Source organism: Cryobacterium sp. 10C3 (assembly GCF_034314285.1).
Lineage (GTDB): Bacteria > Actinomycetota > Actinomycetes > Actinomycetales > Microbacteriaceae > Cryobacterium > Cryobacterium glucosi.
On record NZ_JAVIWF010000002.1, the window covers coordinates 2,521,380 to 2,579,050 of the forward strand.

A 57,671-nucleotide genomic window follows, 5' to 3' on the forward strand; every position below is an offset into this window, starting at 1 on the left:
TGTCATCTCCTTGCCGAAGGCGCCGACGGAGCCGAGGGTGAAGTACGCCCCGCCGAGACCGGCGATCGCGCCTGCGAGCGAGACGTTCCAGAACCGGGTGCGGGCGACGTTGATGCCCACGGTGTCCGCGGCCTGAGGATGCTCGCCGACGGCGCGCAGGCGGAGGCCCCACTTGGTGTGGAAGAGGCCGAAGTACACGCACGCGACGGCCACGTACATGATGTAGACGATCAGGGTCTGCCGGAAGAAGACCGGGCCGATGATTGGGATCTCGCTCAGCAGCGGGATGTTGATGTTCTCGAACCGCGGCGGACTGTTGAGCGTCCCGGCGTTCGGGGCGAGCAGCTGGGAGAACAGGAAGCCGGTCACCCCGGAGACGAGCACGTTGAGCACGACGCCGACGATGACCTGGTCGACGAAGTACTTGATCGCGAACGCGGCGAGCACGAAGGAGACGAGCACGCCGGCGACCATCGCCGCGACAAGCCCGAGCAGCGGCTGCTGGGTGATCGACGCGACCATCGCCGAGGTGAACGCACCCGCGAGCAGCTGGCCCTCGATCGCGACGTTGACCACGCCGACCCGCTCCGAGATGACGCCGCCGAGAGCACCGAAGATGAGCGGGACGGCGAGGCTCAGCGACCCGAAGAGCAGCCCGGGCACGGGGATCGTGTGGTCGGCGGAGGCCCAGGCCAGGAAGCCGACCAGCAGGAACACCGCGAACACGGTGACGAGCCAGATCGGTACTTTCGCCTTCGAGCGCACGAGCCATCCGCTCGCCGCCGTGATCAGGAGCAGGAGGGCGACGACCGCGATGCCGGTCGGCCGGGTGGGCAGGACCACGTCGGGCAGCTGGATCAGGTCGGTCGTGGTGGACAGGCGCATGGTGCTCTCGCCGTCACGACCGAAGACGACGAGCAGCAGGAAGCCGAGCACCGAGAAGATCGCGAGGGCGATCGGGGTCTTCCAGCTCTTGATCTGCTCGAAGTCGGGCCCTGCGGCAGTGACTGCTGCGCCCGGTCCGGTGGACCCGGCCGGTGAAACGGTTGTCGGAGTGCTCACGAGGCCACCACCTCCGTGGGTGTCGTGGTGCGTTTCCGGGGCGTCTTCGCACCCGGGGTCTTCTGGCCCGGCGTCGGCAGCCGGAAGATGGCGCGCACGAGGGGCGGCGCCGCGATGAACAGCACGATCAGGGACTGCACGATCAGCACGATGTCGATCGGGACACCCTCTGCCGCCTGCATCGAGAACCCGCCCGCCTTGAAGGCGCCGAAGAGGATGCCCGCGGCGAAGACCCCCACGGGCGTGAGCGGCCGAGCAGCGCGACGGTGATCGCGTCGAACCCAATGCCGGAGTCGATGCCGGCGTCGAAACCGCTCGTCGACGTGCCGAGCACCTGGTTGATGCCGGCGAGGCCGACGAGGCCGCCGGAGAACAGCATCGCGTAGACGTACATCCGGTCGACGCTGATCCCGGCCACCCGGGCCGCGTGCGGGTTGAGCCCGACGGCGCGGAACTGGAAGCCGAGATTCGAGCGCGACAACAGCCACCAGGTGAAGATCGTCGCGATGATCACGAGGATGAACCCAAGGTGCAGGTTGTACGCGGGGCCGAGCAGGTCGGGGAACACGGCCGTCGGTTTGCTCGCGGGACTCTGCGGGTTGTTGGACCCCGGCGTCTTCAGGAAGCCGTCGCGCAGCAGGTAGCTGACGAGATAGTAGGCGACATAGTTCAGCATGATCGTCGTGATGACCTCGTGCGCACCGGTGCGGGCCTTGAGCAGGCCGACGATGCCGCCCCAAAGCGCACCGCCTGCGACGCCGACGACGAGGGCGACGACGAGGTGGATGCCGGCGGGCAGGTCGAGCGCGAAGGCCACCCAGCCGCCGAGCGCTGCCGCGATGAGCATCTGGCCGCGACCGCCGATGTTGAACAGCCCGACGCGGAAGCCGAGCGCAACGCCGAGGCCGGCCGCGATCAGCGGGGTCGCGAAGGTGAGGGTCTCGGTGAGCGGCTTGATCCCGGACGCGAAGTCCGGCTTGCGGAAGTTGTAGATCGACCCCTGGAACAGGGCGGAGTACGCTCCGGAGACGGAATTCCAGGCCGCGACGACGGTGTCGCCCGGTCGGGAGAAGAAGTACACCGATGCCTTCTGGACGTCCTCGTTGGTGAAGGCGATCAGGATCGCGCCGACGAGCAGGGCGAGGAGAACGGCGAGGACGGAGATGATGGCGTTCCCGGTCGTGATCTCTCGGAAGACCTGGTACGCGCGGCTCGGCTGGTCAGGCTGGTCCGGCCCGGCCGGCTTCCCGCTGGAAACCGGCGGGGTCTGAAGGGTCTCGCTCATGCTGCCGCTCCTTCTTCGGTCGGCGTTTCGCCGGCCATCATCAGCCCCAGTACGGCCCGGGGGTGTCGCCGGGGACGATGCCCACGACGCGGCCGCGGAACATCACCAGGATCCGGTCGGCGAGGGCGGCGACCTCGTCGAGTTCGGTCGAGATCACGATGACCGGGGTGCCGGCATCCCGGGTCGCGATGATGCGCTCGTGCACGAATTCGATCGAACCGACGTCGAGGCCGCGGGTCGGCTGGGCGGCGATGAAGAGCCGCAGATCGCGGCTGAGCTCTCTGGCGAGGACGACCTTCTGCTGGTTGCCGCCGGAGAGGCGGGCGACGAGGGTGTCGATGCCCTGGGAGCGCACGTCGAATTCCTTGACCTTGTCCTCGGCGAACCGGGCGAGGAAGGACAGCTGGACGTTGAAGCGCTTGACGAACGGCGGCTGGTGCGACCGGTCGAGCATCAGGTTCTCGGCGATCGTGAATTCGCCGACGAGGCCGTCCTCTGTGCGGTCCTCTGGCACGAAGCCGACGCCGGCGTCGAGGATCCGGCGCACGGTGTGGTTGCGAAGCGAGGCTCCGTCGAGGGTGATGTCGCCGGAGACGCGCGGCTGGAGGCCCATCAGGGCCTCAGTCAGCTCGGTCTGCCCGTTTCCCTGCACTCCGGCGATGGCGAGGATCTCGCCGGCGTGCACGGTAAAGCTCACGTTGTTGACGAGCACCTGCCCGCGCGGGTCGAGCACGGTGAGGTCGGTGACGACGAGGGCAGGGGCGCCGGGCGCGGCCGGGGACTTGTCAACGGTGAGGTCGACGGGGCGGCCGACCATCATCGTGGCGAGTTCCTCGTTGCTCGCGGTGGGCGAGGCCTGGCCGACGACGGCACCGAGGCGGATGACGGTGATCCGGTCGGCGACAGCGCGCACCTCCCTGAGTTTGTGGGTGATGAAGACGATCGAGGTGCCGGAGTCGCGCAGCTGGCGCATGATGCCCATCAGCTCGTCGGTCTCCTGCGGGGTGAGCACCGCGGTCGGCTCGTCGAAGACGAGCACCTTCGCATCGCGGGAGAGCGCCTTGATGATCTCGACCCGCTGCTGCACTCCGACGGGGAGGTCCTCGACGAGGGCGTCGGGGTCGACGTCGAACCCGAACCTGGCCGAGATCTCGGTCACCCGGCGGCGGGCGGCCGGGAGATCGAGGTGGCCGCCGAACCCGGTCTCTTCGTGGCCGAGCATGACGTTCTCGGCGACGGTGAAGACGGGGATGAGCATGAAGTGCTGGTGCACCATGCCGATGCCGGCGGCCATGGCGTCGCCGGGTCCGGAGAAGTGCTGGACGACGTCGTCGAGCAGGATCTCGCCTTCTTCGGCCCGGTAGAGGCCGTAGAGCACGTTCATCAGGGTGGACTTCCCTGCGCCGTTCTCGCCGAGCAGCGCGTGGATCTCGCCGGCCTCGACAGTGAGGTTGATGTGGTCGTTGGCGACCAGGGCACCGAATCTCTTCGTAATGCCTCGAAGTTCGAGCTTCATACTTCCCGATTCTATTGAGCAGCCGGCCGGGGGTCAGCGGCCGGGGGTTACAGCACACGGGGAGGCCAGCTCTCGCTGGCCTCCCCGCGATGGCACTTCCTGGTGTGTTACTTCGGGGTGGACGGCGACGTGACCTTGAGCTTGCCGCTGATGATGTCGGCCTTGATCGCGTCGACCTCCTTCACGAGCGCGGGGTCGACCTTGGACTCCCAGTCGTGCAGGGGCGCGATGTCGACGCCCTTGTTCTCGAGGGTGCCGATGTACGGGGTCGCGCTGAACTTGCCGTTCGCCGCGTCAACGACGATCGCCTTGGTCGCATCCGCCATCTGCTTCATGATCGAGGTGAGGTAGAGCGCCTTCGTGGCCGGTGCGGTCGCGTAGAGGTCGCTGTCGACGCCGACGATGGCAACGTCCTTGCCGGAGTCCTGGATGGCCTGCGCGGTGCCCTGGAAGAGCGGCCCGGCAACCGGAAGGATGATGTCGGCGCCCTGGTCGATCAGGTTGGTGCTGAGTGCCTTGCCCTGGTTGATGTCATCGAAGCTGCCGGCGAAGGTTCCGGCCTGGGCGGCCTTGTCCCAGCCGAGGAGCTTGACGGACTTCGACTTCTGGGTGTTGTAGTACGTCACGCCATCGGCGAAGCCGTCCATGAAGATCGTCACGGATGGGAACTGCTTGCCGCCGTAGGTGCCGACGATGCCGGTCTTGGTGGTGCCTGCAGCAAGGTAACCGGCGAGGAAGGCGGCCTGGGCGGTGTCGTAGAGGACCGGCTTGACGTTGTCGAGGGCAAGGGGGCTGAAGTCGTCATTCGACAGTGCGGAGTCGATGATGGCGAAGTCGGTCTTTGGGCTGGCCTTGGCCGCGTCGCGGGTGGTGTTCGCGAGCGCGAAGCCGACCGTGAGGATGAAGTTGCAGTTCTGGTCGACCATGCTGCTGACGTTGCCCGCGTACTGGTCGGTCGTCTTGGACTCCGCCTGCTTGAACTTGACGCCGAGGGCATCCGCTGCCTGGGTCATTCCGTCGAAGCTGGACTGGTTGAAGGACTTGTCGTCGAAGCCGCCGGCGTCGGAAACGATGCAGGGGGTGAAGTCGGTGACCGCAGCGGTCGACGTGGCGCCGCCGGTGCTCGGCGCCGCCGCACAACCGGCGAGCAGGGCTACGGCGCCCAGGGTGGCGAGTCCGCTGAAAACGGCCCTTCGTTTGGTGATTGTCAAGATGACCTCCATTGCTGGCCCGGCGCGGGTTCGACGGGGCTGTGTGCAATCAGGTTACCCAATGTTTCATTGCTCAGTTGAGCAAACTCGATAGGTGCGCTAAGCGTTATCAACCCGCTACCTGCACAAAACAAATCCGTGCACAATTAGCCGGAGACCGGCACAAACGATTCCGACGGTGTCGGCTACAGAACGTCGCTGCTCCCGGAGAGCTTGAGGGCGTCGACGACGGCCTTCACTTTCTGCGCATTCGCGCTCGTCGTCACGAGCAGAGCGTCCGGCGTGTCGATGACGACGATGTCCTCGACGCCGATCAGCGCGATCATCCGGCCGGTGTGGCTCACGACGATTCCGCTCGACGAGTCGGCGAGCACGCGGGCGCCCTCACCGAGGATCGCCAGGTCGCGCTTCCGCCCGTTCGCGTGGATCTTGGCGATCGACGCGAAGTCGCCGACGTCGTCCCAGTCGAACTGGCCGGGGATGACGGCGAGCTGGCCGCGCGCCGCGACCGGCTCCGCGACGGTGTAGTCGATGGCGATCTTCTTGAGCCTCGGCCAGACCTTGTCGACGACGGCGCCGCGGCGCGGGGTGTCCCACGCATCGGCTAGCTCGAGCAGCCCGGCGAGCAGCTCGGGCTCCGCAGCGCCGATCTCTTCGAGCAGTCGATCGGCCCTGGCGATGAACATTCCCGCGTTCCAGAGGTAGTGGCCGCTCGCGACGTACGCCTCCGCCGTCGCGAGGTCGGGCTTCTCGACGAAGGAATCGACGGACTGCGCGTTCGGCGCCCCGGGATTTCTAGCGGCGCGGCCGTCTTGATGTAGCCGAATCCGATCGCGGGCTCCGTCGGCCGGATGCCGATCGCGACGATGTACCCGGCATCCGCTGCCGCGACTGCCTCGACGATGGTCTGGCGGAACAGGATGGCGCCCTTGATGACGTGGTCGGCCGCGAAGGACCCGATGATGACGCCGGGTTCGCGTTTCTCGAGGATGGCCGCGGCGAGGCCGATGGCCGCCGTCGACTCGCGCGGCTCGCTCTCGAGCACGACGTTGAGGTCGGCGAGCTCCGGCAGCTGCGCCTCGACGGCGGCGCGGTGCGCGCGACCGGTGACGACCATAATGCGCTGGTCGCCGGCGAGCGGGGCCAGCCGGTCCCAGGTGTCCCTGAGCAGGGTCTGGCCTGACCCGGTGAGGTCGTGCAGGAACTTCGGCGCGTCCGCGCGGGAGAGCGGCCACAGGCGGGATCCGATGCCGCCGGCGGGGATCACGCTGTAGAAGCGCTCGAGTGGGTCAGGTGCCTGGGTCATTCGGCCAGACTACAGGCCGCCGGGGGCTGTTCACCGGGTATTCACGCAGTGGTTCCGGGTATTCACGTGCTTGTTTCGAGGGGTGCATACGCTCGAAACATGCGGGTTGCCGTCGTCAGTGAAAGTTTCCTCCCCACCGTCAGTGGGGTCACCACGAGCGTCTGCAAGGTGCTCGAGCACCTGCAGCGCACCGGGCACGAGGCGATCGTCATCGCCCCCGCCGGTGCTCCTTCCGAATACGCGGGTTTCCCGGTGTTCAGCGTCCCCGCCGTCTCCTACCGCCAGTTCCCTGTCGGGATGCCGAGCCCGCACGTGCAGCGCCTGCTCGCCGATTTCGGCCCGGATGTCGTGCACGCGGCCTCCCCGTTCCTCCTCGGCGCCCAGGGCATCGCGTCGGCGAACCGCCTCGACATCCCGAGCGTCGCGATCTTCCAGACGGATGTCGCCGGTTACGCCAGGCGCAACCGGCTCGGCCAGGCGACGAAGGTCGCCTGGCGCCTCGTCAAGTGGATCCACGACGGCGCCGACCTCACCCTCGTGCCCTCCTCTGCCTCGATGGCGGACCTCGAACGGGTCGGCGTGCGCAGGCTCGCCCGGTGGACGCGCGGCGTCGACCTCGTCGGCTACCACCCGAACCGGAGGAGCGAACCGGCCGTCGCCGAGCTGCGCAAGCGCCTGTCCCCGAACGGTGAGGTCGTGATCGGCTACGTCGGCCGGATGGCGCCGGAGAAACAGGTCGAACGGTTCCGTGCCCTCAGGGGCGTTCCGGGCATCCGTGTCGCCCTCGTCGGCGACGGGCCGTCCGTGCCGCTCATCCAGCGCGAACTCGCCGGCGTGCCGGTGACGTGGCTCGGCGGGCTCTCCGGGTCCGCCCTCGCCGACGCCTACGCCGCGTTCGACGTCTTCGTGCACGCCGGGACCGAAGAGACCTTCGGCCAGACGATCCAGGAGGCGCACGCGGCTGGGCTCCCCGTCGTCGCCCCGCACGCCGGCGGCCCGATCGACCTCGTCGCGCACGGCGACAACGGATTCCTCTTCACTCCCGACGACGAACGCGATCTGCGGCGCTGTGTCACGCGGCTCGTGGATGACGCGCCGCTCCGGCTGCGGATGGGCGAATCCGGCAGGAGGGCGGTGCTCGGCCGCTCGTGGGAGAACGTCTGCGAAACCCTTGTCGGTTACTACGACAAAGTCATCGACGAACGTGCCGCCATCCGCGTGATGACGGCGGTTCCGCTGTCAATGCAGCGCTGAGGGCCCTCGCGGATAATATCTCGGCCTAGAGACACTTAGGATGGTTGCACGCGCACCAGCGCAGTGCCGGCCTGCACTATTCGAGGCCGCTCATTCAGCCAGGGAAGGTTGGTCATGCCTCAGCAATCGGCACGGACATTGACATCCCAGCAGAAGACCACGTCACGCCGCCCCGCAGGAACCCTGTACCGGGGCCGCGAGGGTATGTGGTCGTGGGTCCTCCACCGGATCACCGGTGTTGCGATCTTCTTCTTTCTGCTGGTCCACATTCTGGACACGGCGCTCGTGCGCGTGAGCCCCGAGGCGTACAACGCGGTCATCTCGACCTACCAGACGCCGATCATGGGTCTCGGCGAGACGGCGCTCGTCGCGGCGATCGTGTTCCACGCGTTCAACGGGATCCGGATCATCCTGATCGACTTCTGGAGCGCGAAGTACCAGAAGATGATGTTCTACGTCGTCATCGGCCTCTGGGTCGTCACGATGCTGGGCTTCGCCCCCCGCCACCTCATGAACGTCTTCAGTCACTAGGAGGAGCAGCCATGGCAACCACACTTGACTCCCCCAGGAGCCCATACGCGCGCCCGACGGGCAAGCGCGGCACCAACTGGGAAAAATGGGGCTGGATCTACATGCGCGGCTCCGGCGTCGTGCTCATCGTGCTCATCTTCGGTCACCTCTTCGTGAACCTGATGATCGGCAAGGGCGTCGACGCCCTCAACTTCGGCTTCGTCGCCGGCAAGCTCGCGAGCCCGTTCTGGCAGTGGTGGGACGTGGCGATGCTCTGGCTCGCCCTGATCCACGGCGGCAACGGCATGCGCACAATCGTGAACGACTACGCGACCCAGCGGGTCACCCGCGGCATCTTCAAGTGGGCCATCCTCGCCGCCGTCGTGATCCTGATCGTGCTCGGCACGCTCGTGGTCTTCACCTTCGACCCCTGCCCGGCCGGTTCGCCCGCCGACCTTCTTCCCAAGTTCTGCCCGGCCATCTAGGAGCTCACACCAGCACATGACGGATGCATCAAACACCGCACCGACCGAATCCACCGTGATCGACGGCGTGCACTACCACAAGTTCGACATCGTGATCGTGGGAGCAGGCGGTGCAGGGATGCGCGCAGCCATCGAGGCCGGACCAGGGGCAAGCACCGCGGTCATCTCCAAGCTCTACCCGACCCGTTCGCACACGGGAGCCGCCCAGGGCGGCATGGCCGCAGCGCTCGCCAATGTCGAGGAAGACAACTGGGAGTGGCACACCTTCGACACCGTCAAGGGCGGCGACTACCTCGTCGACCAGGACGCGGCTGAGATCCTCGCGAAGGAGGCCATCGACGCGGTCATCGACCTCGAGAACATGGGCCTGCCCTTCAACCGCACCCCGGAGGGCAAGATCGACCAGCGCCGCTTCGGCGGCCACACGAGCGACCACGGCAAGGCGCCCGTGCGCCGCGCCTGCTACGCCGCCGACCGCACCGGCCACATGATCCTGCAGACCCTGTACCAGAACTGCGTCAAGCGCGGCATCAACTTCTTCAACGAGTACTACGTGCTCGACCTCGTGATGACCCCGGTCGACGGTGTCGACCAGCCGTCCGCCGTCGTCGCACTCGACCTGTCGAGCGGCGAACTGCACGTCTTCCAGGGCAAGGCCTTCATCTTCGCGACCGGCGGCTTCGGCAAGATCTACAAGACCACCTCGAACGCGCACACCCTCACCGGTGACGGCGTCGGCATCATCTGGCGCCAGGGCCTTCCGCTCGAGGACATGGAGTTCTTCCAGTTCCACCCGACCGGCCTCGCCGGCCTCGGCATCCTCCTCACCGAGGGAGCCCGTGGTGAGGGCGCGATCCTGCGCAACGCCTCAGGCGAGCGCTTCATGGAGCGGTACGCCCCGACGATCAAGGACCTCGCCCCGCGCGACATCATTGCGCGCTGTATGGTCAAGGAGGTCGCGGAGGGCCGCGGCGCCGGACCGAACAAGGACTACCTGTACCTGGACTGCACCCACCTGGGCGCCGAAGTGCTCGAGACCAAGCTGCCGGACATCACCGAGTTCGCCCGCACCTACCTCGGAGTCGACCCGGTCACCGAACCGGTGCCCGTGATGCCGACGGCGCACTACGCCATGGGCGGCATCCCGACCAACGTCAACGCCGAGGTGCTGCGCAACAACACCACCGTCGTTCCCGGCCTCTACGCCGCCGGCGAGTGCGCGTGCGTCTCGGTGCACGGCTCGAACCGGCTCGGCACCAACTCGCTCCTGGACATCAACGTCTTCGGCAAGCGCGCGGGCAACAACGCCGTCGCCTACGTGAAGACCGCGGAGTTCACCCCGCTGCCCGATGACCCGGCCGGGACGGTGCGCGAACTGCTCGAGGGCATCCGCTCGTCGACGGGAACCGAGCGCATCGCCGTGCTGCGCAAGGAACTGCAGGAGACGATGGATGCGAAGGCGCAGGTCTTCCGCACCGACGAGTCGCTCTCCGAGGTCACCGAGGTGATCCACTCGCTGCGCAACCGGTACAAGAACATCGGCGTGCAGGACAAGGGCCGCCGGTTCAACACCGACCTGCTCGAGGCAGTCGAACTCGGCTTCCTGCTCGACCTCGCCGAGGTCGTCGTGTACTCCGCCCGCAACCGCAAGGAAAGCCGGGGCGGCCACATGCGCGACGACTACCCCCTGCGCGACGACGTGAACTACCTCGTGCACACGATGGCGTACCTCACCGGTGACCCGCTCTCAGCGGATGCCGCAGACCACATTGCGCTGGACTGGAAGCCAGTCACCATCACGCGCTACCAGCCGATGGAAAGGAAGTACTGAGTGAGCACCGCATTCGCAGACGCCCCGGTCGTGCCCGAGGAGATTCAGTCCTTCACCGTCACGCTCATCATCCGGCGCTTCAACCCGGAGGTCGACGACGAGCCGCACTGGGAAGACTTCGACGTGCAGATGTACCCGACCGACCGGGTGCTCGACGCGTTGCACAAGATCAAGTGGGAGCAGGACGGCTCCCTGTCGTTCCGGCGCTCCTGCGCGCACGGTATCTGCGGCTCTGATGCGATGCGCATCAACGGCCGCAACCGCCTGGCCTGCAAGACGCTGATCAAGGACCTCGACATCACCAAGCCGGTCTACGTGGAGGCGATCAAGGGACTTCCGCTCGAGAAGGACCTCATCGTCGACATGGAGCCGTTCTTCGAATCGTTCCGGGCAGTTCAGCCGTTCCTGGTGTCCAACACCGCGCCCGTCGGCGGCAAGGAGCGCATCCAGACCGTCGCCCAGCGCGAACGTTTCGACGACACCACGAAGTGCATCCTCTGCGCGGCATGCACCTCGAGCTGCCCGGTGTTCTGGACGGACGGGCAGTACTTCGGCCCGGCCGCGATCGTGAACGCGCACCGCTTCATCTTCGACTCGCGCGACGAGAACGCAGCCGTTCGCCTCGACATCCTGAACGACCGGGAGGGCGTCTGGCGCTGCCGGACGACCTTCAACTGCTCGGAGGCGTGCCCGCGCGGCATCCAGGTGACGCAGGCGATCGCCGAGGTCAAGCAGGCGATCCTGCGCGGCAAGGCCTGAGCGCAGGAGTCTCACACGCACGAATCTCATCCGGAGTAGCCGGTGGCGCCGACTCGGGTTTCGTCGCCACCGGCTGGTCGCGCGTCCCCGGCGGCTGGCCGGGTCGAGTGACCGTCGCTCAGTCCACGAGCCAGATCGACCCGGCTCGGACAGTGCCGAACGAGCCGTTCTGGACCCGGGAGCGCCGCGCCGGAGCGAGGCGATCGGGCCCGGCCGGGGCATCCGCTTCGGGTGTCGGATGACCGGTCTGGACGGGTGGACTCTCGGATCGTCGCAGATCCGGGCGGTCGGGCGCAAGAGGTGAGGGAGTCTCACGAGTGATTGCGCCCCCGAACTGGGGGTATTCGTGGGCGTTTGCGGAAATCGTTAGGCTTATGCGGTGAAGCCGCCCGCATTCGTGAACCGACTGACGACCCTGTCCAAGCGCATCATGCAGTGGCGGCCCGTGCGTGCATTCACGCACTTCGGGGAAAGCAGCGGTGCGATCCTCGCCGGGGGCATGACCTACCAGGCCATTTTCGCGATCTTCGCGGCGGTCTGGGTGGGCTTCTCGATCGCTGGGCTCTGGCTGACCTCGAACCCGGCGCTCCTCGACCAGCTGTACTCCCTGATCAACCAGTCCATCCCCGGGTTGATCGGCAAGGGTGGAGTGATCGACCCGACCCAGCTCGCGAGCCCGGGGGCGCTGACCTGGACCGGTGCGATCGCCCTCGTCGGCCTGATCGGCACGACCCTCGGCTGGCTGTCGACGACCGCGCAGGCCGTGCGCAGCATCTTCGGGATGCCGCGCGACGGCACTTTCTTCCTGCTCGTCAAGCTCAGGGAGCTCGGCCTCGGTGCGGGCTTCGGGCTCGCGCTCATCGTCTCCGCGCTGATCTCCCTCGCGAGCACGGAGGCCCTCGGCGGCATCCTCGGCTTCCTCGGCGTCTCGCGGGACTCTCTCGGGTTCATCGTGGGGGCGCGCACGATCGGGCTGCTCGTCGTGCTCCTCATCGACACCGTCACACTCGCCGTGCTGTTCCGGGTGCTGAGCCGGGTGCACATCCCGTTCCGGAAGCTCGTGTCCGGCTCCCTGCTCGGCGGGGTCGCGCTCGGCGGGCTCAAGGTGCTCGGCGGCGCCCTCCTCGGTGGGGCGGGCAAGAACCCCTTGCTCGCGACCTTCGCCGTCGTGATCGGGCTGCTGATCTGGTTCAACTTCATGAACACGGTGATCCTCCTCACCGCCTCCTGGATCTCGGTCGGGATGCAGGACGCGGGCATCCCGCCGCAGCCGGTGAACCCGGACGAGGCCGCAGCGGCGGCGGAAGCCCGCGAGCTCGAGGCGCGGCGGATCGCCGCGCTCGCGGAGCTGCGGGATGCCAGGGCGGCCCACGAGGCGTCCTCCTGGGGCCGGCGCTGGGCATCCGCTCGCCGGCTGCGCGCCGCCGAGAAGCGCGCAGCCCCCTTCGCCCCGCCGACCTAGACTTGGTTCATGCCGTCTACGCCTGCAGCTTCAACGCCGTCTGCCCAGCCGCTTCGCATCGCCTCGATCAACGTCAACGGGGTGCGCGCTGCTTACCGTAAGGGGATGGGCGACTGGCTGGCCGGACGGGACGTCGACATCCTCGCCATCCAGGAGGTCCGCGCTTCGACCGAGGACCTCGAAGGCCTGCTCGGGCCGGAGTGGAGCATTCTCCACGATGCCGCGACGGCCAAGGGACGGGCCGGGGTCGCCCTCGCGAGCCGGTCGACGGCATCCATTCACCGGGTCGAACTCGGCGCGGAGGACTTCGACAGCGCCGGGCGCTGGCTCGAGGCCGACTACGAGGTGAACGGCACGATCGTGACCGTCGTGAGCACCTACGTGCACTCCGGCGAGACCGACACCCCGAAGCAGGTCGAGAAGTACAAGTTCCTCGATGCGATGCTCGCTCGGCTGCCCGAGCTCGCGGCGCACAGTGAACGCGCGGTCGTGCTCGGCGACCTCAACGTCGGGCACCGCACCCTCGACATCAAGAACTGGCGCGGCAACCGCAAGCACGCGGGGTTCCTGCCGGAGGAGCGGGCGTACTTCGACCGCATCCTCGGCGCGGAGGATGAAGCCGGCTACAACGCCGGCGCCGGTCTCGGCTGGGTCGACGTCGGCCGCAAGTGGGCCGGTGAGGTGGAGGGGCCGTACACGTGGTGGTCGCAGCGCGGCAAGGCCTTCGACACGGATACCGGTTGGCGACTGGACTACCAGCTCGCGACCCCGCTCCTGGCGGCATCCGTCGTCGACTACACGGTCGACCGCGCGGATGCGTATGACCAGCGCTGGTCGGACCACTCCCCCGTCGTCGTCGACTACGCGCTCTGACCCATTTCACGCCACCGGCTCCGGCCCGCGGCCACACGCTACGAAAGATCTGAATCATGGACAAGCCCCGCCTCTACTCCGGCATGCAGCCGTCGGCCGAATCGCTGCAGATCGGCAACTACATCGGCGCCCTGCTGAACTGGAAGTCGCTGCAGGAGACGCATGACGCGTTCTTCTCGATCGTCGACCTGCACGCGATCACCGTCGCGCAGGACCCGGCCAAGCTGCGGGATAATACCCGCCGCACCGCGGCGCAGTACATCGCGAGCGGGATCGACCCCGACGCCTCGACGCTCTACGTGCAGTCGCACGTTGCCGCGCACGCGCAGCTCGCCTGGGTGCTGAACACCATCACCGGTTTCGGCGAGGCCAGCCGGATGACCCAGTTCAAGGACAAGTCCGCCAAGCAGGGTTCCGACGGCACCACGGTCGGGCTGTTCGCCTATCCGATCCTGATGGCCGCGGACATCCTGCTCTACGACACGGTCGTCGTTCCCGTCGGCGAGGACCAGCGCCAGCACGTCGAGCTGACCCGCGACATCGCGGCGCGGTTCAACACCCGATTCGGCGACACGTTCGTGGTGCCGGAGGCCTCCATCCAGAAGGAGACCGCCAAGATCTACGACCTGCAGAACCCGCTGTCGAAGATGTCGAAGTCGGCAGAGTCGCACGCCGGCGTGATCTGGGTGCTCGATGAGCCCTCTGTCACCGCCAAGAAGATCATGCGCGCGGTGACGGATGCCGATGGCGGCGTGGTCTTCGACCGGGAGAACAAGCCCGGCGTGGCCAACCTGCTCACGATCTACTCGACCATGGCCGGGCGCACGGTCCCGTCTCTCGAGGACGAATACGCCGGCCGCGGCTACGGGGACCTCAAGAAGGGCCTCGCCGAGGTCGTCACCGGCACCTTCGGTCCGATCCGCGCACGGGTGATCGAGTTGCTCGACGACCCGGCCGAACTCGACCGACTACTGGCCGTCAACGCCGGGCGGGCGGCATCCGTCGCCGATGCCACCCTCGCGCGTGCGTACGACCGCGTCGGCCTGCTCCCGCCCCACTGACCACCCGCCCGCGCGCCCTGAGGCACACGGCCGAGACGACTGTGGCCGATTCGGACAACTGTTGCCGGCCCGCGGGCCGCAACTGTCCGAATCGGCCACAGACGCCGGTATCGCTCGAGCGCAGTGAGCTAGATATTGTTCCTACTGACGTTGTGAACGCGGTCGATGGGTGATTTGCCGCCGATGCCGGTATGGGGTCTGTGGTGATTGTAGCTATGGATCCAGTCCTGGTAGGTGTTGGCGCGAGCCTGGTCTGAGCTGTAGTGCCGGGCGTAGGCCCACTCGGCGGCGAGGGTGCGGTGGAAGCGCTCGATCTTGCCGTTGGTCTGCGGCCGGTAGGGGCGGGTGAATTTGTGCTTGATGTCGCCGAGGGTGTCGTTGAAGAACCGGGACCGGTAGCAGGACCCGTTGTCGGTCATCACGCGCAGCACGGTGATGCCGTGGGAGGCGTAGAACACGTTGGCGCGCTGCCAGAACCCGGCGGCGGTTTCCTTCTTCTCGTTGGTCAGGATCTCGGAGTAGACCAGCCTGGAGTGGTCGTCAATCGCGGAGTGCAGGAAGGAATGGCCGACCCCGGCGCGCCTGTTTCTCTTGCCGGCCTGCCGGCCGAGGGTGCGGTGTCCGCCGCCGTCGGGGATGCGGCCGAGTTTCTTCACGTCCACGTGCACGAGATCGCCCGGATTCTCGCGTTCGTAACGGACCGGTTTGGGTTTGCGAACCGGCAGACCGGTGTTCAGGTCGATGTGACCCAGGAGGGGCATGTTGTATCGGTTGAGCACCTTTGACACGGTCGACTGAGGCAGGCCCAGGTGGTAGCCGATCCGGTGTGGTCCCCACCGTCTGGTGAAGCGCAGCGCGACGATCCGCCGCTCGGTGCGACGATCCGTCCGAGACGGCGATGCATGCGGGCGCGACGAGCGGTCTTCGAGTCCGTCCCGCCCGTGAGCGCGGTATCGAAGAACCCACTTGGACACCGTCGCGCGAGAGACCTGAAGGCGTTCGGCAACACGAGCCTGCGCCCAGCCGTCGCGAACGACAAGCTGGGCGAGTTTGAGGCGCCCTTCCGGGGTGAGCGACGCGTTGGCATGGGTAACGTAAGAGATGAGGGCCTCCGTGGCATCGACTTGAGTGTGGTAACCCAATCGATACCGGAGGTCCTCACCTTTTAGCTCACGCCACGCACACAACCTCCGTGGGAAGAACAGCTAGAGGACGTCCTCGTCCACCCAGTCGAGGGACTTGGTGACGGCCTTCTTCCAGTTGCGCAGCAGGCGGTCACGCTCGGCGACGTCGAGCTGGGGCTCCCAGCGGGCGTCCTCCTGCCAGTTCGCGCGGAGCTCGTCGAGGTCGTTCCAGAAGCCGACCGCGAGGCCGGCCGCATACGCGGCGCCCAGGGCGGTCGTCTCGGCGACCACCGGGCGCACCACGGACACGCCGAGAATGTCGGCCTGGAACTGCATTAAAAAGTTGTTGGCCACAGCGCCGCCGTCGACCTTGAGCTCGGTGAGCGGAACCCCGGAGTCGGCGTTGACCGCGTCGATCACCTGCGCGACCTGGTACGCGATCGCCTCGAGTGCTGCCCGGGCGATGTGGCCCTTGTTGACGAAGCGGGTCAGTCCAACGAGTGCACCACGGGCATCGGCACGCCAGTACGGCGCGAACAGGCCGGAGAACGCCGGTACGAAGTAGGCGCCGCCGTTGTCCTTCACAGACAGGGCGAGCGCCTCGATCTCTGAGGCCGAACCGATGATGCCGAGGTTGTCGCGCAGCCACTGCACGAGCGCGCCGGTGACGGCGATCGAGCCCTCGAGCGCGTAGTGCGTCTCGCCGTCGCCGAGCTTGTAGCCCACGGTCGTGAGCAGCCCGTTCTGGGAGTGCACGATCTCGGTGCCGGTGTTGAAGATCAGGAAGCAGCCGGTGCCGTAGGTGTTCTTGGCCTCGCCCTGGTCGAACGCGGCCTGGCCGAACGTCGCGGCCTGCTGGTCGCCGAGGATGCCCGAAATCGGGGTCTCCCGCAGCAGGCTGTGGCCGCTCGCGATCCCGTAGACCTCGGAGGAGGACCGGATCTCGGGCAGCATCGACCGGGGCACGTCGAAGGCGGCGAGGATGCCGTCGTCCCACTGCAGGGTCTCGAGGTCCATGAACAGCGTGCGGCTCGCGTTGGTGACGTCGGTCGCGTGCACGCCGCCCTCGAGGCCGCCGGTGAGGTTCCAGAGCACCCAGGAGTCGGTCGTGCCGAACATCAGCTCGCCGGCATCCGCCTTGGCCCTGGCGCCTTCGACGTTCTCGAGGATCCAGACGATCTTCGTGCCCGAGAAGTACGTGGCGAGCGGCAGGCCGACCTGCTTCTTGAAGCGCTCGACGCCCCCGTCGGCGGCGAGGCGATCGACGATGGGCTGGGTGCGGGTGTCCTGCCAGACGATCGCGTTATAGATCGGGAGCCCGGTGGTGCGGTCCCAGACCACGGCGGTCTCACGCTGGTTGGTGATGCCGACGGCGGCGATGTCGTGCCGGGTCAGGTTCGCCTTGGACAGCGCCTGCCCGATGACCTCACGGGTGTTGTTCCAGATCTCCATCGGGTCGTGCTCGACCCAGCCGGCGCGGGGGAAGATCTGCTCGTGCTCGAGCTGGCCGTTCGAGACGATCGAACCGGCCTTGTCGAAGATGATCGCCCGGGTGCTGGTCGTACCCTGGTCGATCGCGATGACGTAGTCAGCCATTGATAACTCCTTTGTTATTCGTGTGTGTCAGGTTAAGCGGGGGAGGTGAGAGCTGCGTGGGAACAACCAGTCGAAGCCGGTGCCCTAGCGGATACCGCGTCAGGCCAGGATCGGCAGGAGCGCGGTCGAAACGAGGCCCGCCAGGACGCCGCCGATGACGGGGCCGACGACCGGCACCCAGGAGTACGACCAGTCCGAGGAGCCCTTGCCCTTGATCGGCAGGATGAAGTGCGCGATGCGCGGACCAAGGTCACGGGCCGGGTTGATCGCGTACCCGGTCGGCCCACCGAGCGAAGTGCCGATCACGATCACGAGCAGGGCCACCGGAAGAGGGCCGAGCGCGGCCAGCCCGCCGTTGACGCCCTGTCGACCGCCGCCGAAGGCGATGATCACGAACACCAGCACGAAGGTGCCGATGATCTCGGTGACGAGGTTCCAGCCGTAGGAGCGGATGGCCGGACCGGTCGAGAAGACGCCGAGCTTGTTCGCCGGGTTCGGTTCCTGGTCGAAGTGCTGCTTGTACGCGAGCCAGCAGAAGACAGCGCCGATGATGGCGCCGAGCATCTGCGCGCCGATGTACGTGAGCACCGACACGACGTTGACCGGAACGCCGGAGCCGAATTCCGTCGCACCCGATGCGACGAGGCCGAGGGTGACGGCGGGGTTGAGGTGAGCGCCGGAGTTGTAGGAGACGATGACGCCGGAGAAGACCGCGAGGCCCCACCCGATCGTCACCATCAGGAAGCCGCCGCCGAACCCCTTGTTCTTGGCGAGGGCCACGTTGGCCACCACGCCGCAGCCGAGGAGGACGAGCAGGGCCGTGCCCACCAGCTCCGAGAGGAAAACGATACCGAGATTGTCCACATTGACACCCTTGTTCAGTGAAGCCGAATTGTTGACGCTGGAGATGAGACAGTGTTTGGGCCGGTTATGGCTGCAAAACGAATCTCGAGAAACCTATCGGCTCTGCGCGGCCAATGGTGCATTCCACCGTGCACGTTTGTGCAGATCGTCGCCTACGCGCGTGAAGCGGATGCCGCGTCGACCGTGGTGAGGTCGACACCATGCCGGTCGCGCAGCACGTCGACGGCGAGGTCGAGTTCGGCTGCCCCGCGCGCGGAATCCCAGCCGAGGACGGGAGCGAGGACTCCGGCGAGTTCTTCGAGCAGCGCCAGGCTGAGCTCACCACGGAAGGCCATGCTCGTTCGTCGCAGCACGAGGTCGGTCAGGTGCACCACGGATTCTGTGGCCGCGAGGAACTCAATCTCGCGACGGGAGTAGTCGGCGTGGTGTTGGAGCACTGCGTCTGGTTCCGCGGTGATGAAGTCGATCACGTCGACCGCGCGGGTGCCGTAGCGGGTCAGCAGCTCGTCGGCCCTCGAGGCGCCGACCTCGTCGCCGTTCGCGGCGATCCAGACCCGGTGCGCGGCATCCGTCGCCGGGAAGTTGCGGCCGCCGCCGATGGGGAGGCCGGCCGTCGACACGACCCGGGTGCGGCCGAGCAGGGCGAGGATGTCACCGCTCAGGTGCTCGGCGAGGGCCCGGAACGTCGTCCACTTGCCGCCGACGAGGCTGAGCAGGGTGCCCGGTCGGGCACCGAGTGGACGGGACTCGATGCGGTAGTCGCGGGAGACGAACCCCGGCGCCTCGTCGTCGTGCCGGGGCAGCGGGCGCACACCGGCGAACCGGAAGACGATCTCTGAGCGGTTGACGGCCACATCCGGGAAGACGTGCTTGACGAGATCGAAGAAGTAGTCGACCTCGCCCTCGGTGCAGAGCGCGGGCTGGGTCATGTCGTGTTCGAGGTCGGTGGTGCCGACCAGCACCCGACCCGCTAGCGGGTAGATCAGCACGATGCGGCCGTCCTTGTGCTCGAAGAAGATTTCGCGGCCACCCGTTGCCGCGAGAAGCTCCGGGTTGTCGAGCACGATGTGCGACCCCTTGGTGCCGCCCATGAACGTACTGGTCTGACCGAGGGCCGTGTTTGTCAGGTCGGTCCAGGGCCCGGACGTGTTGACGACGATGTCAGCCTCGAAACTGAATTCGGCGCCGGTGACCGTGTTCCGGAGACGCACGCCCGCGGCATCCATGCCGATGGCCTCGATGTAGTTGGCGCTGCGCGCGTGCGCGCCGGCGGCCAGGCCGTCGGCCAGCACGTCGAGCGCTAGGCGCTCAGGGTCGTGCATGGAGGCGTCGTAGTACGTGGCGGTGTACTTCAGGCCCGGGTTGAGGCGCGGCAGCAGTCTGAGCGAGGCCTTCCTGCCGAGGAACTCGTGGCGGGGCACCGTGCCGCCGTCGCGGGAGAAGGAGTCGTAGAGCATCATGCCGATCTTGATCAGCAGGGCGCCACGTTCCTGGGCCGCAGCCTGGCGGTGAGTGAGGAAGCGCATCGGTGCGGACATCACGCCGGAGAAGGTGGAGTAGATCGGGATGGTCGTTTTGAGGGGCTTGACGTAGTGCGGTGCGATCTTCAGCAGGCTGTTGCGTTCCTCGACCGACTCCTTGACCAGGCGGAATTCCCCGTTCTCGAGGTAGCGCACACCACCGTGGATCATGTGGGAGGAGGCCGACGAGGCGCCGGAGACGTAGTCGCCCTTGTCGACGATCGCGACGTCGATGCCCTGCATCGCCAGGTCACGGAAGGTCGCGATGCCGTTGATCCCGGCTCCGATGATGAGCACCTGGGCCCGGGGAGTTCCTGCAGGGCGGCCTGGGCGGCGGCTCCGGACAGCGGACGGGCGGAGGATGACTGATCGGGAGTTGACGGCACTGATTCGCTCACTTCTTTGCGGCTGGGAAACTATGCGGGACGGGAGACTTCTCCTACCCTGCTAAGTTCTACACAAACGGTCAAGAGCCGTGAACATATGTGCAAGGAGTCGCCGTGATCCACCCGAATGATCCGCCCCTGTCCGACCGCACCTCGGACGCCCTCACCGCGGCGCAACTGTATTACGTGCAGGACCTCACGATGGAGGCCATCGCGCAGGAGCTGCACACCTCCCGTTCGTCGGTGTCCCGCCTGCTCAGCCAGGCCAGGGCCAGCGGTCTGGTCGACATCCAGATCCGCTCTCCACTCGATGCTCCCAGCCGGGTCGAGAAGCTGATCCTGGACCGGTTCCAGGTCACCGCGCACGTTCTGCCGGTGCCCGACTATGCCAGCGACGTCGACAGGCTGGAGCGAGTTGCCCTGTCCGTTGCACGGATTCTCGGCGAATTCTTCGACTCGAACATGATCATGGGCATCGCCTGGGGCTCCACGATGAATGCCGTCAGCCGCCACCTGACGCCGAAGCGCACCCACAACGCGCAGATCGTGCAGTTGAACGGCGCCGGAAACACCCGCAGCACGGGCCTCGACTACGCCAATGAGATCCTGCGACGATTCAGCAACGCGTTCGACGCCCGCCTGGAGCAGTTCCCGGTTCCCACCTTCTTCGACGATCCGGCCACACGCACGGCCTATTGGCGTGAACGCGGACTGCGCCGGTTGCTGGAAATGCAGGGCAACATGGATGTCGCCCTCTTCAGCGTGGGATCGCCCTTCTCCATGGTTCCCAGCCACGTGTATGTCGGCGGCTACCTCGACGACGAGGAGTTCACGGCGCTCAGCGACGCCGGGGTCGTCGGCGACGTTGCGACCGTCTTCTACCGCGCGGACGGTTCGACAGACGGCATCCCGCTCAACGACCGCGGGACCGGACCGGAACTGTCGGTGTTGCGGCGCACCCCGCGGCGCATCTGCGTTGTCGCAGGCACCTCCAAGGTGGACAGCCTGCGCGGCGCGCTGGCCGCCGGCCTCATCACCGACCTGTTCATCGACGAGGGCACCGCCCGCGCCCTGGTCGGGTCGTAAGAAAACGTCCAAATCCTGCACAGGGCCGGGAGGGAATTATCCGGGAGTGGTGGCGTTGGGCTATAACTAGAAGCAAGAAACGTGCTCCGGGGTCGGTGTAAATCCGAACCGGCGGTGAAAGTCCGCGACCCGTTCCGCCCCAGGGCGAAACGGTTGAGCTGGTGAAATTCCAGCACCGACGGTTAAAGTCCGGATGAGAGGCGCACGATTCGGTTGGACCTTCGGGGCCCGCCGAAGGATTGTGGCGTACGCGTACCCACAGTCCACCCCCGGAGTTCGTTGCAGAAACGAATGGGGCGGGAATGATCCAGGACACCGAGCGTGACAGGCTCATGCGGCGCGCCCTCTCCCTCGCCGCCAACGGCCCGGCCACCGGACTGAATCCGCGGGTCGGCTGCGTCATCGTCGACCCGGACGGCGTCGTCCTGGCAGAAGGCTGGCACCGCGGCGCCGGCACTGCCCACGCCGAGGTCGACGCCCTGTCGCACCTCCCGGCCGGAGCCGCCCGCGGCGCGACCGTCATCGTCACCCTCGAACCGTGCAACCACACCGGCCGCACCGGCCCCTGCGCCGTCGCCCTGATCGAAGCGGGCGTGAGCCGGGTCGTCTTCGCCGTCTCCGATCCCGGCCGCGCGTCGTCCGGCGGCGCAGAGCGACTCCGCGCCGCCGACGTCGAAGTCGTCGGCGGGGTGCTCGCCGACGAGGGAGAAGCCTTCCTCGCCGACTGGCTCGTCGCCGCGCGGCTCGGCCGCCCGTTCGTGACGCTCAAGTGGGCCTCGAGCCTCGACGGCCGGACCGCCGCGGCCGACGGCTCGAGCCGCTGGATCACCGGCCCGGATGCCCGCCTCGACGTGCACCGGCGGCGCACGGCCGCAGGCGCGATCCTCGTCGGCACCGGCACCGTGCTCGCGGACGACCCGGCCCTCACGGCCCGTGCCGCCGACGGAAGCCTGCTCCCCAACCAGCCGATCCCCGTGGTGATCGGCACCCGCGCGGTGCCTGCGGATGCCGCGATCCGGCAGCACCCGCATCCGCCGCTGTTCTACCCCGGCCCCGACCTGAACCGAATCCTCCAGGACCTGCACACCCGCGGCATCCGCAGCGCATTCATCGAGGGCGGACCGGGACTCGCGAGCGCCTTCGTCGAGGCCGGGCTTGTCGACGAGTACCTCGTCTACCTCGCTCCGACCCTGCTCGGCGGCGGCCGGCTCGCCCTCGGCGACATCGGCGTGACCGGGATCGACCAGCAACGCCGGCTCACGGTCGAGGGCATCGAGCGCCTCGGCGAGGACCTGCTCGTGATCGCCCGGCCCCTGGACTTCCCGCACGCGGAAACCGCACACACAGAGACAAGGATCTGACATGTTCACCGGAATCATCGAGGAACTCGGCACCGTCGACCGGGTCGAACAGGGCACGGATGCGGTGCGCCTGACCGTCCGCGGGCCTCTCGCCGTGTCCGGGGCCGCGATCGGCGACTCGATCTCCGTCAACGGCGTCTGCCTGACCGCCGTCGAGCGCACGCCGGAAACGTTCACCGCCGACGTGATGGCGCAGACCCTGCGCATGTCGACCCTCGCCGAGGCGGGGCCGGGAACACCGGTCAACCTCGAGCGCGCCGCCCTCGTCGGCGGGCGCCTCGGCGGGCACATCGTGCAGGGCCACATCGACGGCACGAGCGAGCTGCTCGCGGTCACCCCTGGCGACGCCTGGCGGGTGCTGCGGTTCAGCCTCTCCCCGAACTCGCGCCCCTCGTGACGAACAAGGGCTCGATCGCCGTCGACGGGGTCTCCCTCACGGTCAGCACGATCAGCCCGGCGACCGAACCCGAGCAGTGGTTTGAAGTCTCCCTCATCCCCGAAACCCTCACGGCCACCACGCTCGGAAAACGAACGGTCGGAGAGCACGTCAACATCGAAACCGATATCCTGGCCCGCCACGTCGAGCGCATGCTCGCCCTCGCGGACGCAGGATCACGAAGGAGTCACTCATGAGCCTCGCAGACATCCCCAGCGCGCTCGCGGAACTGCGTCTCGGCAAGCCGGTCATCGTCGCCGACGACGAAGGCAGGGAGAACGAGGGTGACGTGATCATCTCGGGGCAGATGGCCACCCAGGAATGGCTCGCGTGGACCGTGCGCTACTCCTCGGGGTTCATCTGCGCGCCGATGACCAATGAGCTCGCCGACAAGCTCAACCTGCCGATCATGGTGCCGAACAACGAAGACCCCCGCGGCACGAACTACACGATCTCCGTCGACGCCGCCGACCGGCTGAGCACCGGCATCAGCGCCGCGGACCGCGCCCACACCCTGCGCGTGCTCGCCGACCCGGCATCCACCCCCTCGAGCCTGCACCGGCCGGGCCACATCATGCCGCTGCGCGCGAAGGACGGCGGCGTGCGCGAACGCGACGGCCACACCGAGGCTGCCGTCGACCTGATGAAACTCGCCGGGCTCGCCCCCGTCGCCGGAATCTCCGAGATCGTCGCAGAGGACGGCGAGATGATGCGCCTGCCCGGCCTCCTCGAGCTCGGCGAACGCGAGGGTGTGCTCGTGATCACGATCGCCGACCTGATCGCCTACCTCGACGAGTTCCACGCGGACTCCGAGCTGCCGACCGCGCACGCCATCCGGGAATCCCCGCGCGTCGACTTCGAGGTCGAGACGACCGTGCCGACCCGGCACGGCGACTTCCAGATCCGGGCATACCGCGACCGGATGACCGGAGCGGACCACGTCGCCCTCGTCTCGGGGACGCCCAGGGACGGCGCCCTCGTGCGGGTGCACTCCGAGTGCCTCACCGGGGAGGCCTTCGGTTCGCTCAAGTGCGAGTGCGGACCGCAGCTCGACGCGGCTCTCGAAACCATCCAGGCCGAGGGCGGCATCGTGATCTACCTGCGCGGCCAGGAGGGTCGCGGCATCGGCCTGATCAACAAGCTGCGGGCATACAAGCTCCAGGAACAGGGCCTCGACACGATCGACGCGAACCTCGCGCTCGGCCTGCCCGCCGACGCCCGAGACTACGGCGCCGCGAGCGCCATCCTCGACCAGATGGGCATCTCCTCGGTGCGCCTGCTCACCAACAACCCCGAGAAGCTCCGCCAGCTCGAAGAGCACGGGGTCACGGTCGTCGAACGCGTTCCGCTCATCGTCGGCGTGGGCATCGACAACCAGGAATACCTCGCCGTGAAACGCGAACGCATGGGCCACCACCTGGCCGACCGGGACATCTTGAAAGGACTCGCACTATGAGTGGAGCAGGCTCGCCCACGGTCGTCGTCGACGGCACGGGCCTCACCATCGTCATCATCGCCGGCCGCTGGCACGACGTCATCACCGATGGGCTGATCGCCGGCGCCACCCGGGTGCTCGAGGCATCCGGCGCCACGTTCTCGCTCGTGCGCGTGCCGGGCAGCTTCGAGTTGCCGGTCGCCGCGAAGGTCGCCCTCGAGAATGGGGCGGATGCCGTCGTCGCGCTCGGCGTGATCATCCGCGGCGGCACCCCGCACTTCGAGTACGTGTCCGCTGCCGCAACGGACGGCCTCACCCGGGTCGCCCTCGACACCGGAAAGCCGGTCGGCTTCGGCGTGCTCACCCTCGACGACGAGCAGCAGGGCCTCGACAGGGCCGGCCTGCCCGGTTCGAAGGAGGACAAGGGCGAGGAAGCGGCATCCGCTGCGATCAACACCGCCCAGGTGCTGCGCGCCCTCCGTATGCCGAATTCGTAATACCCGAGATCGGTCACTGGGAGCGGATGCCGGCAGGGGCATCCGCTCGCACCCTCGGCCCCGGAAACGGAAAGTCCCGATTGGGCGACGGTTCGCCTCAGGATTTGAGTCCGACGAGTCACGGACGTATGGTGCAGAGTGACCGCCACAAGCGGACACCTCCCTCCGGGCAACCCCCGCGCGGGCACGACGCCTGATCGACGCCGGCGCTCCCGCACGGGTCGACACGCCCGATCACGCCCCCTCACCACGGAATGACTCTCTTCCATGTCCTCATCCACACTGTCGCATCCGTCAGCCGCAACCCCCGAGCCGCAGGCGCCCACCAACCCCCGCAGCCGCGTCGTGCTCGCGAGCCTCATCGGCACCACGATCGAGTTCTACGACTTCTACGTCTACGCGACCGCGGCGGTTCTCGTCTTCCCGCACCTCTTCTTCCCGACCGGCAATGAGACCACGGCGCTGCTCGCCTCCTTCGCGGTCTTCGGCGCGGCCATGGTCGCCCGTCCCGTCGGCGCCCTCGTCTTCGGGCACTTCGGCGACAAGGTCGGCCGCAAGGCGACCCTCGTCGGAGCGCTGCTCACGATGGGCATCGCGACCTTCCTGATCGGGGTGCTCCCGACGTACGCCCAGGTCGGCTGGTTCGCCCCGCTGCTGCTCGTCGTGCTGCGCCTCGCCCAGGGCTTCGCGCTCGGCGGAGAGTGGAGCGGTGCCGCCCTCGTGGCGACGGAGAACGCTCCGAAGGGCAAACGCGCCTGGTACGGAACCTTCCCGCAGGTCGGCGCGCCGATCGGCTTCATCATCGCGAACGGCCTGTTCCTGCTGATCGCCACGCTGCTGCCGAGCGACGACCCGACCCGGCCGTCCACCGCGTTCCTCGAGTGGGCCTGGCGGGTGCCGTTCCTGTTCTCCGCGGTGATGGTCATCATCGGCCTGTGGGTGCGGCTGCGCCTCGTCGAAAGCGACGCCTTCACGAAGGCCACGCGCACGAACCGGGTGCACAAGCTCCCGCTCGCCGCGGTGTTCAAGTCCAACTGGCGCGAACTGATCCTCGGCACCTTCATCATGCTCGCGACCTACGTGCTGTTCTACCTGATGACGACGTTCAGCCTGAGCTACGGCCGCGCGGCGACGACCGCTCCCGTCGCGGGCCTCGGCTACAGCTACACGACCTTCGTGCTGATGATGATCGCCGGCGTGCTGTTCTTCGGCGTGTTCACCCTCGCCTCCGGGCCCTGGGCCGACCGCTTCGGCCGCCGCCGCACCCTGATCTGGGTCACCCTCGCGATCATCGTCTTCGGACTGCTCTTCGTGCCGCTGCTCGGCGCCGGGTTCCTCGGCGTGATGATCTTCCTGATCCTCGGCTTCACCCTGATGGGCATGACGTTCGGGCCGATGGGCGCCCTCCTGCCCGAACTGTTCCCGACAGCGGTGCGGTACACAGGTTCCGCGTTCGCGTACAACATGAGCTCGATCCTCGGTGCGGCGGTCGCCCCGTTCATCGCCGTCTGGCTCTGGACGCTCGGCGGCGGCAGCCCGTTCTGGGTCGGCGTGTACCTCTCCGTGATGGCGGTCATCACCCTGGTCGCCCTCCTGCTCAGCCGCGAGACCAAGGACGTCGACATCGAGGCGTAGCGCGACCCCTCCGTGGCCTTTCCGGTCGAGAGTGCCCGTTGCGCGGGTCGCTCTCGACCGGAAAGGGACGGGTCACGGGCGGGGTTTGAGGTTAAGCTCGATTGGTGAGTACCCCGATCAGTGACGCCAGCACGCCCGCCGAAACCGCAGCATCCACCGGGCCCGCACCGGCCGCGGCACCGAAGCCGCGCAGCCGCCTCGGGCGTCTCGGGCGTCGGGCGGATGCCGCGACCGGCCCCCGCGCCACCTTCGGCCAGCTGCTCCCCTACCTTCTCGAGCACAAGAAGGTGCTCAGTGTCGTCGTCCTGCTGAGCATCCTCGGGGCGCTCGCGAGCCTCGCCCAGCCGCTGCTGGTCAGCCAGGTCATCACCGTCGTGCAGCAGAACCAGCCGCTCGGCGCACTCGTCTGGGGGCTCGTCGCGCTCGTCGTGGTGTCCGGCCTGATCAGCGGATACCAGCACTACCTGCTGCAGCGCACCGGTGAAGGCGTCGTGCTCTCGAGCCGGCGCAAGCTCATCGGGCGGATGCTGCGCCTCCCGATCAGCGAGTTCGACACCCGCCGCACCGGAGACCTCGTCTCCCGGGTCGGCTCTGACACGACCCTGCTGCGCGCCGTGCTCACCCAGGGACTCGTCGAGGCGATCGGCGGTTCGCTCACCTTCCTCGGCGCGCTGATCGCGATGCTCGTGATCGACCCGGTTCTGCTCGGGCTGACCGTGCTCGTGATCGCGGCATCCGTCGTCACGGTCACGCTGCTGTCGCAGCGGATCCGCGTCGCGAGCCGCATGGCCCAGGAGAAGGTCGGCGCCCTCGCCGCGAGCGTCGAGCGGGCGATCAGCTCGATCCGCACCGTGCGCGCCTCGAACGCGACGGACCGCGAGATCGCGGCCGTCGACGCCGACGCGACCGGCGCGTACCAGATGGGGCTGCAGGTCGCGAAGATCTCGGCCCTCGTCGTGCCGATCGCCGGCATCGCGATGCAGGTGTCCTTCCTCGTCGTGCTCGGCGTCGGCGGCTTCCGGGTCGCGAGCGGCCAGATCACGGTCGCGAACCTGATCGCGTTCATCCTCTTCCTGTTCCTGATGATCCTGCCGCTCGGCCAGGCCTTCGGCGCGATCACCTCGGTCAACTCGGCGCTCGGCGCCCTCGGCCGCATCCAGGAGATCATCGACCTGCCCGCAGAGGACCAGTTCGACCGCGACCTGTTCCCGCTCGCGATCACCGTCGGCGCCGCCAACGAATCGGTCCGCCCGGACGCCCCCGCGATCTCCTTCGAGAACGTGTTCTTCGGGTATGCGACCCAGGCGCCGACGGCGGATGCCGCGGCGCCCGCCGACGCCGCGGGCGACGGCGGGCCTGGTGCCGGGCCTGGTACCGGGTCCGGTACCGGCGATTCCGGCGGTTCGCCTGCCGGTCTCCCCGCGGACGTCATGCCGAACGCGCTCGTGACGGCCCTCGTTGCTCCCGGCGTGATCGAGGCGATGCTTGCCGAACCCGACCTGGTCGACGCCGATCTCGCCGCTGCCGACCGCGCCGCGACCGACCGGGCGGCCGTCGACCTGGCTCACGCCGAGCAGGCCGCCGCCCACCTTGCCGCGGCGGAGCACGCCGCAGCAACTATGGCTGCCGCGCGGCCCGCCGCAGCCCTCGCCGCGGAGTCCGCGGCCGCGGCGAACGCGTCCGCCAGGGCCGCCGCGACCGCCGCCGCCTCTGCCGAGGCCGCCGCCGAGGCATCGGCCGCGATGACCGCAGCGGTATATGCGGCGGCCACAGGCACCGTGTCGATCGCCGCGGTCGCAGCGGCCACGGCGTTTGCCGCCCCGGACCAGGCCTCCGACGCCGAGGTGCCCGGCCTTTCCGCCGCGGACGACTCCGCGACCGACGCCCCGGGCACCGCTGCCGCGCCCGACGCGCCCGTTTCGCCCGATGCGCCCGATACGCCCGCCTCAGCCGCTTCGGCGACCTCGGTCGATTCGCCTGCGTCGCCCGCTTCGACCGTGTCGCCCGCCTCGGCCACGTCTGAGAGCTCGGATACCGATGCCGTTGTGGACGCCGGCACGGCATCCACCGGCTCTTCCGCGACCGCGACCGCCGCGACGCCGAGCACGCCGTCCGATGCCGGGCCCGATGACGGTCCGCACACAGCCCCGGCTTTCGGGTCGGCGGATGACACCGGTGCGCCCAGCGTCGATGCCGGCCCGGGCGCTGACCGGTCCGAGCCGCGGCCCGTGCTGCGCGGGGTGTCGTTCAGCGCTCCGCGCGGACTGCGCACCGCCCTCGTCGGCCCGTCCGGCGCCGGGAAGAGCACCATTCTGGCGCTCATCGAACGGTTCTACGACCCGAATGCGGGCGTCGTCCGACTGGGTGGGCTGGACATCCGCACCCTGGATCGCACGGCGCTGCGGTCGCAGATCGGCTACGTCGAGCAGGACGCCCCCGTGCTCGCCGGCTCGCTGCGCGACAACCTCGTGCTCTCGGCGCCGGATGCGACCGACGAGGAGTGCATCGCCGTACTCCACGCGGTCAACCTCGGCGAGGTGCTCGAGCGCGACCCGGCCGGGCTCGGCGCCGCCGTCGGGGAATCCGGCGTGATGCTCTCCGGCGGGGAGCGCCAGCGGCTCGCGATCGCGCGGGCGCTGCTCGCGGCGCCGCCGATCCTGCTGCTCGACGAGTCGACCTCGAGCCTCGACGGGGTCAACGAGCAGTTGATGCGGGCCGCGATCGACGCCGTCGCCGTCGACCGCACGCTCATCGTGATCGCGCACCGGCTCTCGACCGTCGTCGACTCCGACCAGATCGTGGTGCTCGACCACGGCCAGGTGATCGGGACCGGGACGCACTCCGAGCTCGTCGTGTCGACGCCGCTCTACCGCGAGCTCGCCAAGCACCAGCTGCTCGTTTAACCATTCGGGGACTCGCGCGCGGTGCCCGCACTGCCCCTGATGAATTCGACGGAGTCTTTGCGTTTCCGGCACGTGGGAGGCCGGTTTCGGTCCGAGATCCCTAAGAACTCCGTCGAATCGGTCGGGGGTAGCGGAGGGTGACGAGCTGGAACGGCCGAAGCTCGATGTCGAGAAGCTGCCCCACTTGCGCGAGCGGAAGGCCGGGTTCTGCCAGCCGGCGTTCGAGCAGGTCGGTCGGGTAGGCATCCGCTGCCTCGAAGCGGCGGATGACCCGGGCACGCGCCCGGGACCCGTGCGCCTCGTAGATGCGCACGACCAGGTCGCCGCTGCGGTCTTCGGCGAGTTTGACCGCCTCGATCACGACGGCGGGGTTGTCGACCTCGAGGAGCGATTCGATGCTGTCGCTCGCGACACCGGTCACGGTGCGCAGCGGGAGATTGAGCCGGTAGCCCTCGGTGATCGCGTCCGCGATGCTCGCGCCCGGTCGCACCGAGACCCGGAAGGCGTGCCTGCCCTGGTCGGCCTCGGGGTCCGGGAAGAGTGCCGCGCGCAGGAGCGACAGCCGCACCGTCGTCGTGGCGCGGCCGGCGGCATCCGTCGTGCGGGTCATGTCGTGGCCGTAGGTGGAATCGTTGGCCACCGCCACCCCGTAGCCGGGCTCGCCGACGTGCACCCAGCGGTGCGCGCAGGTTTCGAAGCGGGCGGTGTCCCAGGAGGTGTTCGCGTGCGTCGGGCGATAGACGTGCCCGAACTGGATTTCCGAGGCGGCCCGTTCGGCGTGCACGTCGAACGGGAACTCGATCTTCAGGAGCTTCTGGCGTTCGTGCCAGTCCACGTCCAAGGCGAGGTCGAGCGCCGGGGAGCCGGCGGCGAGGGTGATGTCCTGCACGAGTCGGGAACCGCCGAACTCCCGCGTCACCCGCACGCAGGCCTCGGCGGGCGTGTCGGTGACGACCTCGACGGACACGGCGTCGTCGAGCGGAACGGTCGTGCGCTTGTAGTGGGCGTCGATGTCCCAGGCGTCCCACTGGGTGGGAGTGTCGCGGTGCAGCAGCAGCCGGTTGCCGCGGCTGCCGGACGGGATGAGTTCCCGGTCGGCGCGGAGGTCGCGCACGGAGGTGAGGAGTCCGTCGGCGTCGATCGAGACGCTGACGAGGCCGTTCGCGAGCACGAGCAGGCCGGACACCGTGCGGGCCACGGTCGCGGGGGCATCCGCCAGGCCCGCGTCGTTTCTGACCGTCGCGCCCGGACCGGCGCCGAGGGCTGGCACACCGGACAGGGCGTATGGACCCGCGTTGAGTGCCACGGTTCGGTCGCCGGCGCCGCAGAGTGCGGTCACGGATGCCGCGACGAGCGCACCGACGTCCCGAGCGACCTCCGCGTAGCGGCGTTCGGCCTCCTGGTGCACCCAGGCGATCGAGGAACCGGGCAGGATGTCGTGGAACTGCTGGAGCAGCACGGTCTGCCAGGCCCGCTCGAGCGCGTCATACGGGTAGGCGGCCCCGGTGCGGATGCTCGCGGTCGCGGCCCAGAGCTCGGCCTCCCGCAGCAGATGCTCGCTGCGCCGGTTGCCGCGTTTCGTCCGGGCCTGCGACGTGTATGTACCGCGGTGGAACTCGAGGTAGAGCTCACCCGACCAGATCGGCGCCTCCGGGTACTCGGCCTCTGCGGCCTCGAAGAACCGTCGCGGGGTGGAGAGCTCGACCGTCGGTGACCCTTCGAGCGAGGCGGTCCGGCGGGCGGCGGCGATCATCTCTGCCGTCGGGCCGCCCCCGCCGTCGCCCCAGCCGAAGGGGACGAGCGAGGTGTCAGCCATGCCCTTCTCGGAATACTGGGTCTCCGCACGGGCGAGATCCGCGCCGGAGAGGTCGGAACTGTAGGTGTCGACGGGCGGGAAGTGCGTGAAGATGCGGGTGCCGTCGATGCCCTCCCAGCGGAAGGAATGGTGCGGCATCGGGTTCGTCTCGTTCCAGGACGACTTCTGGGTGAGGAACCAGCGCGACCCCGCCGCCGCGATGATCTGCGGGAGCGCTGCGGAATAGCCGAACGAGTCCGGCAGCCAGACCTCGAGCGGCTCGATCCCGAACTCCTCGAGGAAGAACCGTTTGCCGGCGACGAACTGCCTGGCCAGGGATTCCCCGCCGGGCATATTCGTGTCCGACTCGACCCACATCCCCCCGACAGGCACGAAAGCACCCGCGGCGACCTGGGCGCGCACCCGCTCGAACAGCTCGGGGTAGTACTCCTTGAGCCAGGCGTACTGCTGGGCGGATGACGCGGCGAAGGTGCATCCCGGATACTCCCCGGCCAGGGCCAGCACGTTCGAGAACGTGCGGGCGACCTTGCGCACGGTCTCCCGCACCGGCCAGAGCCAGGCACTGTCGATGTGGGCGTGCCCGACCGCGTGCACCCGGTGCGCGCTCGCGGCGGCGGGCTGCGCGAGCGCGGGGGCGAGCACGGCCCGGCCTCGCGCGGCCGATCCGGAGACATCATCCGGGTCGAGCATGTCAAGGCAGCGCTCGAGGGCGCGCAGGATCCCGGCAGCGCGCGTCGACCCGTGCGGCAGGGCACGGCGGAGACCGTCGAGGGCGAGGACGTCCTGCAGTAACTCCCAGACCTCGTCGTCGCGGAGCGCGAGGTCGAGCTGTCGCAGCCGATAGAGCGGTTCGGTGCCTGCCGTGGCCGGGTCGCCGTTCCGGGTCGGCACGAACGTGAACCCCGCGGTGACGTCGGGGTTGGCGGCCGCCTCGACGTAGAAGTCGACGGATGCCGGGGCGCCCGTTGCGTCCAACGGTCGCGATACAAGCGGCGCAAGCGGCAGGGAGCGGTTGCGCGGCGCGATCCCCTTGATCACGGCACCGCCTGCGGTCCAGGCGATGCCCTCGGCCTGGAACCCCGGCGTCGTGTCGGTGAAGCCGAGGTCGACGACGGCCTCGATCCGGGTACCGGGCTGCCCGGCCCAGTCCGCGGGGATCACGCCCGTCGCGTGGAACCAGACCGTCGCCCAGGGGCGGCCCCATGCCTCGCCGGGGGCGAACGGAGCGTAGGACTGCTGCACGGCCTCGGCGAAGGTCGCGGGGGCATCCGTCACCGGAGCCGCCGACACCCAGGCCGAGACCTGCAGCGGCACGACCGCGCGGTACACGGCCGGCCGCAGCCGTTCGCGGAGGAACCGGTCGATGCGCTTCTGGATCAGTGCGGCCTCGTCGTCCATGCCAGCATCCTACGACCGCCCGCGGGGGCGAACTCAGGAAATCCGCACCGGTTGGTCGGAACTGCCGCACTGTTCCGCGGCCCCGGCTGCGCATCCCGCCGGATCTCCTGAGTGAGCCCCGCGCGGTCCAGGTGACGCCGAGCACGCGCGAGGCACACAGACCCGGTCAGCCCAGGTGCACGATCTCGGGGGCACCGACCAGGTCCGCCTTCGAGTGCTTGATCAAGAAGAACGAGATCGGAGCGGCGAGCAGGATCAGCCCGGCAGCCCAGAGGAACGCGACCGAATACCCGCTCACGAAGGCGTCGAGCTGAACGGTCGGCGTCGCCGGGTTCGAGGCCAGGTAGCTTGAGATCGCGGCCGTGTACAGGGCGGTGAACAGGGCGGTGCCGATCGACCCGCCGATCTGCTGGGTCGCGGACACCGCGGCGCTGGCCACGCCGGCGTCGTGCGCGTCGATGCCGGCGAGGGCGACGTTCTGCAGCGGTACGAAGATGGCTGCGAGGCCGATGCCGAGCAGGATGACACCCGGCAGCACACGCAGCACGTAGTCGTCCTGGACAGTGACGAAGGACAACCAGGCGAGCCCGGCTGCGGCGATGACCGGGCCGATCGTCAGGGGCAGGCGCACGCCGACCTTCGGCAGGATGCCGGAGAGCGCGGTCGCGCAGACCATGATGGTCGCCGTCATCGGGAGCGAGGCGAGCCCGGAACGCAGCGGCGAGTAACCGAGCACGATCTGGAAGTACAGGGTGAGGAAGAAAAGACCGCCGAGGAGGCTCGCTCCGGTGAGCAGCGAAACCAGGAAGGCCCCGCCGCGGACCCGGTCGGTGACGACCCGGAGCGGCAGCAGCGGGTTCGTCGCCCGGGCCTCGACGATGACGAAGGCCACGAGGAGCACGACGCCGAGGGCGAGGAAGCCGATCGTCTCGACCCGCCCCCAGCCGTTCTCGGCCTGGCTGAAGCCATAGACGAGTGAGGCGAGGCCTGTGACGATGAGGATCACGCCGGGCAGGTCATAGCGGGTATTTCCGTGCGCGCGGCTCTCCTGCATCAGCGGGATCGCGGCGAGGATCGCGACGAGGGCGATCGGCACGTTGACGAGCAGGCACCAGTTCCAGCTGGTGAACTCGGTGAGCACCCCGCCGAGCACGAGGCCGACGGCCGCGCCGCCGCCACCGATCGCGCCGTAGACGGCGAAGGCCTTGATCCGGTCCTTGCCGCCGGGGAAGGTGATCGTGAGGATCGCGAGAGAGGCCGGGGCGAGCAGGGCGGCGAATGCACCCTGCAGGCCGCGGGAGATCAGAAGCTGGGTGGTGGTGTCTGCGAGGCCGCCGACCATGGATGCGAGCGCGAAGCCGGCCATCCCGACGAGGAAGGAGCGCTTGCGGCCCCAGTAGTCAGCGATGCGGCCGCCGAGCAGCAGCAGCGAGCCGAAGGCGAGGGCGTAGATCGTGACGACCCAGGTGCGGTCGCCGTCGCTCATGCCGAGGGCGAGCTGCGCCTTCGGCAGGGCGATGTTGACGATGGTCCCGTCGAGCACGACCATGAGCTGGGCCAGTGCGAGCACGGCGAGGAGCCACCAGCGGCGCGGGTGAGCTGCGGGATCGTGCAGGGGCGGGGAGGAGACGGAGAGAGCAGGAGCAGGGGAACTCATCGAGACAGAAATCCTATTCAAACGAACTAGTTGGTTGGGATAGGTATGATCTTAGTCATGAGAAGTGACGGTGAAGCGACCCGCGAGCGAATTCTCGATGCAGCCCAGGCCGAGTTCGCCCGGTACGGACTGGCCGGCGCGCGCGTCGACCGCATCGCCACGGCCGCGAAGGCGAGCAAGGAGCGCCTCTATGCATACTTCGGCGACAAGGGCGCCCTGTTCACCGCGGTGCTCGAGGTCAACCGGCGCGACGTGATGGCCGCGATCCCTATGGACACGGACGACCTGCCCGGCTTCGTCGGCCGGGTCTTCGACCACGTCGTCGAGTACCCCGAGCACGTGCGGATGCTCGACTGGGCCAGGCTCGAGGGCGCCGCCGCGCTGCTGCCGACGACCTCGGAATGGCGCAACGGCCCGGAGGCGGCCGCGATCGCGGCAGCCCAGTCCCGGGGCGACATCGACCCCGGCTGGGATCCGGAAGACCTCGTCACCCTCGTCTTCTCGCTCGCGACGTCGTGGGTGCACTCCCCCGGGGTGTTCCCCGCCCCGGGCAGCGCGCCGGAGGCATCCGTGCGGGAGCGCCGCCGCGCCGCAGCGGTCGCCGCCGCCCGCAAACTCATCGCCCCCTGAGCCGGGGCGGGCCGGGCAGCGGATGCCGCCGGTCGGCCCCGACGGCCCGCCGCTACCCCTTGAGGTGGTAGCGCACGCTCGAGAGTTCGGCGAGCAACGCAGCGGGGACCCGGTCGCCGAACTGGGCGAAGTAGTCCTCGGTAAGGTCGCACTCGGCGAGCCAGCTGGTCTTGTCGATGTGGAACAGCTGCTCCACGGTCTCGTCCGAGAGGTCGAGACCGGCAAGGTCGAGGGCGCCCGCGGCGGGGAGGCGTCCGATCGGAGTGTCGACGGCATCCGTCGACCCTTCGATGCGGCGCACGATCCACTCGATCACCCGCGAGTTCTCGCCGAAGCCGGGCCAGAGGAAGCTGCCGTCCGCGCCCTTGCGGAACCAGTTGACCTGGAAGATCTCGGGGCGCGGCTGCCGAGGCCCTTGCCGACCTTCAGCCAGTGCGCCCAGTAGTCGGCCATGTTGTAGCCGCAGAACGGGAGCATCGCGAAGGGGTCGCGGCGGAGTTCGCCGACGGTGCCCTCTGCGGCGGCGGTCTTCTCGGACGAGATCGTCGCCCCCATGAAGACGCCGTGCTTCCAGCTGCGGGCCTGGGCGACGAGGGGCACGTTCGTGGCGCGCCGCCCGCCGAAGAGGATCGCGTCGATCGGAACGCCGCCCGCGGCCTCCCAGTCGTCGGAGATCGAGGGGCACTGCGCCGCCGCGACCGTGAAGCGGGAGTTCGGGTGGGCGGCCGGCGTCGGCGACGAGGGCGTCCAGTCGTTGCCCTCCCAGTCGATCAGGTGACTCGGCGGGGTCGCGGTGAGGCCTTCCCACCAGACGTCACCGTCGTCGCGGAGGGCGACGTTCGTGAAGATCGTGTTGCCCCAGACGGTCTGCACCGCGGTCGGGTTGGTCTCGATGCCGGTGCCGGGGGCGACGCCGAAGAAGCCCGCCTCCGGGTTGATCGCCCAGAGGCGGCCGTCGGGGCCGGGGCGGAGCCAGGCGATGTCGTCGCCGATCGTCTCGACGGACCAGCCGGGGATGGTCGGGCGCAGCATCGAGAGGTTGGTCTTGCCGCAGGCGGAGGGGAAGGCGCCCGCGAGGTGTACGGCGCGTCCCTCCGGCGAGGTGACCTTGATCAGAAGCATGTGCTCGGCGAGCCAGCCCTCGTCGCGGGCCATCACCGACGCGATCCGCAGGGCGAAGGACTTTTTCGAGAGCAGCGCGTTGCCGCCGTAGCCCGAGCCGTACGACCACACCTCGCGTGTCTCGGGGAACTGCACGATGTACTTGGTGTCGTTGCACGGCCACGTGACGTCCGGGCGGGTCTCGCCTGCGGCATCCGTGAGCGGGTAGCCGACGCTGTGGATGGTCTGCACCCAGCGGGCTCCTGCCTCGATCAGTTCGAGGACGGCGTTGCCCATCCGGGTCATGATGCCCATGTTGAGCACGACGTATGGCGAGTCGGTGATCTCGACGCCCAGCTGGGAGATCGGGCCGCCGAGCGGGCCCATCGAGAACGGCACGACGTACATCGTGCGGCCGCGCATGCTGCCGGCGAAGACGGCGCGCAGCTCGTCCTTCATCGCGGCGGGGTCGGCCCAGTTGTTGGTGGGGCCGGCGTCGTCGGGGTCCGTCGAGCAGATGAAGGTGCGGTCTTCGACCCTGGCGACGTCGGACGGGCTCGTCCGGGCGAGGTAGCTGTTGGGGCGCCACTCGGGGTTGAGCTTGATGAGCTTGCCCTCTGCGACGAGCTGCTTGGAGAGTTCGTCGGCCTCCCGGCTCGAACCGTCGCACCAGATCACTTCGTCCGGCTGGGTCAGCCGGGCGATGGAATCCACCCAGGACTGGAGATTGGGATCCGTGGTACCGGCGGTGTCGTCGGAATCGCTTCCGCTGGATGTGACTCGGAAGTGGGCGATGGTCATCTCCTGGCCTTTCTCGGTATGGGGTGTGCAGCGGATGCCTGCGGTCGTGATCGAAGCATCCGCCCGGCTTGTCGTCGGTGACTGGTCGTCCGTAACTTTGTGCTGCAGAACCAGAATGCGCGCAATCTTCCCTCTTGGATCAAAAAACTCTTGTTAAGAATCACGCTTCTTTAGATATTGTTAAGGAATGTCGACTCGAGCCTCTGACCTCGTCACCCTGGGCCTGCGCATCCGCCACTATCGCGGCGAGCGCGGCCTCACCCTCGACCAGCTGGGCGAGAGGGTCGGACTCGCGGGCAGCCAACTGTCGCTCATCGAAAACGGCCGGCGGGAACCGAAATTGTCGATCCTGCAGGACGTCGCGACCGCGCTCGGCGTTCCGATCGCCGACCTGCTCAACGGCGAGGCGCCGAACAAGCGGGCCGCGCTCGAGATCGAGCTCGCGCGGGCGCAGAAGAACCCGCTCTACGGTGCGCTCGGCCTGCCAGAGGTCAAGGTCACCAAGGGCATGCCCGTCACGGCCCTCGAGTCGCTCATCGGGTTGCACCGTGAGCTGGCGCGGCGCGCGAGCGAGGCGATCGCGACGCCGGAGGAGGCCAGGCGGGCGAACACCGAGCTGCGCGAGCTCATGCGCGAGCAGAACAACTACATGCCCGACATCGAGGAGCTCGCCGAGGACCGGGTGCGGGCATCCGGTCACGTCTCGGGCGCGCTCACGCACCGCGAGGTGAGCGTGATGGCCGAGCAGCTCGGGTTCAGCCTGATCTATGTCAACGACCTTCCGAACTCGACCCGCTCGGTGACCGACCTCGTCAACCACCGGATCTACCTGCCGCCGGCGTCGATTCCCGGCGGGCACGGGCTGCGGTCGATGGCGCTGCAGGCGATGGGGCACCGGCTGCTCGGGCACGAGCGCCCGGCGAGCTATGCCGAATTCCTGTGGCAGCGGCTCCAGATCAACTACTTCGCGGCCGCGTGCCTGATGCCGCCTGCCGCGTCCGTCGCGTTCCTCGCGCGCGCGAAACGCGAGCGCGAGCTCTCGGTCGAGGACTTCCGTGACGCGTTCGGGGTGACCCACGAGGCCGCGGCGCTGCGCCTGACCAACCTCGCCACCTCACACCTGGACATGCCGCTGCACTTCCTCAGGGTCACCGGCGACGGCGCCCTGCAGAAGGGCTACGAGAACGACGGCCTGCCGCTGCCGGTCGATGTCACCGGTTCGATCGAAGGCCAGTTCGTCTGCAAGCAGTGGAGTGCCCGCAGCGCCTTCACGCACACCAACCGCACGACCGAGTTCTACCAGTACACCGACACACCGGCCGGCACCTTCTGGTCGGCCACCCAGACCGGGGCGGCGGATGGCGGTGAGTTCTCGATCAGCGTCGGGGTGCCGTTCGTGCACGCCAAGTGGTTCCGCGGACGCGAGACCGTGCAGCGAGCCGTGTCGCGCTGCCCGGACGAGTCCTGCTGCCGCCGGCCGGCCTCCGACCTGGCCGCGCACTGGGCCGGCCACGCCTGGCCGAGCGCCCGCCTGCACGCGCACGTGCTCTCGCCCCTGCCGAGCGGCACCTTCCCCGGCGTCGACGACACCGAGGTCTACGAATTCCTCGAGGCCCACGCTGCCCCCTGAGCCGCAGGCGACACCTGGGGAGGAGTGTGACGAAACCTCGACGTGTTCGGCTATTCGAATTCAGCGAGGCCGTATCGTCTGATGCGCTCGTACAGGGTTCCGCGGGAGATGCCCAGCATCTCGGCTGCCAGCGACTTGTTCCCGTGAAGGGAAATCAGGGTCGAGAGGATGGTCTCGCGCTCCATGCGCTCCAACAGCTTCAGATCGAGGTACTTGTTCGGCAGCGCTCCGAGAACCGGTGGGACGGACGCGGAAGGCGCGTAAATCTCGATCGGGTCGAAGACCAACGAGTAGAACTCCTCCCCGTCACCGTTGTGGCGCACGACGGTGACCCGACGGCCGTTGGGCATCCGGCCCTGCCTCGTGTCGGGGCGCAGGTCCTGAATGAACGCCCTGATGACACCATGGGTGTAGTTCTGGCCTTCCAGGTCCTTCTCGAAGATTATGGTGTTCGAATCGACCGTGATGACCGGGCATTTAGTGATGTGCTTGGTCTTCAGGTGAGCATCCAGGAGTCGGCGCTGCTGGGAGCGCATTCCTGACGCGAGAATCTGCTGGAATCCATTGACGACGGTCTTCAGCGCGATGCGGAGATGCTTGTTTTCCTCCACGGCCAGGCACGTGATGTTGACCGCGCCGACGACCTGGTTCGTCAGGGGTGGACCACTGGGCTTGCAGCGCACACGAGGTGGCGCCACAAGGGGTTGAAGTGATCGTTTCCCGATACCGTGACCGGCTGGCCGCTCGCCAAAGCGATTGCGATTCCGCTGGGTCCGACGGACTGTTCATCGATGACCGCACCCTGAACGACGTTCACTCGGTCCAGTTGCTTGCGAATGGAGTCGTTGGCGGCCCATTGATAGGTGATGGCGCCCTTCGGGTTCGCGAACGATATCCAGGTGTTCGTGTCGTCCAAAGTGCTTGCCGTCGCGTTGATGACCTTCATGGCAGCCTGGGCGAGCTCGCCGATTTCGACCTCGGTCTCGCCGATCTCGTCGATGTTGAAGGTTTCGGGGTTGAGCCCCCGGTGCAAGGCGCGATCCCATGACTGGCGAATCAAGTCACCGTTGTGGGCGGGCGGTTGGACCGGGCCGGCGGGGGGACGGGTCGAGGTAATCATCACAATTCCCACCTTTCAGCTCGTCGTTGAGTCGGGCTCAGCATTGAGCTGGGGTAAGCATATGTGCACATCCCCCCGGAGTAAAGGACCTCCTGGACTCGACGGGAGTCTCGTCAGGAACGGGTGAACCGTGAGTCGCGAGACGGTGCAGAGCCAATGTGCAAATTCTGCACACGTCGTTGTTGCCGTCTCCGGATGTCTTGATGATGGAGCTGTACCACCTACCCCTCGGGTTGGAATCTGATTCCGCTCCGTTGAGGCAGGCAGATTCCCGCAAGGAGGCGGCTCCAGTCGCACCTCCTTTCTTATCGAACGGAGATGATCGAATGTCAGGTCGCGTAGAGGGTCGCAGCATCCTGGTGACCGGCGGTGGCAGCGGAATGGGCCGGGTGATCGCCATCGCCTGCGCACGGGAAGGCGCAGTCGTCACCATCGTCGACATGAACGCCGAGGCAGCGCAGGCAACCCGCGAGGAAATCGTCGCGGCCGGCGGCAATGCGATCGCGGTGCCGGGCAACGTCACGAAACGTGAGGATGTAGCAGCCGCAGTCGCGGCCGCCGTGGAAAGTTTCGGCAAATTGGACGTCATGTTCAACATCGCGGGAATGATCAAGCCGTCGCACTTCCTCGACACCACGGAAGAGAACTTCCGCAACACCCTGGACATCAACGCACTCGGCACCCTGATCTGCCAGCAGGAAGCAGCCAAGCAGATGATCAAGCAAGGCCACGGAGGAAAGCTCGTCCTGGTGTCCTCCATTGCGGGACGTCAGGGATACCCCGACTTCTCGGCGTACTGCGCGAGCAAATTCGCCGTCAACGCGCTCAACCAGTCCGCAGCCCATGCACTCGCCGAACACAAGATCACCAGCAACGCTTTCGCGCCCGGTGTCGTGGACACTCCTCTCTGGAAGAAGCTCGACCTGGATCTGGTCGACATCGGCAGCGCGGAGAAGCCCGGAGACGCCTTCGGCGCCTTTTCCGGAGCCAACCTCATCGGCCGCAAGGGCGTCGCCGAGGACGTCATCGGAACCGCGCTGTTCCTCGCATCTTCGGACTCCGACTACATGACCGGCCAGATCATCATGATCGACGGCGGGATGGTCCTCGTCTAGCCAGGCGAGCACCACTCGGCGCACACCAGCTCACCCACTAACCAGCAACTCATTTTCAGCAACACAATTCAAAGGAGAATCGTATGAAACTTGGTCTGTTCGGAATGCCGATGCACCCCGGCCACCGCCCCCAGAGCGAAACCTACGACGAGGTCGCCGAGCGCATCATCCTCGCCGACCAGCTCGGCTACGAGGAGGTCTTCATCGGTGAACACATCTCCTGCACCAATGAGCCCATCGCTTCGCCACTGATCTTCCTGGCATCCCTGATCCACCGCACGAAGAACATCCGCCTCGGCACCGGTGTCGTCGCGCTTCCGAACCACCACCCGGCCATGGTCGCCGGCGAGGTGGCCCAGTTCGACAACATGGCCAAGGGCCGGTTCAACTTCGGCATCGGCCCGGGCGGTCTTGCCAGCGACATGGAGCTCTTCGACGTCCTGGACAACGAACTCCGGGGCAAGAAGATGTACGAGGCGATCGACATCATCCTCGACATCTGGAAGAGCAACCCCCGTACCACTACAAGACGGACAACTACGACTTCGGGATCAAGGACATGGTCATTCCCGACCTCAACGTCGGCACCATGCTGAAGCCCTTCCAGAAGCCCAGCCCGCCCATCTTCTCCACGGCCATGTCGCCGTACTCGTCCAGCATCAAGGTCGCCGTCGAGCGCGGATGGGCGCCGATGTCGGCGAACTTCTGTGGCGAGGGCGTCATCGCGAGCCACTGGAAGAGGTACGTCGAGGGTTGCGAAACGATCGGCAAGGAACCGACCGGTGACGAATGGCGCGTCGCACGCAACATCGTGATCCGCAAGACCGACGCCGAGGCGCGAGGATGCGACGCTGAACCCGGAGGGAGGCAACTTCTTCTACCTCGACTACCTGTGGAAGGTGCTCGTGGCGGCCAACTACACGGCAGTCATGAAGGCCGACCCCAACATGGCGGACGAGGATGTCAACATCAGCGACCTGGTCAAAGACATCGTCATCTACGGCTCGCCCGACACGGTCGCCCAGAAGATCGAGGCGATGCGCGAGCGCAGCGGCACATTCGGCACGCTGCTCCTCGCTGTCATGGACGGCGAAGGCGCGAACGAGGCCGGCGAACGCCAGACGATGACACTCCTCGCCAACGAGGTGCTGCCGAAGATCAACAGCCTCGTCAGGGTCTAGGACGACACTCCACAACGGGTGTGCTGGATCGATCCGGTTCAGCACACCCGCCGTTCCGTCATAACAGGCGGAACACCAGAAACAGCTGTACCCAGTTTTCCTTCGGAGGAATGATGAACGACACACTAGCCACAGGCGGAGGCAAAGGCGCCATCTCGCTCGCCGAGTACAAGGTGCTCTTCGGGAACCATCCGGGTGGTGTTGCCGTGATCACGGTCGGCGGAGTCCGCCCCGCCGGATTCACCGCGACGTCGGTCATCTCGGTGTCCGCCCAGCCACCGCTCCTCGTCTTCAGCATCAACAAGACGTCCTCCAGCTGGCCCATCGTCGCAGAGGCGACGTCCGCCGTCGTCCACTTCCTGAGCAACGCAGACCGAGCCGTTGCCGACCGCTTTGCGACGTCGGGAATCGACCGCTTCGCCGGACTCGAGTACTCGGTCCTCGATACCGGCGAGCCGCTGATCGCCGGTATCGAAACCTGGGCCCAGGGCACCCTCATCAACCGCGTCGAGGTCGGCTCCAGTGTCCTCTTGGTCCTCCAGATCGAGACCGCGGCAGCCGCCGTGAACCACCACCCGTTGGTCTACCGCGCGCGCAACTACTACCACCTCGCTGACGAGTCCAAGCTCGTCTGACCTCGCCGTCGCCCGCTCGGGAAGGCGCGAGTCGTGCATTTTCGGACAGGGAAAGCGCACGAACAGGTAGTGGAGAAGCATTGATCGACTCAGCAGAGTCGCCCCCGGCAGACAGGAACACACCCACGTGTCACAGCGCACCCAGGACATCGCGGCCCTTTTCGAGCGATCCGGTGAAGGTCCCCTTTCCGGCATCGTGATCGCCGATTTCGGCCGAGTCCTCGCGGGGCCGTATTGCACGATGTTGCTCGCGGATATGGGGGCGACGGTGCTGAAGGTGGAGAGCCTCGACGGCGACGAAACCCGCGCCTGGATGCCGCCGGTATTCGACGACACGTCGACCTACTACCTCTCTATTAATAGGAACAAGCACTCCATTGCCCTGGACTTCCGCGACGACGATGATCTGGCGGTAGCCAAAGCCCTGGCAGCACGCTGTGACGTGCTCGTGGAGAACTTCAAGCCCGGCAGCCTTGCGCGGTTCGGTCTGGACTATGCCTCGGTCCGGAAGCTCAACCCCGAGGTCCTGTACGCGTCGATCACCGGCTTCGGAACAGCCGGCGGAGCGGACCTTCCCGGCTACGATCTTCTGGTGCAGGGCGCTGCCGGACTCATGAGCCTGACCGGCGACGAGGACACGGTTCCCTATCGGGCCGGTGTCGCGGTGTTCGATGTCTTCACCGGGCTGCACACCGGCCTCGCGATCCTGGCCGCGCTGCATCACCGCACGCAGACGGGCAAGGGCCAGCTCCTGGAGGTGAACCTCATGTCTGTCGCACTGTCCAGCATGGTCAACCAAACGGCCGCATACGCCATCGCCGGCGTGACACCGCGCCGCCTGGGCAACGAACACCCCAGCATCTACCCGTACTCACCGTTTCCCACGAGGGACGGTGACCTGATCCTCGCGATCGGGAACGACAACCAGTTCACTGCCTTCGCGGACATCATCGGTGCGACGCACCTGCCCACGGACCCACGATTCGCGACGAATCACGAGCGAAGCCTGAACAGGGACGAACTCCGGCCGATCATCGAGGCGCGACTGGTCCTGCGGCCGACCGAGGAGTGGTTCGGCCTCTTCCGCGCAGCGGGGCTGCCGTGCGCGCCCATCAACGACGTCGCCCAGGGAATCCGGTTTGCGGAAGCCATCGGTCTCGAACCGGTCGTGACGGTGGGGCGTGGCGCGACCGCGCAATCCGGCGTGAGGAATCCCGTGACGTTCTCGCGCACACCGGTCACCTACGACCTGGTCCCCCCGAAGCTGAATGACAGCGGGGAGGCGATCAGGGCGTGGCTCCAGGACTAGGCGCCCCGCGTGATCGATCCGCACATCTCGAAGAGAAAGAACAGGAAGAATGACCACAACGGAAGCAGTCAACTCTGATTTCTATTCAGTGGCTGATTACCTCAATGAGGTGGATCTCGAACTCATCAGGAGGATCCGAGGCTTCGTCGAAACCGAGGTCTTGCCGATCGTCAACGAGTATTGGGAGCTCGCGGACTTTCCGTACCAGATCCTTCCCAAGATGGCCGAGCTGGGCATCATCGGAACCGCGATCACGGGCTACGGCTGCCCAGGGCTCACCCGCCTGCAGACCGGCCTCGTCGCCATGGAGCTCGCCCGCGGTGACGGCAGCGTCAACACCATCAACGCCGTGCAGTCCGGACTGGCCATGGGAACGATCAACCTTCTCGGAAGCGATGCCCAGAAGGAACGCTGGTTGCCCCGGATGGCGAAGCTCGAGCTGATCGGATGCTTCGGCCTGACCGAGCCGGACCACGGTTCGGATTCAGTGGCGCTCGAGTCCACGGCTCGCCTGGACGGAGACCACTACGTCCTGAACGGCGAGAAGCGCTGGATCGGCCTCGGCCACAAGGCGGATGTCGTCATCCTGTGGGCTCGCGACGAGGCCGACGGCAAGGTCAAGGCATTCGTGATGGAGAAGCAGCCCGATGGCTCATATCCCGAGGGCTACCACGCCCAAGCGATCACCGGCAAGATCGCCAAGCGCGTCATCCAGCAGGCACAGATCGAGTTCACGGACCTGAAGATCCCCGTCGGGAACAAGCTCGAGAAGTCGACCTCGTTCCGCGACGTCGCCGCGATCCTCAACAACACGCGGAGCACGGTCGCGTGGGAAGCCCTCGGCCACGCCACCTTCTGTTATGAGGCCGCCGTCACCTACACGAAGGGACGGGTGCAGTTCGGCAGCCCCATTGCGAGCTACCAGCTGGTCCAGAACAAGCTCGCGAATATGCTCGCAGACCTCACCGCGATGCAGCTGATCTGCTTCCGGTCCGGCGCCCTCCAGGACGAGGGCCGCCTCACCAACGAACAGGCATCACTCGCCAAGATGTTCGTCTCGGACAAGTCGCGCACGCTGTGCCGTGACGCCAGGGACCTGATGGGGGAAATGGCCTGCTGCTGGAGAACCATGTCGCCCGGCACCTCACCGACATGGAGGTCGTGCATACCTACGAGGGCACCGACTTCATCCAGTCCCTGATCATGGGACGCGAGATCACGGGCATAGCGGCGTTCAAGTAGCCGGCCGGGGCACGGACTTCCGACTGAACGATGAAAGCCCCGCCGGTCATCACCGGCGGGGCTTTCGTCGAGCAGTGTCGTCCTCGTCGGTCTCGACGGGAACCGGGAGAGGGGAGTCGTCAGGGCACTCGTACCAGCTTCTTGTTGGCGAATTCGTTGAAGCCGAATTTGGCGAGTTCCCGTCCCACTCCGGACCCTTTCACGCCGCCGAACGGCAGGTCGGGCGCGCTGCTGCTGGTGCTGTTGATCCAGACCATGCCCGCCTCCAGCTGGGACGCGATGTTCTCCGCCCGCGCGACGTCGGCGGTGAAGATGGAACTCGACAGCCCGAACGGCGAGTTGTTGGCCAACGCGATTGCTTCCACCTCGTCCTTGACGCGGTACACGACACCGGCCGGGCCGAAGAGCTCCTCCCGGAAGACGCGCATGTCCTCACTGACGTCGGCGAGGAGCGTCGCGGTGTAGAAGGCGCCGGCAGCCTCGACACGGCCGCCCCCGGTGAGAACGGTGGCGCCCTTGGCTATGGCGTCCTGGACCAACTCGTCGAGGTCCTGCAGTGCTTCGGCCGACGCCATCGGGCCGAGCCTGGTCTCCTTCTGTGTCGGATCGCCGATCTCGAAGGACTCGACCGCTGCGACGAATTTCTCCACGAAATCGGTGTAGACGGCGTCGAGGACGATGAAGCGCTTGGAGGCGGTGCAGGCCTGGCCACAGTTTCCGAGGCGCCCTGTTGCCGCTGCCGTGGCCGCAGCCGCGATGTCGGCATCGTCGAGCACGATGAACGGGTCGGACCCGCCGAGTTCCAGGACGTACTTCTTCATGTGCCGACCGGCGACTTCGCCGACTGCCGAACCTGCTCGCTCTGATCCGGTGAGGGAGACACCCTGGACGCGCGGGTCGGCGATCATGTCCGAAATCTGGGCGGCGGAGGCGAACGCGTTGATGTAGACGTCTGCCGGCAGGCCGGCATCCTGGAAGAGCCCCTCAATCGCCAACGCCGACTGCGGGCAGTTCCTGGCGTGCTTGAGGATGATGGTGTTCCCGAGCGCGATATTCGGCGCTACGAATCTGGCCACCTGGTAGTACGGGTAGTTCCAGGGCATGATCCCGACGAGGGCACCGATGGGTTCGGTCCGCACGTACGCGGACCCCTTGCCGACGATGGCCAGCCGCTCGTCTGCCATGAATTCGGCAGCGCGATCGGCGTAGTACTCGTAGATGTTCGCGACGAGGGCGACCTCGCCCAACGCCTGCGAGCGGGTCTTTCCCATTTCCAGCGTGAGGATCGCCGCCAGTTCTTCGGCACGCTCGCGGTGCAGCTCGGCCATCCTGCGGAGAACCGCGGTGCGGGTGGCCAGTTCGGTCTTCTTCCACAACGGGTACGCGGCGCTGGCCCGATCGGTGATCTGACGCGCCTCTGCGTCCGAAATGACGTCGAATTCAGCGACACGCTCGCCGGTTGCGGGGTTTATTGTGGCGTATTTTGCCATTCTCAACTCCAAAATCTATAGAGGGACTCCTAGTTTTCTTGCCAACCCGGCTTGAAGGCCACCCTTGTGTCCAGTTCCTGCACACATTCGTGACCGACCCGCCATAGCAACCTTCCGGCTGGCAAACTGGGGCCAAATTCGGTTCACACCGCTGCGATGTTGAGGATGTCATGAAAGCTCTCGAACTTGAGCACACTCCCTATCATGTCCTCGTCCGGCTGAATCGCCCCGAAGTGAGAAACGCCATCGACCAGCACATGGTCGACGAACTCCATGAGCTCTGCGCGGGCCTGGAACTGCATCCGCAGATCCTCATCCTGACCGGGTGCGACACGGACAAAGGTGCGATCTTCGCTTCGGGAGCGGACATCTCCCAGCTCCGCGAGCGGCGGAGCGCGGATGCTCTCCGCGGCATCAATTCCACAATCTTCCGACGGATCGCAGCGCTGCCCATGCCCGTGATCGCGGCGATCGACGGCTTCGCCCTCGGCGGAGGCGCTGAGCTCGCGTTTGCCGCAGACTTCCGCATCGGTACACCGCGACTTCGAATCGGCAACCCGGAAACGGGGCTCGGCATCATGGCCGCCGCCGGGGCCACCTGGCGGTTGATCGAACTGGTCGGCGAACCGGTCGCGAAGGAGATCCTGCTCGCTGGACGGGTGCTCAGTGCGGACGAAGCATTGGCCCTCCACCTCGTGACGGAAATCCACGAGCCGGACCTGCTCATCGATGCGGCCATTGCCCTGGCCTCCCGCATTTCGACCCAGGATCCCCTCGCCGTGCAGCTGACCAAGAAGGTCATGCACGCGCCCCGCGAGTCACACCCGTTGGTGGAGGAACTGGCTCAGGCAATCCTGTTCGAGTCCCCGGAGAAATTCGCACGGATGGACGCGTTCCTGGACGCGAAGAAGAGAAAGTAGTAGGTCAGCACCCATGGCTTTGCCCACAGAAATCGGCGTGCTCGGCGGAGGAACGATGGGCGCAGGAATCGCGCATTCGTTCGCCGTGTCCGGCTCCCGGGTCAGTCTTGTCGAACGCAACGCAGAAGCGGTCGCCGCGGCCCGCGGCAGGGTGGAGGCGAGCGTCACCCGGGCATCCGAGAAGTTCGGTCTTGATGCGGTCGAGATCCTGTCGCGTGTCGAGTTCTCCACCGACTACGCCGCCTTCGGCGCTGTGGACCTCGTCGTCGAGGCCGTCCCTGAGGACCTCGAGCTCAAGGCCCAGGCGCTGACCAGTGTCGAGGGTCACCTCCGCGCCTCGGCCTGGCTGGCGACGAACACCTCGTCCCTGTCGATCACCGCCATCGCGGACCGGCTCAAGCGGCCGGAACGATTCTGCGGGCTGCATTTCTTCAATCCCGTTCCGAGTTCGTCCCTCGTCGAGGTCGTTCTCGCCCCGAAGACCTCGGCGGAACTCGCGGGGTTGGCTTCGACGTGGGTGCGTGGACTGGGCAAGACGCCGATCGTCGTCCACGATGCACCCGGGTTCGCAAGTTCCCGCCTCGGGGTGGCCATTGCACTGGAAGCCATGCGGATGCTGGAAGAGGGCGTGGCGAGCGCGGAAGACATCGACAACGCCATGGTGCTGGGCTACCGCCACGCCACGGGCCCGCTGAAGACCACCGACCTCGTCGGCCTCGACGTGCGGCTCAACATTGCCGAGTACCTCCACGCGAACCTCGGCGAGCGCTTCGCTCCGCCGCGCATCCTGCGGGACATGGTGGCGAGGGGCGAGCTGGGACGCAAGTCCGGAAAAGGCTTCTTCGACTACTCCGGGTAGGGAATCCCGGCTGACGGCCGATGCCGCCGGCCACGCCCACGGACGAGTGTCCAAGCCTTGAACACCTCTCCGTGACCGACGAGGTGCCTCACTAACGTTAGAGCGTTCCGCCTGCTGGGGCGCCCCGGTTCCGCGAGCCCGGGCTTCTGCCCGGACAGCTGTGTGAGGGCACAGGGCAATTATCAAAGGAGATGAAGGCAATGAAAGCTACGCGCTACTACGGCAAGCACGACATCCGGACCGACGACATTCCGGAGCCTGTGGTCTCGGCCGGCTATGTGAAGGTCCGGAACGAATGGACCGGCATTTGCGGCACCGACCTGCACGAGTACGACGACGGTCCGATGTTCTGTCCGGCGCCCGGCGCGACACACCCCCTGACGGGCATGAGCCTCCCCATTGTGCTCGGTCACGAGATCGCCGGAGTCGTCGCTGAGATCGGTGAGGGAGTCACAAAAGTCCAGGTCGGTGACCGCGTGGCCGTCGAGCCATACGTCGTGTGCAACGAATGCGAGTTCTGCCTGGCGGGCCGCTACAACATCTGCACCAAGGCGGCCTTTCTGGGGCTGTCGGCAGGCAGCGGTGGATTCGCGGAGTACTCGGTGGCCGAAGAGCGGTTCGTGCACCCCTCGGCGATCTCTCCACCGAGGTCGGAGCGCTCGTCGAGCCGCTCGCCGTTGCCCACCACGCGATCGTTCGGTCCGGGGTCCAGCCGGGACAGACGGCAGCCGTGATCGGTGCGGGCCCGATCGGCCTCTTCGTCACCGCCATCCTTCGGGCCATCGGTGTCGAGACGATCTACAACGTGGAGATCTCGGCCATTCGGAAGGCCAAGGCCCAGGCATCCGGGTCGACCCTCGTCATCGACCCGACCCAGGAGAATGCCGTCGCGAAGATCCACGAACTCACCGGCGGTCGCGGCGTGGACGTGGCGTTCGAGGCCGTCGGCGCGTCACCGGCGCTCCAAACCGCCATCGACGTGACGAAGACAGGCGGGAACGTGGTGAACATCTCGATCTGGAGCCACAAGGCCGAGATCGACCTCTTCGGACTCGTCGCCCGCGAGGTGACCCTGATCGGGACCCTCGCGTACTGCAACGACCACACCGCGGTCATCAAGCTCCTGCAGGAGGGCAAGCTGAAGGACGTCGAGCAGTACATCACCGGTCGCATCTCCGCCAAGGACGTCATCGAAAAGGGTCTCGAACAACTCATCCACAACAAGGAAGAGAACGTGAAGATCCTCGTGCACCCCTGACCGAGGACCAACCCAGCATCGCGCGCGAGACAAGAAGTGCCCGGTTCCCGTCACGGATCCGGGCACTTCCTTTGTCTACGGGCGTGCTACGCAAGAATCTGCGCAGCGGGCCAGGAAACTTTCTGCGTCACGACTTGGTGAAAATTGTTCGGATTTTGAACAGGACCGACATTTGTGGGGGCAATTGAATTCACTATGTATCTACCAGTCGGGTCTGTCAGCGAAGCCAGGTTTACCGCATATACGTGCGTCCTCCTTGGTGTGTTGTTGATGCGAGATGAGAAACCCACTCATGTCCAGGACCGCTCGGTCTCATCCGAGTGTTTGGTGCGACTGTCACAAAAACCAAGGAGCTAATCACGATGCGATTCAACAAAAAGAACATGTGGCAGAAGGTGGTTGGCCTGACCGTCGTCGCCGGCCTCGCCATCACCCTGTCCGGATGCAGCTCGACCTCGTCAACAGGCTCAAGCACGGACGGGGCCGCCGCGGCGTCAGGTACTGGAACTCTTGAAGGCAAAGATGCCCTGCTCAAGATCTTCATGCCCTCGACCTCCAACGTCTACCTTGCGGCAGCAGCAAAGGCCGCCGAGGCAGAAGCGAAGACTCTCGGTTTCACTACCAGCATCGTCGAAAACAACTGGGACCAGACCGAGCAGGACCAGCAGGTTCAGGAGTGGATCGCATCCGGAGAGACGGCCGCCGCCGTCCTCCTGTGGCCCGTCTCCGCAGCCAACGCGACCGCCACCATCCGCTCGCTGTCTGCGGTGGCGCCGGTTCTCCAGTGGAACCAGCTCATCGACCCGGCGGCGAAGTCCTTCATCAAGATCGGGTACGCGGGCGTTTCCGACCTGGGCATCGGTGACCAGGCCGGCAAGGACACCCTGGCTCAGATCGACAAGCTGACCAAGGCGGGCTACACGTTCCACGGCCCGGGCGGCCTCCCCAACGTGCTGGAGATCCAGCTCGGTTCCGGTGACTACTCGGCCGGCGTCGACCGCGACACCGCCTTCCAGGCCATCGTCAAGGGCAAGATCAACTTCCTCGGCGTCGAAGGTGCCAAGGACTTCGACGCCCAGGGCGGATACACCGCGGCGAGCACGGCCATCCCCAAGTACCTGTCGCAGGGTATCGACATCATCTACGTGCAGACCAACGACATGGGCAACGGTGTCGTGCAGGCTGCCGAGCAGAACGGCCTCAAGCCGGGCACCGATGTCTTCCTGATGACCGGCACGTCGTCCGGATCGATGGCCAACCTGAAGGCGGGCAAGATCACGACCGCCGTTCTGCAGTCGCCGGTGATCGAGGGAACCCTGATCGTCGACACCGCGGCTCAGTACCTGGCGACCGGCAAGAGCGTTGACGGAACCGTCACCGTCCCGTCCGACAAAGCCAAGCCGGAACTGGCGATGACCCCGCCCAGCAACGTCACCTTCATGATGAACCCCACCGTCACCGCGGACAACCTCGGATCCTTCAAGATCTGGGGCTCGGACTTCTTCGCCCTGATGGGTGCCGCGGCAGGCGAGTAACACAACCGCACCGGTTCTCGATCGGTGTACGTGCGGCCGGGACCTCGAATTTCCGAGATCCCGGCCCGCATTCTTTTGCCCCAGAGCGACACAACAGCACACACATACTCAACGTGGAGGATTGCGTGAACGATCAAGCCCCTTACCGCCTCAAGGCGACGGGCATAACAAAGTCCTACGGCGCGGTCAATGCGCTGGCTGACGTGCACTTTGAACTCAGGCCGGGCGAGGTGATGGCTCTTCTCGGAGAGAACGGCGCCGGCAAGAGCACGATTGTGAAGGTCATTTCCGGCCTGATCATCCCCGACGAGGGCGAGATCACGATCGATGGCCAGGTCGTCCAGCTCTCGAGCGTTCGCGCTTCGCAGGACGCCGGGATCGCCGTGGTCCAGCAGGAGTTCAGCACCGTCGGTTCGATGTCGGTAGCGGAGAATCTCGTCCTGGGCCAGAATGGCGCCCCGGTCTGGTGGAACCCGCAGAAACTCAACGCGCAGGCACGGAACATCCTCGCCCGCGTCGGGCTCGAAGACATCGACCCCCGCCGTTCGGTGGACACCCTGTCCGTCGCGGAAATGCAGCTGCTCGAAATCGCCAGGGTGCTGGCCAAGGACGCCAAGATCGTCATCTTCGACGAGCCGACGGCGGCCCTGTCGGATGCCGAGATCGTCCGCGTCCTGGACGCCGTGAAGCGGCTTGCCCGCGAGGGTCGCAGCGTCATCTACGTGACGCATCGCCTGGGTGAAGTCTTCGAAATCGCGGACCGCGTCACTATCTTCCGGAACGGTCGCAGCGCGGAACCCCAGGATGTCGCAGACCTGACAGTCGACCGCGTCGTTGAGATGATGATCGGACGCGAGCTGGGTCACCTGTACCCCGAGCATTCCCACCAGTTCGGGCCCGCCGTTCTCGAAACCAGGGGACTGAAGGTGCCCGGGATCAACGGTGAAATCAACCTCACCGTTCGACGTGGCGAAATTCTCGGGCTGACCGGACAGCTCGGCTCCGGTGCGTCCGAGATCATGAAGGCCATCTCCGGCACCGCCGACGTGCTGGCCGGCGAGGTCCTCCTGGACGGCGAGAGAGTCGATCTCCATGGTCGTCGTCGAGGCATCATCATGGGCATCGCCTATTGCTCTCCCGACCGGAAGAAGGACGGCATCTTCGCCGGCGTGTCGATCCGACGAAATCTCTCCTCCCCTGGCTCCGCCGCGTTTCCCGCCTCGGCTTCGTCAGCCGCGGACAGGAGAACAGCGAAGCGACCCGTAGCGCTGCGAACTTCGCCATCGACGTGAACCGTCTCAACGCCTTCGTCGGCAACCTCTCCGGAGGAAACCAGCAGAAGGTCGCCGTCGGCAAGTGGCTGGGCATCCGTCCCCGCGTCCTCTTGGTTGAAGAACCCACGCGAGGCGTGGACATCGGCGCCCGTGCCGAAATCTACGCCCAGCTCCGGCGTCTCTGCGACTCCGGCGTCGGTGTCATCGTGACCTCGTCAGACACCAACGAGATCCTCGGCCTGTCCGACACGATCGCCACGTATTACCGAGGCACCCAAACCGCCTACAAGCCCGTCGAAGAGTGGACAGAGCCTGGGCTCGTTCGCGAAGTTATGCACCGGGAGGTACAGCCATCATGACCACACTCGAGAAGGCACCGGTCTCCGCCGGCTTCCAGGACCGCGCCGGCACCCGGAAGGTGACGAACACGGTCCGCAACTGGGCCCTGCCCATCCTGATCGTCCTGGTCTTCGTGATCGCCAGCGTCACCGTGCCGGAATTCTTCAAGTTCGAGACCATCCGGGCCATCCTCCTGGCGGCATCCATCACGGGGATCATCGCTGTCGGGATGACCGCCGTGACTCTCTCCGGCAACCTGTTCTCTCTCGGCGTGACGGCTTCGACCGTCTTCTCAGGCGTAATCTACGTCTGGGTGGGACAGGCGACGGGCAGCATGTTCGTGGCTGCCATCGTCGCCGTCGTTTCGGCCGTGGCCATCGGCGTCCTCCAGGGGTTCATTGTCGGCCTCGGGCTCAACACCGTCATCGTGACCCTCGCCGCCGGATCGATCATCTACGGCGTGACGGCGATCCTCACCAAGGGCGAAGTCGTGCAGGCGGAAGGCGTGTCGCTCGAAGGTTTTGCGACTTTTCAGGTCTTGGGGATTCCGCTCCCGGTGTGCATCTTCATCCTCTTCACCGCACTGGCCTGGTTCCTCACCGAACACACCCTGATCGGACGAAACGTGCACCTCCTCGGCGCGAACAAGAACGCCGCCCGCAACAGCGGCATCTCCCCCATGGGCACCACGGTCTGGGCGTTTGTCGCCTTCTCCCTCGGCATCGGCATCGCAGCCGTCCTGCAGGCGTCGCAGATGCACCAGATCCAGGCGGACAACCTTCCCGGACTCACCATGGACGTCGTCGCCGCCGTCCTCGTCGGCGGCACCGCTGTGGCCGGCGGAGACGGCTCGCCCGTCAAGTCCGCGATCGGCGCCCTCTTCATTGCGACGATCACCCAGGTCATGGTTCTGCTGAGCATCCCCCAGGGCCCCCGGTACTTCGTACTCGGGCTCGTCGTGCTCGCCCTTGTCGTGGTCCTCCACCTCTTACGAAAGGCAGGTACACGATGAGTTCGGTCGGTGCTTGGTTCAGGCGTTACCTCCTCCAGTTCATTGTGCTGGCCATCGTGCTGGCCAGCATGTACGGTCTCAATCCGAAGTTCCACGTCGAAGCGTCCATCGAGCGCCTGATTCCCCTCGGCGTGATCGCCGCCGGGCTCGCGGTGACCATGATCGCCGGCGAGTTCGACCTCTCCATTGCCTCGATGGCGGCGTTCTCGGGCGCCCTGACCGTGGCCCTGTCCGGTCTCGGCATCGTGACCTCCGTCATCATCGCGATCCTCGTCGGGATCCTCCTGGGCATGCTCCAGGGCTGGGCGATTGCCCGACTGGGAATCAACTCCCTCGTTTTCACCGTGGGGACCCTCATCCTGATCAGGGGAATGACCTGGCTGGTCTGTGGCGGCCTGGCCATTCGCGTCGAGGACATCACCGCGACGGACATGTTCCGCCAGAAGATCCTGTTCCTGACGCCGTTGTCGATCACCGCACTGATCATTATCATCGGTCTGGGCGTCTTCCTGGCCCGCACCCGGTGGGGCAAGGAACTCTACGCACTCGGCGGCGCCCGCCACGAAGCCATCGCGGCCGGCGTCCGCTACAAGCGCGGCATGATCATGGCGTTCGGGATCTCCGGTGGGTGCGGCGCGGTGGGCGGCGCCCTCGTGAGCGCCCTGGGCGGCTCTGCGGCCCCGGATGCCCTGGAAGTCATGCTCGTCACGGCGCTGTCCGCAGTGCTGGTCGGTGGCATCAGCCTTGCCGGCGGTCGGGGAACGATGGTCAATGTCTTCCTCGGTTTCGCCATCATCGCGATTCTCTCGTCAGGACTGGCCGGATTGGGTGCGAAGGCATTCGTTTCGGAACTCTTCATCGGCATGCTGCTGCTCGTGGTCGTGCTCTTCGACTACTTCCTCGCCCACGTGTCCGAGAGGGAGCGTCGGAACAGACTGCGGAAGAGCGCCGCGGCCGTCGCGTAGCGACACCCGGACAGAGGAACCACTGGTCATGAACACGGAAGTCACTGGGAAAGGTCGCTTGATATGAGAGAAGTCGTCGTCTGCGAGCCGCTGCGCACGCCCATCGGTCGATTCGGCGGGATGTTCGCCGGTGTCGCCCCTGTCGACCTTGCGGCGGCGGTGATCCGCGCGCTCGTCGCACGTACCGCCATCGACACCAGTCGCATCGACGACATCCTCTTCGGTCAGGGTTACCCCAGTGCGGAAGCCGCCCCCATCGGCCGAGTCGCCGCCCTCGACGCTGGGCTGCCCGTCACCGTCGGCGGTTCGCAGGTCGACCGGCGCTGCGGTTCCGGCCTCCAGGCGATTCTGGACGGATGCATGCAGATTCAGACCGGGGTGAGCGATGTGGTCATCGCCGGCGGTGCCGACTCGATGAGCCAGGCGCCCCTGTACGCGGTCAACACCCGGTGGGGCATCCGCGGAACAGACGGTTTCCCGATGCACGACGCCCTGGGCCGGGCCCGGCAGACGGCCGGCGGACGGTCGTATCCCGTGCCCGGCGGAATGATCGAAACCGCGGAGAACCTGCGTCGTGAATTCGGCATCTCCCGACAAGCGCAGGACGAACTCGCCCTGCGCTCCCAGGCGCGTGCCGCCGATGCGGTCGCCTCGGGCACGTTCGACCAGGAGATCGTTCCCGTCAGCGTCTGGGTCAAGGGCGTTGAGAAGGTCATCTCCGCCGATGAGACTCCGCGCCAGACCGCGATCGAAGACCTCGAGCGACTGAAGCCGATCCTGCTCAAGACGGACGCCGAGGCCACGGTCACCGCCGGCAACGCCAGCACACAAAACGACGCAGCAGCCGCGTGCATCCTGACCACCCCGGAGATCGCCACGGAACTCGGTCTCACTCCGATTGTGAAGCTGCGCTCCTGGGCACGGGCGGGCGTTGAGCCCAGCCGGATGGGGATCGGTCCGGTGCCCGCCACGCACCGCGCCCTGGACAGGGCAGGCCTGTCCCTGTCCGACATGTCCCTGATCGAACTCAATGAGGCCTTTGCCGCCCAGGTCCTGGCCGTCGCCCACGAGTGGGGTCTCACGGACAATGATTGGGAGAGGACCAACGTCCTCGGTTCGGGGATCTCCCTTGGGCACCCTGTCGGCGCGACCGGCGCCCGGATTCTGGCCACGGGATCGCGCGAGCTCGCTCGCAGGGGAGGCGACTTCCTCCTCGAGACCATGTGCATCGGAGGCGGCCAGGGCCTTGCAGCCGTGTGGGAGAGGGTATGAACGGGGACGACGGCATGAATGCCACTGACCTCTTCACTCCCATGACTATTCGTTCCGTAGAGATTCGAAACCGGGCCTGGGTGCCTCCGATGTGCCAATACTCGGTGTTCCTGCGTGACGGAGTCCCCACGAACTGGCACCTGGTCCACCTGGGCGCCATGGCCGTCGGTGGCGCAGGACTCGTCATGGCCGAGGCCACAGCCATCTCCCCCGACGGCAGAATCACCGTGCACGACTGTGGCATCTGGAACGATGAGCAACGAGACGCGTGGGCGCCCATCGTGGACTTCATCCACGAGCAGGGGTCGGTGGCGGGGATCCAGCTGGCGCACGCGGGGCGTAAGGCCTCGGTCAGGCCGGATTGGAACTACGCGGGCGCGGCCGGTCCGATGCCCGCGTCCGAGGGCGGCTGGGTTCCCCTCGCCCCCTCTGAGATCCCGTTCGACGAGGAATCTGCGACCCCGCGGGAGATGACGTATGCGGACATCGACCGGGTCATCCGCGATTTCAGGTCGGCAACCCGACGTGCGGTGGATGCCGGTTTCCAGGTACTCGAAATCCATGCCGCCCACGGCTACCTCGTGCACGAGTTCCTCTCCCCGCTCTCGAACAAGCGCACTGATGAGTACGGCGGCTCCCTGGAGGATCGTGCCCGGCTTCTGCTCGAGATCGTCGACGTCGTTCGAGACGAGGTCGGTCCGGATCTGGCCGTTTTCGTTCGTTTCTCAGCCACCGATTGGATCGACGGGGGCTGGACGCCGGAGGAGACGTCCATCGTCGCGCGCTGGTGCGCCGACCGCGGAGTCGACCTCTTCGATATCTCAACGGGTGGGAACATCCCGGGCGTTCCGATTCCGGCGGCTCCCAGCTATCAAGTGGCGTTCAGCGCACAGGTCAGGCGCACGGCCGGCGTGCCGACCGCGACGGTCGGATTGATCTTCGACCCCGAGATCGCGAACCAGATCGTCGTCTCGGGTCAGGCCGATGCAGTCATGTTCGGCCGGGAACACATGCGTGATGCCCATTTCGTCCTGCGGGCGTCGGTCGACCTCGGCATTGAGATCGACTACTGGCCCGCGCAGTATCTGCGCTCCCGACCTCGCAAGGCCGCGACCGGTCCGACCGTCGGAAAGGTCGCGTTCTAACCGATTCCCGAGCGTCGCTGAGATGGCGCTCCAGGCGATGGGGCACCGCCTGCACGCGCACGTGCTCTCGCCCCTGCCGAGCGGCACCTTCCCCGGCGTCGACGACACCGAGGTCTACGAATTCCTCGAGGCCCACGCGGCGCCCTGAGTCGCGCGGTGTCCCGAAACCGCCCTGGGCATCGTAGGAGATGTCTCGCACCTGAGGATCTGTCCGCTCATGCAGCAGAGCGACGGACGTGCGCTACCGTCGTACGAGACGTTCGTACCACGTTCACACGGTAGGGGGAATCCATGGCAGACAACGACGCCGAAGCGGTGCTGCCCGACGACGGGCTCGATGCGATCGATCGGACTCTGATCGTCGCTCTCCAGACTGATGGACGAATGACGTATGCGGAGTTGGGCGCACAGGTCGGGCTCTCGGCCGGCGGGGCTCGTCTTCGTGTGCGCCGGCTCGAGGAACGTGAGATCGTCCAGGTCGTCGGGGTCACCGACCCACTCAAGCTGGG

General features: G+C 66.9%; 47 protein-coding genes, 6 pseudogenes and 1 riboswitch (2 of these 54 cut by a window edge). Of the genes and pseudogenes, 36 read left to right on the forward strand and 17 right to left on the reverse strand.

Annotated features, from left to right (window positions below; translation table 11 throughout):
* The 5 genes and pseudogenes from RGU41_RS12935 to RGU41_RS12955 form a co-directional block, all read right to left on the reverse strand.
* Nucleotides 1-1,062, reverse strand: partial view of an ABC transporter permease gene (locus RGU41_RS12935; protein WP_416172931.1) — the 5' portion only. The gene continues 249 nt to the left of window position 1, outside the view; the window shows 1,062 of its 1,311 coding nt (coding positions 1-1,062); it begins with the start codon at nucleotides 1,060-1,062; its stop codon lies beyond the left edge, outside the window.
* Nucleotides 1,059-2,347: pseudogene (locus RGU41_RS12940) on the reverse strand (ABC transporter permease). Before RGU41_RS12940 ends, RGU41_RS12935 begins: the two are co-directional and overlap by 4 nt.
* Nucleotides 2,344-3,863 (reverse strand): annotated as a pseudogene (locus RGU41_RS12945) (ABC transporter ATP-binding protein). The pseudogenes RGU41_RS12940 and RGU41_RS12945 overlap by 4 nt, the downstream one beginning before the upstream one ends.
* A gap of 107 nt (nucleotides 3,864-3,970) precedes the next feature.
* Nucleotides 3,971-5,074, reverse strand: coding sequence for a BMP family lipoprotein (locus RGU41_RS12950; RefSeq protein ID WP_134449409.1), 1,104 nt, complete (start codon nucleotides 5,072-5,074; stop codon nucleotides 3,971-3,973).
* Between the two features lie 185 nt (nucleotides 5,075-5,259).
* Nucleotides 5,260-6,380, reverse strand: a pseudogene (locus RGU41_RS12955) (mannose-1-phosphate guanylyltransferase).
* A 99-nt stretch (nucleotides 6,381-6,479) separates the two neighbouring features.
* Here RGU41_RS12955 and RGU41_RS12960 point away from each other — a divergent pair.
* From RGU41_RS12960 to trpS, 8 genes are all read left to right on the forward strand, one after another.
* Entirely contained in the window at nucleotides 6,480-7,634 is a 1,155-nt protein-coding gene (locus RGU41_RS12960) for a glycosyltransferase family 1 protein (protein WP_322136427.1), read from the forward strand.
* Nucleotides 7,635-7,748: 114 nt separating this feature from the next.
* Nucleotides 7,749-8,165 carry a succinate dehydrogenase, cytochrome b556 subunit gene (gene sdhC, locus RGU41_RS12965; RefSeq protein WP_322136428.1) on the forward strand — a complete coding sequence of 139 codons (417 nt, stop codon included), beginning with the start codon at nucleotides 7,749-7,751 and terminating at the stop codon, nucleotides 8,163-8,165.
* Nucleotides 8,166-8,176: 11 nt separating this feature from the next.
* Nucleotides 8,177-8,629: a succinate dehydrogenase hydrophobic membrane anchor subunit gene (locus tag RGU41_RS12970; RefSeq protein ID WP_134449413.1), complete on the forward strand. Its 453-nt coding sequence runs from the start codon at nucleotides 8,177-8,179 to the stop codon at nucleotides 8,627-8,629.
* 16 nt (nucleotides 8,630-8,645) lie between these two features.
* Entirely contained in the window at nucleotides 8,646-10,460 is a 1,815-nt protein-coding gene (gene sdhA / locus RGU41_RS12975; RefSeq protein WP_134449414.1) for a succinate dehydrogenase flavoprotein subunit, read from the forward strand.
* Nucleotides 10,461-11,219 carry a succinate dehydrogenase iron-sulfur subunit gene (locus tag RGU41_RS12980; protein WP_134449415.1) on the forward strand — a complete coding sequence of 253 codons (759 nt, stop codon included), beginning with the start codon at nucleotides 10,461-10,463 and terminating at the stop codon, nucleotides 11,217-11,219.
* A gap of 379 nt (nucleotides 11,220-11,598) precedes the next feature.
* The gene (locus tag RGU41_RS12985; RefSeq protein WP_322136429.1) at nucleotides 11,599-12,681 is read left to right on the forward strand and encodes a YihY/virulence factor BrkB family protein; all 1,083 of its coding nucleotides are present in this window, start codon (nucleotides 11,599-11,601) and stop codon (nucleotides 12,679-12,681) included.
* Nucleotides 12,682-12,690: 9 nt separating this feature from the next.
* Nucleotides 12,691-13,554 carry an exodeoxyribonuclease III gene (locus tag RGU41_RS12990; protein WP_322136430.1) on the forward strand — a complete coding sequence of 288 codons (864 nt, stop codon included), beginning with the start codon at nucleotides 12,691-12,693 and terminating at the stop codon, nucleotides 13,552-13,554.
* Between the two features lie 56 nt (nucleotides 13,555-13,610).
* Nucleotides 13,611-14,615, forward strand: a complete 1,005-nt coding sequence (gene trpS, locus RGU41_RS12995; RefSeq protein ID WP_322136431.1) for a tryptophan--tRNA ligase — start codon at nucleotides 13,611-13,613, stop codon at nucleotides 14,613-14,615.
* 128 nt (nucleotides 14,616-14,743) lie between these two features.
* On the opposite strand, the gene RGU41_RS13000 is transcribed toward trpS, so the two are convergent.
* From RGU41_RS13000 to RGU41_RS13015, 4 genes are all read right to left on the reverse strand, one after another.
* Nucleotides 14,744-15,718 (reverse strand): IS481 family transposase, encoded by a 975-nt coding sequence (locus tag RGU41_RS13000; RefSeq protein WP_322137351.1) that lies wholly within the window; start codon nucleotides 15,716-15,718, stop codon nucleotides 14,744-14,746.
* Between the two features lie 102 nt (nucleotides 15,719-15,820).
* Nucleotides 15,821-17,335: a glycerol kinase GlpK gene (glpK, locus tag RGU41_RS13005; RefSeq protein ID WP_322136432.1), complete on the reverse strand. Its 1,515-nt coding sequence runs from the start codon at nucleotides 17,333-17,335 to the stop codon at nucleotides 15,821-15,823.
* 99 nt (nucleotides 17,336-17,434) lie between these two features.
* Nucleotides 17,435-18,199 carry an MIP/aquaporin family protein gene (locus RGU41_RS13010; RefSeq protein ID WP_322136433.1) on the reverse strand — a complete coding sequence of 255 codons (765 nt, stop codon included), beginning with the start codon at nucleotides 18,197-18,199 and terminating at the stop codon, nucleotides 17,435-17,437.
* A gap of 152 nt (nucleotides 18,200-18,351) precedes the next feature.
* Entirely contained in the window at nucleotides 18,352-20,016 is a 1,665-nt protein-coding gene (locus tag RGU41_RS13015; protein ID WP_322136434.1) for a glycerol-3-phosphate dehydrogenase/oxidase, read from the reverse strand.
* A 203-nt stretch (nucleotides 20,017-20,219) separates the two neighbouring features.
* Here RGU41_RS13015 and RGU41_RS13020 point away from each other — a divergent pair, with 203 nt between their 5' ends.
* From RGU41_RS13020 to RGU41_RS13050, 7 genes and pseudogenes are all read left to right on the forward strand, one after another.
* On the forward strand, nucleotides 20,220-21,191 hold the full coding sequence (locus RGU41_RS13020; RefSeq protein WP_255454143.1) for a sugar-binding transcriptional regulator: 972 nt from the start codon (nucleotides 20,220-20,222) through the stop codon (nucleotides 21,189-21,191).
* Between the two features lie 78 nt (nucleotides 21,192-21,269).
* A riboswitch (FMN riboswitch) is annotated at nucleotides 21,270-21,400 on the forward strand.
* Nucleotides 21,401-21,493: 93 nt separating this feature from the next.
* Nucleotides 21,494-22,552, forward strand: coding sequence for a bifunctional diaminohydroxyphosphoribosylaminopyrimidine deaminase/5-amino-6-(5-phosphoribosylamino)uracil reductase RibD (gene ribD / locus RGU41_RS13025; protein ID WP_322136435.1), 1,059 nt, complete (start codon nucleotides 21,494-21,496; stop codon nucleotides 22,550-22,552).
* Between the two features lies 1 nt (nucleotide 22,553).
* Nucleotides 22,554-23,185 (forward strand): annotated as a pseudogene (locus tag RGU41_RS13030) (riboflavin synthase).
* A complete protein-coding gene (gene ribA, locus RGU41_RS13035; RefSeq protein WP_322136436.1) occupies nucleotides 23,182-24,444 on the forward strand; it encodes a GTP cyclohydrolase II in 1,263 nt (420 codons plus the stop codon). Before RGU41_RS13030 ends, ribA begins: the two are co-directional and overlap by 4 nt.
* Nucleotides 24,441-24,920 carry a 6,7-dimethyl-8-ribityllumazine synthase gene (gene ribH, locus RGU41_RS13040; RefSeq protein WP_322136437.1) on the forward strand — a complete coding sequence of 160 codons (480 nt, stop codon included), beginning with the start codon at nucleotides 24,441-24,443 and terminating at the stop codon, nucleotides 24,918-24,920. The genes ribA and ribH overlap by 4 nt, the downstream gene beginning before the upstream one ends.
* Before the next feature lie 267 nt (nucleotides 24,921-25,187).
* On the forward strand, nucleotides 25,188-26,555 hold the full coding sequence (locus RGU41_RS13045; RefSeq protein ID WP_322136438.1) for an MFS transporter: 1,368 nt from the start codon (nucleotides 25,188-25,190) through the stop codon (nucleotides 26,553-26,555).
* Nucleotides 26,556-26,659: 104 nt separating this feature from the next.
* Nucleotides 26,660-29,458 carry an ABC transporter transmembrane domain-containing protein gene (locus RGU41_RS13050; RefSeq protein ID WP_416172930.1) on the forward strand — a complete coding sequence of 933 codons (2,799 nt, stop codon included), beginning with the start codon at nucleotides 26,660-26,662 and terminating at the stop codon, nucleotides 29,456-29,458.
* Nucleotides 29,459-29,558: 100 nt separating this feature from the next.
* Here RGU41_RS13050 and RGU41_RS13055 read toward each other — a convergent pair whose 3' ends face one another.
* Together RGU41_RS13055 and RGU41_RS13060 are read right to left on the reverse strand one after the other, a co-directional pair.
* Nucleotides 29,559-32,672, reverse strand: a complete 3,114-nt coding sequence (locus RGU41_RS13055) for an alpha-mannosidase (RefSeq protein ID WP_322136439.1) — start codon at nucleotides 32,670-32,672, stop codon at nucleotides 29,559-29,561.
* A gap of 166 nt (nucleotides 32,673-32,838) precedes the next feature.
* Nucleotides 32,839-34,329 (reverse strand): MFS transporter, encoded by a 1,491-nt coding sequence (locus RGU41_RS13060; RefSeq protein ID WP_322136440.1) that lies wholly within the window; start codon nucleotides 34,327-34,329, stop codon nucleotides 32,839-32,841.
* A 57-nt stretch (nucleotides 34,330-34,386) separates the two neighbouring features.
* Here RGU41_RS13060 and RGU41_RS13065 point away from each other — a divergent pair, with 57 nt between their 5' ends.
* Nucleotides 34,387-34,959 carry a TetR/AcrR family transcriptional regulator gene (locus RGU41_RS13065; protein ID WP_322136441.1) on the forward strand — a complete coding sequence of 191 codons (573 nt, stop codon included), beginning with the start codon at nucleotides 34,387-34,389 and terminating at the stop codon, nucleotides 34,957-34,959.
* Nucleotides 34,960-35,011: 52 nt separating this feature from the next.
* On the opposite strand, the pseudogene RGU41_RS13070 reads toward RGU41_RS13065, so the two are convergent.
* Nucleotides 35,012-36,861: pseudogene (locus tag RGU41_RS13070) on the reverse strand (phosphoenolpyruvate carboxykinase (GTP)).
* A gap of 187 nt (nucleotides 36,862-37,048) precedes the next feature.
* Between RGU41_RS13070 and RGU41_RS13075 the strand changes: the two are divergent.
* Nucleotides 37,049-38,491: a helix-turn-helix domain-containing protein gene (locus tag RGU41_RS13075; protein WP_322136442.1), complete on the forward strand. Its 1,443-nt coding sequence runs from the start codon at nucleotides 37,049-37,051 to the stop codon at nucleotides 38,489-38,491.
* Nucleotides 38,492-38,541: 50 nt separating this feature from the next.
* On the opposite strand, the gene RGU41_RS13080 is transcribed toward RGU41_RS13075, so the two are convergent.
* Nucleotides 38,542-39,102, reverse strand: coding sequence for a helix-turn-helix domain-containing protein (locus tag RGU41_RS13080; RefSeq protein WP_322136443.1), 561 nt, complete (start codon nucleotides 39,100-39,102; stop codon nucleotides 38,542-38,544).
* 41 nt (nucleotides 39,103-39,143) lie between these two features.
* Complete coding sequence (locus RGU41_RS13085) at nucleotides 39,144-39,611, reverse strand: hypothetical protein (protein WP_322136444.1); 468 nt, start codon at nucleotides 39,609-39,611, stop codon at nucleotides 39,144-39,146.
* Nucleotides 39,612-39,937: 326 nt separating this feature from the next.
* Between RGU41_RS13085 and RGU41_RS13090 the strand changes: the two genes are divergently transcribed.
* Nucleotides 39,938-40,726 carry an SDR family NAD(P)-dependent oxidoreductase gene (locus RGU41_RS13090; RefSeq protein ID WP_322136445.1) on the forward strand — a complete coding sequence of 263 codons (789 nt, stop codon included), beginning with the start codon at nucleotides 39,938-39,940 and terminating at the stop codon, nucleotides 40,724-40,726.
* 83 nt (nucleotides 40,727-40,809) lie between these two features.
* Nucleotides 40,810-41,322 carry an LLM class flavin-dependent oxidoreductase gene (locus RGU41_RS13095; protein WP_322136446.1) on the forward strand — a complete coding sequence of 171 codons (513 nt, stop codon included), beginning with the start codon at nucleotides 40,810-40,812 and terminating at the stop codon, nucleotides 41,320-41,322.
* On the opposite strand, the gene RGU41_RS13100 is transcribed toward RGU41_RS13095, so the two are convergent.
* On the reverse strand, nucleotides 41,264-41,548 hold the full coding sequence (locus RGU41_RS13100; protein WP_322136447.1) for a hypothetical protein: 285 nt from the start codon (nucleotides 41,546-41,548) through the stop codon (nucleotides 41,264-41,266). The two genes, RGU41_RS13095 and RGU41_RS13100, sit on opposite strands and share 59 nt — an antisense overlap.
* A 107-nt stretch (nucleotides 41,549-41,655) precedes the next feature.
* Between RGU41_RS13100 and RGU41_RS13105 the strand changes: the two genes are divergently transcribed.
* From RGU41_RS13105 to RGU41_RS13120, 4 genes and pseudogenes are all read left to right on the forward strand, one after another.
* Entirely contained in the window at nucleotides 41,656-41,907 is a 252-nt protein-coding gene (locus RGU41_RS13105; protein WP_322136448.1) for a hypothetical protein, read from the forward strand.
* A 110-nt stretch (nucleotides 41,908-42,017) separates the two neighbouring features.
* Nucleotides 42,018-42,542, forward strand: a complete 525-nt coding sequence (locus RGU41_RS13110) for a flavin reductase family protein (protein WP_322136449.1) — start codon at nucleotides 42,018-42,020, stop codon at nucleotides 42,540-42,542.
* Nucleotides 42,543-42,669: 127 nt separating this feature from the next.
* On the forward strand, nucleotides 42,670-43,851 hold the full coding sequence (locus tag RGU41_RS13115) for a CoA transferase (RefSeq protein WP_322136450.1): 1,182 nt from the start codon (nucleotides 42,670-42,672) through the stop codon (nucleotides 43,849-43,851).
* A 49-nt stretch (nucleotides 43,852-43,900) separates the two neighbouring features.
* Nucleotides 43,901-45,093: pseudogene (locus RGU41_RS13120) on the forward strand (acyl-CoA dehydrogenase family protein).
* 119 nt (nucleotides 45,094-45,212) lie between these two features.
* On the opposite strand, the gene RGU41_RS13125 reads toward RGU41_RS13120, so the two are convergent.
* Nucleotides 45,213-46,583, reverse strand: a complete 1,371-nt coding sequence (locus RGU41_RS13125) for an NAD-dependent succinate-semialdehyde dehydrogenase (RefSeq protein ID WP_322136451.1) — start codon at nucleotides 46,581-46,583, stop codon at nucleotides 45,213-45,215.
* Nucleotides 46,584-46,726: 143 nt separating this feature from the next.
* Nucleotides 46,727-46,858 (reverse strand): hypothetical protein, encoded by a 132-nt coding sequence (locus RGU41_RS13130; protein WP_322137418.1) that lies wholly within the window; start codon nucleotides 46,856-46,858, stop codon nucleotides 46,727-46,729.
* Between RGU41_RS13130 and RGU41_RS13135 the strand changes: the two genes are divergently transcribed.
* From RGU41_RS13135 to RGU41_RS13195, 13 genes are all read left to right on the forward strand, one after another.
* The gene (locus tag RGU41_RS13135; RefSeq protein ID WP_322137353.1) at nucleotides 46,802-47,503 is read left to right on the forward strand and encodes an enoyl-CoA hydratase/isomerase family protein; all 702 of its coding nucleotides are present in this window, start codon (nucleotides 46,802-46,804) and stop codon (nucleotides 47,501-47,503) included. The two genes, RGU41_RS13130 and RGU41_RS13135, sit on opposite strands and share 57 nt — an antisense overlap.
* A 13-nt stretch (nucleotides 47,504-47,516) precedes the next feature.
* Nucleotides 47,517-48,362 carry a 3-hydroxyacyl-CoA dehydrogenase family protein gene (locus RGU41_RS13140; protein ID WP_322136452.1) on the forward strand — a complete coding sequence of 282 codons (846 nt, stop codon included), beginning with the start codon at nucleotides 47,517-47,519 and terminating at the stop codon, nucleotides 48,360-48,362.
* 200 nt (nucleotides 48,363-48,562) lie between these two features.
* The gene (locus tag RGU41_RS13145) at nucleotides 48,563-49,096 is read left to right on the forward strand and encodes an alcohol dehydrogenase catalytic domain-containing protein (protein WP_322136453.1); all 534 of its coding nucleotides are present in this window, start codon (nucleotides 48,563-48,565) and stop codon (nucleotides 49,094-49,096) included.
* Nucleotides 49,054-49,620, forward strand: a complete 567-nt coding sequence (locus RGU41_RS13150) for a zinc-binding dehydrogenase (protein ID WP_416173185.1) — start codon at nucleotides 49,054-49,056, stop codon at nucleotides 49,618-49,620. The genes RGU41_RS13145 and RGU41_RS13150 overlap by 43 nt, the downstream gene beginning before the upstream one ends.
* Before the next feature lie 362 nt (nucleotides 49,621-49,982).
* Nucleotides 49,983-51,155 (forward strand): sugar ABC transporter substrate-binding protein, encoded by a 1,173-nt coding sequence (locus RGU41_RS13155; protein WP_322136455.1) that lies wholly within the window; start codon nucleotides 49,983-49,985, stop codon nucleotides 51,153-51,155.
* A gap of 125 nt (nucleotides 51,156-51,280) precedes the next feature.
* Nucleotides 51,281-52,447 carry a sugar ABC transporter ATP-binding protein gene (locus tag RGU41_RS13160; RefSeq protein ID WP_322136456.1) on the forward strand — a complete coding sequence of 389 codons (1,167 nt, stop codon included), beginning with the start codon at nucleotides 51,281-51,283 and terminating at the stop codon, nucleotides 52,445-52,447.
* Entirely contained in the window at nucleotides 52,444-52,788 is a 345-nt protein-coding gene (locus RGU41_RS13165; RefSeq protein WP_322136457.1) for a hypothetical protein, read from the forward strand. Before RGU41_RS13160 ends, RGU41_RS13165 begins: the two co-directional genes overlap by 4 nt.
* Nucleotides 52,785-53,780, forward strand: a complete 996-nt coding sequence (locus RGU41_RS13170) for an ABC transporter permease (RefSeq protein WP_322136458.1) — start codon at nucleotides 52,785-52,787, stop codon at nucleotides 53,778-53,780. The genes RGU41_RS13165 and RGU41_RS13170 overlap by 4 nt, the downstream gene beginning before the upstream one ends.
* Nucleotides 53,777-54,745 (forward strand): ABC transporter permease, encoded by a 969-nt coding sequence (locus tag RGU41_RS13175; RefSeq protein WP_322136459.1) that lies wholly within the window; start codon nucleotides 53,777-53,779, stop codon nucleotides 54,743-54,745. The genes RGU41_RS13170 and RGU41_RS13175 overlap by 4 nt, the downstream gene beginning before the upstream one ends.
* Before the next feature lie 63 nt (nucleotides 54,746-54,808).
* On the forward strand, nucleotides 54,809-56,017 hold the full coding sequence (locus tag RGU41_RS13180; protein WP_322136460.1) for an acetyl-CoA C-acetyltransferase: 1,209 nt from the start codon (nucleotides 54,809-54,811) through the stop codon (nucleotides 56,015-56,017).
* Nucleotides 56,018-56,031: 14 nt separating this feature from the next.
* On the forward strand, nucleotides 56,032-57,162 hold the full coding sequence (locus tag RGU41_RS13185; RefSeq protein WP_322136461.1) for an NADH:flavin oxidoreductase/NADH oxidase: 1,131 nt from the start codon (nucleotides 56,032-56,034) through the stop codon (nucleotides 57,160-57,162).
* A gap of 22 nt (nucleotides 57,163-57,184) precedes the next feature.
* On the forward strand, nucleotides 57,185-57,310 hold the full coding sequence (locus tag RGU41_RS13190; RefSeq protein WP_322137419.1) for a hypothetical protein: 126 nt from the start codon (nucleotides 57,185-57,187) through the stop codon (nucleotides 57,308-57,310).
* Nucleotides 57,311-57,453: 143 nt separating this feature from the next.
* Nucleotides 57,454-57,671, forward strand: partial view of an Lrp/AsnC family transcriptional regulator gene (locus RGU41_RS13195; protein ID WP_322136462.1) — the beginning only. 265 nt of this gene lie beyond the right edge of the window; only the first 218 of its 483 coding nucleotides appear in the window; its start codon is at nucleotides 57,454-57,456; the stop codon falls past the right edge of the window.

Bases quoted from the DNA above. Each gene is read 5' to 3' on its own strand.
- ribA (WP_322136436.1), top strand. From the start codon at position 23,182: ATGAGCCTCGCAGACATCCCCAGCGCGCTCGCGGAACTGCGTCTCGGC.
- RGU41_RS13105 (WP_322136448.1), top strand. From the start codon at position 41,656: ATGAAGGCCGACCCCAACATGGCGGACGAGGATGTCAACATCAGCGAC.
- RGU41_RS12990 (WP_322136430.1), top strand. From the start codon at position 12,691: ATGCCGTCTACGCCTGCAGCTTCAACGCCGTCTGCCCAGCCGCTTCGC.
- RGU41_RS12960 (WP_322136427.1), top strand. From the start codon at position 6,480: ATGCGGGTTGCCGTCGTCAGTGAAAGTTTCCTCCCCACCGTCAGTGGG.
- RGU41_RS13145 (WP_322136453.1), top strand. From the start codon at position 48,563: ATGAAAGCTACGCGCTACTACGGCAAGCACGACATCCGGACCGACGAC.
- RGU41_RS13075 (WP_322136442.1), top strand. From the start codon at position 37,049: ATGTCGACTCGAGCCTCTGACCTCGTCACCCTGGGCCTGCGCATCCGC.
- RGU41_RS13180 (WP_322136460.1), top strand. From the start codon at position 54,809: ATGAGAGAAGTCGTCGTCTGCGAGCCGCTGCGCACGCCCATCGGTCGA.
- sdhA (WP_134449414.1), top strand. From the start codon at position 8,646: ATGACGGATGCATCAAACACCGCACCGACCGAATCCACCGTGATCGAC.
- RGU41_RS13045 (WP_322136438.1), top strand. From the start codon at position 25,188: ATGTCCTCATCCACACTGTCGCATCCGTCAGCCGCAACCCCCGAGCCG.
- RGU41_RS13155 (WP_322136455.1), top strand. From the start codon at position 49,983: ATGCGATTCAACAAAAAGAACATGTGGCAGAAGGTGGTTGGCCTGACC.
- RGU41_RS13170 (WP_322136458.1), top strand. From the start codon at position 52,785: ATGACCACACTCGAGAAGGCACCGGTCTCCGCCGGCTTCCAGGACCGC.
- trpS (WP_322136431.1), top strand. From the start codon at position 13,611: ATGGACAAGCCCCGCCTCTACTCCGGCATGCAGCCGTCGGCCGAATCG.
- RGU41_RS13185 (WP_322136461.1), top strand. From the start codon at position 56,032: ATGAATGCCACTGACCTCTTCACTCCCATGACTATTCGTTCCGTAGAG.
- RGU41_RS13175 (WP_322136459.1), top strand. From the start codon at position 53,777: ATGAGTTCGGTCGGTGCTTGGTTCAGGCGTTACCTCCTCCAGTTCATT.
- RGU41_RS13065 (WP_322136441.1), top strand. From the start codon at position 34,387: ATGAGAAGTGACGGTGAAGCGACCCGCGAGCGAATTCTCGATGCAGCC.
- RGU41_RS13110 (WP_322136449.1), top strand. From the start codon at position 42,018: ATGATGAACGACACACTAGCCACAGGCGGAGGCAAAGGCGCCATCTCG.
- RGU41_RS13190 (WP_322137419.1), top strand. From the start codon at position 57,185: ATGGCGCTCCAGGCGATGGGGCACCGCCTGCACGCGCACGTGCTCTCG.
- ribH (WP_322136437.1), top strand. From the start codon at position 24,441: ATGAGTGGAGCAGGCTCGCCCACGGTCGTCGTCGACGGCACGGGCCTC.
- RGU41_RS13095 (WP_322136446.1), top strand. From the start codon at position 40,810: ATGAAACTTGGTCTGTTCGGAATGCCGATGCACCCCGGCCACCGCCCC.
- RGU41_RS13130 (WP_322137418.1), bottom strand. From the start codon at position 46,858: ATGGAGTTCGTCGACCATGTGCTGGTCGATGGCGTTTCTCACTTCGGG.
- RGU41_RS13060 (WP_322136440.1), bottom strand. From the start codon at position 34,329: ATGAGTTCCCCTGCTCCTGCTCTCTCCGTCTCCTCCCCGCCCCTGCAC.
- RGU41_RS13055 (WP_322136439.1), bottom strand. From the start codon at position 32,672: ATGGACGACGAGGCCGCACTGATCCAGAAGCGCATCGACCGGTTCCTC.
- RGU41_RS12970 (WP_134449413.1), top strand. From the start codon at position 8,177: ATGGCAACCACACTTGACTCCCCCAGGAGCCCATACGCGCGCCCGACG.
- sdhC (WP_322136428.1), top strand. From the start codon at position 7,749: ATGCCTCAGCAATCGGCACGGACATTGACATCCCAGCAGAAGACCACG.
- RGU41_RS13085 (WP_322136444.1), bottom strand. From the start codon at position 39,611: ATGATTACCTCGACCCGTCCCCCCGCCGGCCCGGTCCAACCGCCCGCC.
- RGU41_RS13140 (WP_322136452.1), top strand. From the start codon at position 47,517: ATGGCTTTGCCCACAGAAATCGGCGTGCTCGGCGGAGGAACGATGGGC.
- glpK (WP_322136432.1), bottom strand. From the start codon at position 17,335: ATGGCTGACTACGTCATCGCGATCGACCAGGGTACGACCAGCACCCGG.
- RGU41_RS13090 (WP_322136445.1), top strand. From the start codon at position 39,938: ATGTCAGGTCGCGTAGAGGGTCGCAGCATCCTGGTGACCGGCGGTGGC.
- RGU41_RS13125 (WP_322136451.1), bottom strand. From the start codon at position 46,583: ATGGCAAAATACGCCACAATAAACCCCGCAACCGGCGAGCGTGTCGCT.
- ribD (WP_322136435.1), top strand. From the start codon at position 21,494: ATGATCCAGGACACCGAGCGTGACAGGCTCATGCGGCGCGCCCTCTCC.